Origin of the sequence: Streptomyces sp. NPDC059668, assembly GCF_042734135.1 — a bacterium.
Classification (GTDB): Bacteria; Actinomycetota; Actinomycetes; order Streptomycetales; family Streptomycetaceae; genus Streptomyces.
The window spans coordinates 1-41,505 of sequence record NZ_JBHWEL010000078.1 but is presented as its reverse complement, the minus strand read 5'-3'; the positions used below and the strand labels follow the sequence as shown (position 1 = coordinate 41,505).

At 70.8% G+C, this 41,505-nt stretch carries 33 protein-coding genes; 17 read left to right on the top strand and 16 right to left on the bottom strand.

The genetic code is table 11. The annotated features are described in order from the left end of the window. The first annotated feature begins 274 nt into the window (after positions 1-274). The 3 genes from ACFV2J_RS35500 (at position 275) to ACFV2J_RS35490 (ending at position 2,655) form a co-directional block, all read left to right on the top strand. Positions 275-595 (top strand): hypothetical protein, encoded by a 321-nt coding sequence (locus ACFV2J_RS35500; RefSeq protein ID WP_385083350.1) that lies wholly within the window; start codon positions 275-277, stop codon positions 593-595. Between the two features lie 206 nt (positions 596-801). Next, positions 802-1,230 (top strand): pyridoxamine 5'-phosphate oxidase family protein, encoded by a 429-nt coding sequence (locus ACFV2J_RS35495; protein ID WP_385083348.1) that lies wholly within the window; start codon positions 802-804, stop codon positions 1,228-1,230. A gap of 402 nt (positions 1,231-1,632) precedes the next feature. Beyond that, entirely contained in the window at positions 1,633-2,655 is a 1,023-nt protein-coding gene (locus ACFV2J_RS35490; RefSeq protein WP_385442562.1) for a DUF6215 domain-containing protein, read from the top strand. A gap of 34 nt (positions 2,656-2,689) precedes the next feature. On the opposite strand, the gene ACFV2J_RS35485 is transcribed toward ACFV2J_RS35490, so the two are convergent. The 5 genes from ACFV2J_RS35485 to ACFV2J_RS35465 form a co-directional block, all read right to left on the bottom strand. Then, on the bottom strand, positions 2,690-3,565 hold the full coding sequence (locus ACFV2J_RS35485) for a bacteriocin fulvocin C-related protein (protein ID WP_385083345.1): 876 nt from the start codon (positions 3,563-3,565) through the stop codon (positions 2,690-2,692). 207 nt (positions 3,566-3,772) lie between these two features. After that, the gene (locus tag ACFV2J_RS35480) at positions 3,773-4,138 is read right to left on the bottom strand and encodes a DUF1330 domain-containing protein (protein ID WP_385083343.1); all 366 of its coding nucleotides are present in this window, start codon (positions 4,136-4,138) and stop codon (positions 3,773-3,775) included. A 299-nt stretch (positions 4,139-4,437) separates the two neighbouring features. Then, positions 4,438-4,920, bottom strand: coding sequence for a DUF6924 domain-containing protein (locus ACFV2J_RS35475; protein ID WP_385442559.1), 483 nt, complete (start codon positions 4,918-4,920; stop codon positions 4,438-4,440). A 92-nt stretch (positions 4,921-5,012) separates the two neighbouring features. Continuing rightward, positions 5,013-6,836 (bottom strand): ABC transporter ATP-binding protein, encoded by a 1,824-nt coding sequence (locus ACFV2J_RS35470; protein WP_385083339.1) that lies wholly within the window; start codon positions 6,834-6,836, stop codon positions 5,013-5,015. 380 nt (positions 6,837-7,216) lie between these two features. Continuing rightward, the gene (locus tag ACFV2J_RS35465; protein WP_385083338.1) at positions 7,217-8,371 is read right to left on the bottom strand and encodes an aromatic acid exporter family protein; all 1,155 of its coding nucleotides are present in this window, start codon (positions 8,369-8,371) and stop codon (positions 7,217-7,219) included. A gap of 456 nt (positions 8,372-8,827) precedes the next feature. On the opposite strand from ACFV2J_RS35465, the gene ACFV2J_RS35460 reads away from it, so the two are divergent. Further along, on the top strand, positions 8,828-9,232 hold the full coding sequence (locus ACFV2J_RS35460) for a hypothetical protein (RefSeq protein ID WP_385083336.1): 405 nt from the start codon (positions 8,828-8,830) through the stop codon (positions 9,230-9,232). A 171-nt stretch (positions 9,233-9,403) separates the two neighbouring features. On the opposite strand, the gene ACFV2J_RS35455 is transcribed toward ACFV2J_RS35460, so the two are convergent. From ACFV2J_RS35455 to ACFV2J_RS35440, 4 genes are read right to left on the bottom strand one after another with little or no spacing between them, the layout of a single operon-like run. After that, complete coding sequence (locus ACFV2J_RS35455) at positions 9,404-11,308, bottom strand: glycogen debranching N-terminal domain-containing protein (protein WP_385083335.1); 1,905 nt, start codon at positions 11,306-11,308, stop codon at positions 9,404-9,406. Beyond that, on the bottom strand, positions 11,305-12,660 hold the full coding sequence (locus ACFV2J_RS35450) for a trehalase family glycosidase (protein WP_385083333.1): 1,356 nt from the start codon (positions 12,658-12,660) through the stop codon (positions 11,305-11,307). Before ACFV2J_RS35450 ends, ACFV2J_RS35455 begins: the two co-directional genes overlap by 4 nt. Further along, the gene (locus ACFV2J_RS35445) at positions 12,657-13,457 is read right to left on the bottom strand and encodes a sugar phosphate isomerase/epimerase family protein (protein ID WP_385083332.1); all 801 of its coding nucleotides are present in this window, start codon (positions 13,455-13,457) and stop codon (positions 12,657-12,659) included. Before ACFV2J_RS35445 ends, ACFV2J_RS35450 begins: the two co-directional genes overlap by 4 nt. A 20-nt stretch (positions 13,458-13,477) precedes the next feature. Continuing rightward, positions 13,478-14,524 carry a zinc-binding alcohol dehydrogenase gene (locus tag ACFV2J_RS35440; protein ID WP_385083330.1) on the bottom strand — a complete coding sequence of 349 codons (1,047 nt, stop codon included), beginning with the start codon at positions 14,522-14,524 and terminating at the stop codon, positions 13,478-13,480. Between the two features lie 126 nt (positions 14,525-14,650). Between ACFV2J_RS35440 and ACFV2J_RS35435 the strand changes: the two genes are divergently transcribed. The 10 genes from ACFV2J_RS35435 (at position 14,651) to ACFV2J_RS35390 (ending at position 28,152) form a co-directional block, all read left to right on the top strand. Next, positions 14,651-16,054, top strand: a complete 1,404-nt coding sequence (locus ACFV2J_RS35435; RefSeq protein WP_385083329.1) for an ABC transporter substrate-binding protein — start codon at positions 14,651-14,653, stop codon at positions 16,052-16,054. Between the two features lie 31 nt (positions 16,055-16,085). Then, positions 16,086-17,108 (top strand): carbohydrate ABC transporter permease, encoded by a 1,023-nt coding sequence (locus ACFV2J_RS35430; protein WP_385083327.1) that lies wholly within the window; start codon positions 16,086-16,088, stop codon positions 17,106-17,108. After that, the gene (locus ACFV2J_RS35425) at positions 17,105-17,971 is read left to right on the top strand and encodes a carbohydrate ABC transporter permease (RefSeq protein WP_385083325.1); all 867 of its coding nucleotides are present in this window, start codon (positions 17,105-17,107) and stop codon (positions 17,969-17,971) included. The genes ACFV2J_RS35430 and ACFV2J_RS35425 overlap by 4 nt, the downstream gene beginning before the upstream one ends. Positions 17,972-17,975: 4 nt before the next feature. Next, positions 17,976-19,190, top strand: a complete 1,215-nt coding sequence (locus ACFV2J_RS35420; RefSeq protein ID WP_385083324.1) for an ROK family protein — start codon at positions 17,976-17,978, stop codon at positions 19,188-19,190. 83 nt (positions 19,191-19,273) lie between these two features. Further along, positions 19,274-20,173 carry a Gfo/Idh/MocA family protein gene (locus ACFV2J_RS35415; protein WP_385083322.1) on the top strand — a complete coding sequence of 300 codons (900 nt, stop codon included), beginning with the start codon at positions 19,274-19,276 and terminating at the stop codon, positions 20,171-20,173. 130 nt (positions 20,174-20,303) lie between these two features. Further along, complete coding sequence (locus ACFV2J_RS35410) at positions 20,304-20,915, top strand: DUF998 domain-containing protein (protein WP_385083321.1); 612 nt, start codon at positions 20,304-20,306, stop codon at positions 20,913-20,915. Between the two features lie 135 nt (positions 20,916-21,050). Continuing rightward, positions 21,051-23,822 (top strand): AAA family ATPase, encoded by a 2,772-nt coding sequence (locus ACFV2J_RS35405; RefSeq protein ID WP_385083320.1) that lies wholly within the window; start codon positions 21,051-21,053, stop codon positions 23,820-23,822. Between the two features lie 639 nt (positions 23,823-24,461). Further along, the gene (gene alsS, locus ACFV2J_RS35400; RefSeq protein WP_385083319.1) at positions 24,462-26,189 is read left to right on the top strand and encodes an acetolactate synthase AlsS; all 1,728 of its coding nucleotides are present in this window, start codon (positions 24,462-24,464) and stop codon (positions 26,187-26,189) included. Then, positions 26,186-27,409 (top strand): PP2C family protein-serine/threonine phosphatase, encoded by a 1,224-nt coding sequence (locus ACFV2J_RS35395; RefSeq protein WP_385083317.1) that lies wholly within the window; start codon positions 26,186-26,188, stop codon positions 27,407-27,409. The genes alsS and ACFV2J_RS35395 overlap by 4 nt, the downstream gene beginning before the upstream one ends. Before the next feature lie 140 nt (positions 27,410-27,549). Continuing rightward, entirely contained in the window at positions 27,550-28,152 is a 603-nt protein-coding gene (locus tag ACFV2J_RS35390; protein ID WP_385083316.1) for a TetR/AcrR family transcriptional regulator, read from the top strand. A gap of 141 nt (positions 28,153-28,293) precedes the next feature. Here the strand turns inward: ACFV2J_RS35390 and ACFV2J_RS35385 are convergent, their stop codons facing one another. From ACFV2J_RS35385 to ACFV2J_RS35375, 3 genes are all read right to left on the bottom strand, one after another. Continuing rightward, the gene (locus ACFV2J_RS35385) at positions 28,294-29,493 is read right to left on the bottom strand and encodes an ABC transporter permease (protein WP_385083314.1); all 1,200 of its coding nucleotides are present in this window, start codon (positions 29,491-29,493) and stop codon (positions 28,294-28,296) included. A 248-nt stretch (positions 29,494-29,741) separates the two neighbouring features. Beyond that, positions 29,742-30,881, bottom strand: coding sequence for a YbhN family protein (locus tag ACFV2J_RS35380; protein WP_385083312.1), 1,140 nt, complete (start codon positions 30,879-30,881; stop codon positions 29,742-29,744). Positions 30,882-31,377: 496 nt separating this feature from the next. Further along, on the bottom strand, positions 31,378-32,289 hold the full coding sequence (locus ACFV2J_RS35375; RefSeq protein WP_385083311.1) for a patatin-like phospholipase family protein: 912 nt from the start codon (positions 32,287-32,289) through the stop codon (positions 31,378-31,380). Between the two features lie 190 nt (positions 32,290-32,479). Here ACFV2J_RS35375 and ACFV2J_RS35370 point away from each other — a divergent pair, with 190 nt between their 5' ends. Continuing rightward, positions 32,480-33,154 (top strand): class I SAM-dependent methyltransferase, encoded by a 675-nt coding sequence (locus ACFV2J_RS35370; RefSeq protein ID WP_385083309.1) that lies wholly within the window; start codon positions 32,480-32,482, stop codon positions 33,152-33,154. Between the two features lie 115 nt (positions 33,155-33,269). Here ACFV2J_RS35370 and ACFV2J_RS35365 read toward each other — a convergent pair whose 3' ends face one another. Both ACFV2J_RS35365 and ACFV2J_RS35360 read right to left on the bottom strand, forming a co-directional pair. Further along, positions 33,270-35,174: an AMP-dependent synthetase/ligase gene (locus ACFV2J_RS35365; protein WP_385442545.1), complete on the bottom strand. Its 1,905-nt coding sequence runs from the start codon at positions 35,172-35,174 to the stop codon at positions 33,270-33,272. A gap of 311 nt (positions 35,175-35,485) precedes the next feature. Continuing rightward, positions 35,486-35,950, bottom strand: a complete 465-nt coding sequence (locus ACFV2J_RS35360; RefSeq protein ID WP_385093705.1) for a GNAT family N-acetyltransferase — start codon at positions 35,948-35,950, stop codon at positions 35,486-35,488. A gap of 269 nt (positions 35,951-36,219) precedes the next feature. On the opposite strand from ACFV2J_RS35360, the gene ACFV2J_RS35355 reads away from it, so the two are divergent. Next, positions 36,220-37,755 (top strand): AMP-binding protein, encoded by a 1,536-nt coding sequence (locus ACFV2J_RS35355; protein WP_385093716.1) that lies wholly within the window; start codon positions 36,220-36,222, stop codon positions 37,753-37,755. Between the two features lie 81 nt (positions 37,756-37,836). Here ACFV2J_RS35355 and ACFV2J_RS35350 read toward each other — a convergent pair whose 3' ends face one another. After that, entirely contained in the window at positions 37,837-38,841 is a 1,005-nt protein-coding gene (locus ACFV2J_RS35350; RefSeq protein WP_385093708.1) for a helix-turn-helix domain-containing protein, read from the bottom strand. Positions 38,842-39,003: 162 nt separating this feature from the next. Then, positions 39,004-40,194, bottom strand: coding sequence for a S1 family peptidase (locus ACFV2J_RS35345; protein WP_385093711.1), 1,191 nt, complete (start codon positions 40,192-40,194; stop codon positions 39,004-39,006). A 569-nt stretch (positions 40,195-40,763) separates the two neighbouring features. On the opposite strand from ACFV2J_RS35345, the gene ACFV2J_RS35340 reads away from it, so the two are divergent. Beyond that, a complete protein-coding gene (locus tag ACFV2J_RS35340; protein WP_385442541.1) occupies positions 40,764-41,378 on the top strand; it encodes a lamin tail domain-containing protein in 615 nt (204 codons plus the stop codon). Positions 41,379-41,505: the final 127 nt, after the last annotated feature.

Below are 41,505 nucleotides of genomic sequence, written 5' to 3'. Positions count from 1 at the left end.
ACGCGGACCAGGTCGTCTGGTCCCAGAACCACAGCTGACACGAGCCGAGCCGAGCCGAGCCGCCCCACTCCGCAACGGCGGCACCTGCCCGGACAGCAGCACGGCCGCACCCCCGGCCGACCGCCATCCCGGACCACGCCCCCCCACAGCGCCCCGCACCCGCATCAAGACGGACAGTCGCGGGAAAATCTTCAACTTCTCGCTCACGCAACCCACTTCGACGCCCGCGCGTCCCACTCCACGACGGACGGCCGCTGATCACCGGGGAGAGTACGTGGCGAAGAAGGACATGACGACGGACGCGGCGAGGGAGAAGGACCGCGAGAAGTGGATGGCGCGTTTCCAGGTACGGCTGGCCATGCAGCCGGGCGTGGACCGGGCAGTCGTGCTCCAGGCGGTCAAGGACGTCACGGCGCACTGCGCGGCCACGGGAGAACACCCACGGAGTGCCTTCGGCGACCCGGACGCCTACGCCGTGCAGACCGCCACACGGCTGGTGCCCGCGGACCGGGCAGCGCACGCGAGGCGGCACAACGCCGTCGTCGACGCACTCGACTCCGTCGCGAAGAGAGCCGGGGACATCGCCGGCCTGTGACCGCGACCGGCTCGGCCCCCGCACCTTCAACGGCCGGCCGGGACATCACGCTCGTCCAAAGGGCGCGAGTGCCCGGCGCTGCTCTGTTCCGCAATGCGCCGATATCCCGGCAGGCCCGGCCATGGCCTTGTGGCCGGAGAAGCAACAGTCCGCCAACCGCCGCGACTCGGAAGACGTGGTGAGTGCCCGGATCTACAGTCGGGTGCATGGCACTTTCACGGGAAGAACGCGAAGCCTTCCTGGCGCAGTCGCACGTCGCCGCGCTGGGCGTCACCGTCGGTCCCGGCCGCGGACCGCTGCTGGTACCCATCTGGTACGACTACCGCCCCGGCGGCATGCCGTGGATCCTCACGGGGGCGAACTCGCGCAAGATGAACTTGATCAAGGCCAGCGGCCGGTTCAGCCTCCTCGTCGAGCGCAGCGAACCCACCCCGCGGTACGTGTCCGTCGAAGGACCCGTCGCGGAGATCGCCGAGCCCGGCCCCACCGCTCACGGTGACCTCGCCGCCCGTTACCTCCGCGGCGAAGCCCTGGACCGCTACACGGCGTGGGCCGAGGTCGAACTCGCCGACCACGTCGTGGTCCGGATGCGCCCGGAGCACTGGACCGGCACCGACCTGGGCACGATCGGCTGACACGGCTGACACGGCTGACAGGGCTGAACGCACGGTCGCGCGAGAGGCAGGGCCGCAGGGGCGGTCGGATCTTTCGGACCGGCAGCATCAGCTGCGCTGTACCTAGTTGACCTGCTCAGGCGGAGTCTCGCGGGGCGGTTCCGCAAGGGGTCCTGGAGCCCAGGTCAGGAGACGAAGGCCTTGCCAGATGCGGAGGTCGACGGATGCCGTCGGCGGTGAGGCCCCTGCCGGTCCGGAAGGCGAGGACAGCGCTCCGCGTCGGCCCGTTGGAGCGGAGGGTCGGCCCGTATTCGAGGGCGTGCCCGCCGCTGCTCGGAGCCCCCGGAAAGTCGGGTCCTGCACATACCCGGAACCATGGCTTCCACCATGGCAAATAGGATCTTGTTGTGGTGAGATCGTCGGATGCTCGGTTTCCTCCTCCGTCTCCTGCCGTTCTGGGTCCGTGAGCCCCTGTTCATCGTGCTCGGCTCCGTTCTCGGCGTACGCATCATGTATCTCGCCGTCCGCGACCACGATCGGGTCGCGGCCGGTCTCGGCACGGTGTTCCTCGTGTTCACCGCGATACGGGTCCACACGGTGGTCCAAGCCCTGCGCGCGCGCCGGAACCCGAGTCCTGCGGTCTCCGAGGACGGAGCGGCGGTCGACGCTGCCGCCCAGCCCCAGCAGCATGTCCAGCCACAGCCCGAGCATCAGCCCCAGGCCGGAACCGGGCCCCGTCCCAGCTCGAACCCTCCGGAGAAGGACCACAACGCGTGGGGCCAGGCCGTCGCGGCCGTGGCCTTGTTCGGGGCACTCGGGGCCGCGCTCTGGCTGGCCCCACGTTTCATGCCCTCCGACAGCAACTCTCCTCAGCCCGCGTCGTGTTCGGACGGGGAGCACGAGGAGCTGCCGAAGGCCTACAAGGAGAAGCCCCGGCCGGTGACCGGCGAAGAGCTGTGCAAGGCGCTCAACCGGCCGGACCTGGCCGAGCTCCTCGGAACGCCTGGTGAGACGGCGACCACCGCCTCCGGCACCAACAACACCGCTCCGCTGACGGACGGGAAGGTCGCCCAGCCGGAGGCCGAGGTCGCGTTCGACACGTACACCGTGAACGTCTCCGCCACTTACAACAAGATGTCGACCGACCAGAACGTGAAGCTGATGAAGTTCGGGAACGAGACGGACATCAGGACTCTCAAGGTTCTCGGTCGGCCCGCGGTCCTCTCCTCGGATCACACCATGAAGATCGAGATCGATCTCGGGAGCGGCGGATCCGGCGGACCGGTCGAACAGGGTCCCCTGGCAAGGACGTTGTCCGTGGCCCTTGAGCGTGACGACCGCGGCGGCTCCTACGACATCAGCGTGTGGAGCACGTCCGGAGCTCTCCCGGACGACAGCGTTCTCGTCGGCATCGCCGAGAAGCTTCTTCCGGCGATCGGCGGGTGAGCCGTTCTGTGAGACCTCGAGAACAGGGGTGGCTTCAGGGGGCGCACACCCCGCTGCACGGTCCCAGCCACAGGGGACCGCAGCCGTAGTCGGTCCAGTTGCACCACCACGGTGAGGCGTAGCACACCATGTCGCAGCTTCCGGTCCCCGCGCACTGGGAGTTGCAGTCCATGACCTGGACGCTCTGATCGCCCCGAGGAGCCGCGCGCCGCGTGTCGACAGGGCCCAGCGTCATGATAATCGTCCGTGCCCCGTTCTCGCCGAACGCCGCCACGGTCGCCGTCCTCAGCCCTTCGGCGGCTGCCCCCTGCTGACGCCCCGCGATGAGCCGCGGTGCCAGCCGCGTCGCGTCGTCCAGGACGGCGGACTGCTCGGCCGACAGACCGGGGTGTGTCTTCCGGTAGTTCGCGAAGTGCGCCACCCACAGATCACTGCGGGCCGAAGGGGACAGCGCTCCGTAGATGGCACGCCGGTAGTCCGCGGGGTAGGAGGCGAACTGGGAGTAGTCGGAGGGCAGTCGGTCGAGGTTGGCCTTCACCCATCGCGACGCCTTACTGCCCTTGGCGCGGGTCATGGCCTGCGCGGGTGAGGCTGCCAGGCCGCCGGTGACCAGGAACGTGCCCAGGGCCAGGCCCGGTACGGCCTTGAGGATTCCTCGACGGCTCGGGGGCCGCAGCGCATCGAGGTCGCGGAGCGCACGCACCACCCGCAGCGAGTCCGACGGTCCCAACAGCCGTGCCAGGCGGAGGGAGAGCGCGGTTCCGGTCCAGGCCCGCACCTGGTCGCCGTCGACCGAGAGCAGGGTCGGGGCCCACTCGGCCCCTTCCCCCAGGGCTCGTGTGCGCAGGTCGCAGATACGGGGTTCCGTGAGGCCCGCCGTCGTCAACGTGCCGTCGACGGACACGCGCACCCGATCCACCACTTCTTCGCAGAATCGACAGTCGGCGTCGAATGCCAATATCCACTCGGTCACAAGATTCTCCCCACGTTTAGGTGACAATCCGTCTCACGCTCTCGCGTGTCGGGTCTACCTGAGGGGAAATCATTTGCCGAGCCGTCTGGAAGCGTCAATCAATTCGACGAGGATCGAAGTGACTCACCATCACCGGCCGCGGGGCTACGTGGTCGGCCGGCCCGCTCGTCCGGCTTCCGTTCGCAACTTGCGTGCTCGCTCGGCCGGATCATAGTTCGGACCGACGCCCTCGATCAGCACCAAGTCGCCCTCCACGTGGTCCGTACGCAGACGCAGGATGGCGCGGTAGGCGGGGGAGTCGTACCAGGCGCGGGCTTCGGCGAGGCCGGGGAACTCGATCAGCACCATGCTGCCGGGCCACGTACCCTCGACGACTTCGACGGGCGGACCGTGGATGACGAAGCGGCCGGCGAAGGGGTCGAGCGTCGCCTGGATGCGCTCCAGGTACTCGATGACGTCGGAGTGATTCCGGCGGCTGCGGAGGTGTGCGAAGCCGTAAGCGGGCACCACGGGCTTCCTTTCGTTCCGGGGATTGTCGGCGATGACCAGAACGTAGCCGAGGGTCGTTGGGCGGTGCGATTACCTCGGGGGTAATTGCCGGGCGCCGCATCGAGGAAACCCGCGAAGGCCGCCCGCCCCGCCTCTCACGGAATCCGCGCCAGAACCTCGTACTCATGGACGTGACCAAGCCGACTTGCGCCGGCGCCCTCCAACTGGCGACAGGGCAAGTCAGCTTGGTCACCTCTCAGGGAACGGTTCGTGAATTGATGTCCGTTTTCCGGATCAAGGCCGGGGCGCGGGTGAGCGCTTCAGCGGGCAAAGCCTCGGAAGACGCCCTCGGGGTCATTCCTGGCCGCGTCTGCGAAATCACCGAAGTCCAAGTTGGCGATCATCAGGTTCGCGTTCATCTCGTGGATCCCGTACGGCATCACGCGGAACGCACCGCCGTACGCCTCGAACTCCTCGTCGCTTTCGCACTGATCCCTGGTCAGCAGGGACAACGCCAGCAACGTGACAGGGGTCTCCTGCATGGAGACGCGGTCGGCGAGGTAGACAACGCCGGGCTCCTCTCCGTGCGCGGATGCCTCGGAGAGAGCCTGAGTGGGCGTCATTTCCGCCCACTGCGGGTCGTCGACCACATGAACGTACGGCTCGATGTCGTCGTCCTCGCCCCACGTCGTCATCAGAGCCGCTTTCACGGCCGACCATGCCTGCTCATCCTCATAGTCGGTCCTGACGATCAGCGCGGCGTCCTTGTCACGCCCCGACGGCCACTCAATACGGTCACTCATGCCGCTCTCCAGAATCATCCGCACAGGTCAGTGCCCATGCCTTCGGCGTGCACGCTACGCGAGGGCACGCCAGGTAGACGCGGGAGGCGCTCTCAGACGGACCACCCGGCAGTCGGGGCCGGGCTGTCGTCGAGGAACCCGCCCGACTGGTGCTGCCACAGCTTCGCGTAGGCGCCGTCCGTGTCGAGCAGTTCCTGGTGGGTGCCCTGTTCGACGATCCGTCCGCGGTCGATGACGACGAGCCTGTCCATCTTGGCGACCGTACTCAGCCGGTGTGCCACCACGAGGGCCGTCCGGCCGTCCATCAGCCGCCACAGGGCCTCCTGGACGAGGTGTTCGCTCTCCGAGTCCAGGGCGCTGGTCGCCTCGTCGAGCAGCAGGATCGGTGCGTCACGCAGGATCGCGCGCGCCAGGGCGACCCGTTGGCGCTGTCCGCCGGACAGCTTGACGCCGCGCTCGCCGACGATGGTGTCGAAGCCGTCCGGTAACGCGTCGCTGAACTCGGTGACGTGTGCCGCCTCGGCAGCGCGCCGGATCTCGGTGTCGGTGGCGTCCGGCCGGGCGAAGGCGATGTTGTCCCGCAGCGTGCGGTGGAACATCGCCGGATCCTGCGGCACGTAGGCGATGGCACCCCGCAGATCGGCCTGGCGGAGTCTGCTGATGTCCTGCCCGCCGATCAGGATGCGGCCGGCGTCGACGTCCGTCATCCGTAGCAGCAGCCGGGTCAGCGTGGTCTTGCCGCCGCCGGACCGGCCGACGAGTCCGATCTTCGATCCGCCTGCCACCGCCAGATCGAGTCCCTCGAAGAGGGGGCGCGCGCCCGCGTGGGCGAAGGAGACCCGTTCGAATCGGACGTCGGCGGCTTGGGTGCGGAGGGGTTCCGGCGTGGGCGGGTCGAGCACGGTCGGCGAGGTGAGCAGCAGTTCGGTGAACTGCGCGGCCTCCGTCATCGAACTCTCGAGGCGCCGGTAGATCTGGTTGAACTCGAACATGATCCGGGTGGCGTTGCTGTAGTACGTGAAGGCGACCACGACCGCCTCCACGCCGAGTTCACCTCCGCCCAGGGCCACGGCCAGCAGCAGCCCCAGGACGTTGGTCACCACGGACATCGGCGCGACCAGGGTGTCGATGCGCAGATTGCCGTAGTCCCACGACCTCAGGGTGAGGCGCCGTGACTCCGCGACGCGGGACCGGTGCTCGGCGGCCTCCCGCTCCTCGGCCGCGAACGCCCTGACCGTGTCCATGTTCATCAGGCTGTCGGAGACGTGGCCCGACACCCGGGCGATGGCCTCCTCGCGCTGGCGGACGAGGGCTTGGCGGCGGCGGATCAAAGGGATGACGCACACCGCGGTCAGGACGATCATCGTGAGGAGCCCGACGACGAGCAAGGGGGCGTAGCGCCACAGGACCACCGCGCCGAAGGCCAGCGGGACGAACCGTCCCACGACGGCGAAGGTCAGTGTGTCGACGAACTCCTCGAAGCGGGAGGCGAAGCTCAGGGCGCGCTTGGTCAGCGAACCGGCGAAGTTGTCGTGGAAGAAGGCGGCGTCCTTGGCGAACAGTTCGTCCAGGCCGATCACGTACAAGTGCTCGATGCCGCGGGCGTCGAGCCGGTTGAGACAGTGCAGCCCGACGCGCCAGAGCGCCTCCGAGAGCAGCAGGACGCCGGCGAAGGCGAGGACGTACGGCAGCGTGGAGTGGACGCTGGTCGCGGGGTGGTCGGCGATCCGGCCGACGAGTTTGGCGACGATGAGCGGAGCGACGTAGCTGATACCGATGTTGCCCACGGCGGGGAGCAGCAGCGCGGGCGCCGTCAGCCGGCGGCGTCGGGTCAGTTCCCGGGTGTAGTAGCGCAGTGCCAGAACCACCGGGCCCTTGCCCGGTGGGGACTTGCGTGGTGCGGGCGATTCTTCCATTCCACCCCCGTGGTCTCGTACGACATCCCGTCTCCTGCTGCTGTCGCGGAGGGGCTGTGTCGCGTCGTCGGCCGGTCGGACGGTCGCACGGAGCTCCGGAGCGGAGGGGGCGTCGCCCTCGGGCGCGCCCAGACCGGCGACGGGCGGCGGCCCGCACTCGCTGACTGCGTGTGATCGCACTCACACGTTCCGCCACCAAACGCAGTCTCCCGTGAGGGTGGCCGCCCGGTCCAAGCATTTATCGGCCGATTCGACAGCCGGCGCGACTCGACTCGCCCCCTCGGCGAGGAGAGCCCGCAGGTACGGCCGAGGAACCCCGTCCTGCGCCTGAGGCGCCGGCGTCGACGAGCGGTCGAGTTCCGCGGAGGGGAGTCCGGAGTTCAGTGCGCGCCGACGTGGTCCAGGTCGGCGAGCAGCCGTTCCACGTCGGTCATGAGCGAGCCGTAGACGTACCACGCACCCGGCTTGACGAGGGTGCCCCGGCCGATCAGGTCGGTCATGGCGTCGTGCCAGTCCTGCGCTTCGTCGATCGCTTCGCGGAGCTGTCCGCGGGGAGCCGTGTCCGACGGGCCGGTGACCGCACGGGGTCCGGCGAATCCCTGAACGGCGTCCCCGGCCAACCGCAGGGTCTCCGCGTACCGGTCGAGGAACTGCTGCCCCAGGTGGTGGCCGGCGTCTTCGTTGTGGGCGTTGTCCGCCAGGGTCCGCGCGATCCCCCGGACCTGGATCGACACCCCGCGCAGGGCGCCGAACGCGTCCCCGTACGTCAGGTCCTCGCAGCGGGCGTGCGCGACGCAGCGGGTGTTCCAGCGCAGACTCTCGTCGGCCCGCTGCACCTCCTCCTCCGCGCCGGCGAAGCGTTCCTCCAGGTGACGCGCTTGATGCAGCCAGGTGTGGGCCTTGACGGTGAGGTGCCGCTGGGCCAGACCGGAACCCATGTCACGCAGCAGGGTTCCCATGTCGTGGGCCAGGCCGCGCACGGCGGCGTCCGACTCGTCCAGGTAGAGCGGAGGCAGGACGAGGGCGTTCACGGCGACGCCGACAGCCGCGCCGACGAGGGTCTGGAGCACGGGGGACACCAGGCTGCCCACAGGGTCGGTCGCACTGGCGGCCAGTGCGATGAGCGCGGTGGAGGCGATCTGCACGCGATCGTCCGTGGAACGGCGAGGGCCCGCCATGACCGCGACGACCACGATGGCCACGACACCGCCCGCGGTCGGCCCCAGCAGCCGGGCGGTCACCAGGGCGAGGACGAGCCCGGCCACCCTCGCCACCATGTTCTGCGCCGCCTGCGTCACGGATCGGTACACCGTGGAGGCGTTCACCGCGAGCAGAGCGGTCGTGACAGCCAGGTACGGGTGCCCGCCGGGGGACCACGGGGCTACCGCTCCCCAGGTGAGCATGGTCGCGGCCAGGGTCTTGACGCCGTACACCGCCTGACTGCTTCGCTTACCGCGCAACCGGTCGGTGAGGTGGCGTGCCGACCCCGCCGCCTTGGCCAGGGGGTACCCCGGCAAGACAATGGAATCCTGCATGGCCTCGAGGGTGACAGCTTTTGTCGCTATTTACAGCATGATGTCCGCCACGGTCGGTCGAGGGGTCCCGACCGGGCTTGCTGCGGCGCCCAGGGGGCAGCGAGGTCTGGTGGAGGTGCCCGGCGGGGGACAGCGGGGGCGTGCGTTGCCATCGAATGGGTCGCATGAGCATCCTCGCGTGGAACCCGCTGTCCGCCACCCTCTCGAGGCCGTCTGAGGGCGGCGGGAGGTCACCGGGATCGCGGAAACCCAACGGGTCGCCGGGGGCGGCGAGTTGATCGCGACCGGGTGGGTGAGGTGCCCCTCTTTCTCTGTCCACGGGCAGTGCCGCGCGGGGAGTTCTCGGTCCGGCTCCCGAGGGCTCCTCACCGAGGAGGAGGGCGGGGGCGCCGTCGACCGGATCATGTTGAATGTGACGAGCCAACGCGGCATGAAGGAATTCGAGGGGGAGGACACATGAACAGGCTGAGGCGCGCGCTGACGGTGATTCCTGCGGCGGTACTCATCACCGCCGGGACGGCGACCGTGGCATCGGCTACGAACGGCACCCCGAGTGGCGGGCCGCCGTCGGGTGCCACGTGCGTGTCGTCGAGCGGCGCGAAGGCGTGCTTCGTCGCGTACGGAGACCGGGTCTGGGTCAAGGACACGAAGGCGAACGGGGAGTCCGTCGCGGGCACGATCAAGTCGAAACTCCCGGAACACTGGGGGCGCGAGTGCTTCAACGACCGTGGCGAGGCGGGCGGTTGGGTGATGTGCAACTTCGACGTGCCGGAGAACCAGAAGGGGGAGCTGTGGGCCGTCAGCAACCCGTTCATCGGTAGTCAGGCGTACACGGACATCTGGACCAGCGACCCTGCCTGAGCCGCAGGTCGCAAGTCGGGAGCCGCACATCGCCGACTGGTCGATGCGGAGAGGGCGTGCGGGCAGGCGCTGATCATCTGCCCGCACGCCCTGCGCCGCCGCCTACACCTGAGGAGACTGCCGGGACTCGCGTGTGGGCCGACCCCGGCCGCTCGGAACCCCGGGCGGGTTTCACAGCATCCGTAGTGCCGTTCGCAGGGCGAGAGGCGTCGCCGCGGCCCAGGCCTGAGGCGAGCACGAGTGGGGGTAGGGCACCGGCCGCGCCGTGGCGGTGCGGTCGTAGCCGGCCAGAACCTCGGGCAGGCGGTACCCGTGATGGACGGCTGCCGCGACCAGACCGTCGGCGACGGTGCGAGCTTCCTCCGCGAGTCCGTGCCGGGCCAGGCCGAGCACGATGACGGCGTTGTCGTGCGGCCATGCGCTGCCGCGGTGGTACGACAGCGGGTGATAGGGCTTCTGCCCCGCCGCCAGTGTGCGGATCGCCCAGCCCGAGAAGAAGTCGGGCAGCAGCAGGCGCTGCCCGACGCGGCGGGCGCGTTCCTCGTCGAGGATCCCCGACCACAGCAGATGCCCGGCGTCGGAGGCCAGCGCGTCGACCTGACGGCCCTGGCCGTCCAGGGCCAGAGCGGGAAAGCCGGCGTCCGGCATCCAGAAGTCGGCGGCGAAGCGGGTGCGCAGCGCCGCGGCCGTCTCGCGCAGGCGGTGGGCGTAGGGCTCGTCCTGCCAGACGTCGGCCGCCAGTTCCGCGGTGCGGATCAGGGCGTCGTACGCGTAGCCCTGTGCTTCCGAGACGGCGATGGGGCCCTGTGCCTGGGTGCCGTCGGCGAAGCAGACGGCACCCGCCGAGTCCTTCCAGTTCTGGTTGACCAGTCCGTTCGGGTCGGGCCGGTAGGTGAGGTAGCCGTGCTCGTCCAGGCCGCCGTCGGTGAGCATCCAGTCGACGGCCCGCCTGGCGTGCCGCTCGAGGCGGACGGCGAGGGCCCGGTCGCCGGTCGTCAGGTAGTGGGCGTGGAGCAGCACCAGGAAGAGGGGGGTGGCGTCGACCGCGCCGTAGTAGCGGCCGTAGGGGATCTGCCGGAAGTGTGCGAGCTCGCCGTGGCGGGTCTCATGGACGATGCGTCCGGGCTGTTCGCCGCTCACGGGGTCGTGGTCCTGGCCCTGGGTGGCGGCCAGGGCGCTGAGCGTGGCGGCCGCCGTCTCCGGCTGGTAGGGCAACAGGAAGTAGGACGTCAGCAGTGAGTCACGGCCGAACAGGGTGAGGAACCAGGGGATGCCCGCCGCGGGAACGGCGACTGTCTCGCCGTCCACACCCGTGACCGGGAGCGTCAGCAGATCCACGTCGGCCAGTCCCCGTTCGCAGGTACGGGACAGGTCGTCGGCAGCCGGTGTCGTCCGCCGGTGCGGCCGTACGGTGGTGGGTGTTTCCGCCGGCTGCCCGTGGGGTCGGGCGCGCACGGTCAGGTGGAGATCGGCCTGCCCGTGGGCGTCGAGTCGCAGCTGCCAGCTCAGGGTGCGGACGCCGGGAGTGTCCGGGGCGGCGTCGAGGCCGGTGGGGGCCGGGCGGCCGACGACGGTGGTCCGGGAGTGCCAGTCGGCTCGTCGGTAGTCGAAGACCAGCCCGTCGTCGGTGCGGTGGATCTCGTGCCGGGCGCCGGGTTTGTCGTAGTGCCGGTCGTCCCCGCGCAGCTCGAACAGGTCCGCGAAGTCGGCGTCGACGGTGATCTCCACCAGAGCGGTGACCGGGTCGGGTCGGTTGCTGACCAGACGCAGGTTCTCGGTCAACAGGCCCGCGCTGACGGACTGTTCGCGGAAGACGGTGTAGGCGGGCGGGTTGTCCCGGGTGCCCCGCGGGGTGAGGACGGACAGCGCCTTGTCGTCGGTCTCGGCGGTGGCGGGCACCAGGGCGGCCGGTTCGGTGCCGTCGACGGTGAGTCGCCAGAGGCTGAGGTGGCGGGCGTCGCGCAGGAACAGTCCGTCGGGTGCGGTGCCGCGGGTGCCGCTGATGCCCCCGGTGGAGTCCACGCGGGCGAAGGTGGCGTCCCGTACGAGCTGGACGCGGTCGTCGGCCGAGGTCATGGCGTGGGCTCCTTGAGGTCGGCGCGCAGGAGGTCGAGGGTGAGGGCGGCGGTCCACGAGAAGTGCCGGGCGCCGCGCGCGGCACCGGTGGTGGGGTCGATGTACTCGGCGAAGTCGGAGCGCGCCGCCTCCTCGAGGAACCCCTGCCGCAGTCGCTCGGCCTCCTGTTCACGGCCGTGGGTACGCAGTCCCAGGTGGATCAGCCAGGCGGTGTTGAACCAGGCGGGACCGCGCCAGTAGCGCTGTGCGTCGAAGGCGTGACCGGTCAGGGCGTAGCTCGGTACGAGGCGTGTGGCCGGTGCGTCGAAGTGCGGGCCGGTGAGCGTCTCGACGAGTCGGCCGACGACGTGCGGGGGGAGGTGGGGAACGATGAGCGGGATCAGACCGGTGACGCTCTGTTCCCCGACCAGGGTGTCGGTGACCAGGTCGCGGACACGGAACAGACCCGCGTTCTCGTCCCACAGCCGGGTCACCAGGTGCCGGGTGAGCGCGTCGGCGCGCGCGGTGTGCGCCGTCGGGTCGGCGCCCGTCTCCTCGGCCATGGCGGCCAGGGCCCGTTCGCTGACGATCAGCAGCGCGTTGAAGCACGGGTCCTCCACCGCGAAGGCGTGCCGCAGGGCGCGGTCGTCGTAGCCGGTCTCGCGGTAGTCGGTCACCAGGCGGACGTAGCGGCCGTAGTCCAGGTCGGTGGGCCGGTCGGCGGGGTGGCCGTGATCCAGGTCCGCACGCTGGAAGGCCTCCGGCGCGGCCGGTGCGACGCGTCGCAGGGCCTGGTCCCAGCACGGACTGTTGTCCATGCCGGGCTCCCAGGGGTGGACCACGGCGGCCAGTCCTCCGCCGCCGAGGTCACGGCGGTCGAGGAGGTAGTCGTGCCAGGCCGCGAGACGTGGAACCACTCGGGTCAGGAACCCGCGTCGCCGTGACTCCTCGGGGTCCGCGCGGTGCACGAGCCAGGCGGCCAGCGCGTGCACCGGGGGCTGGACGATGCCCGAGGTCTCCGGGGCCGCCGGTGCGCCCGCGGCACGGCCGGCGGTGGAGGAGCGCCAGAAGTCGGGGCTGGGGAAGTAGGCGTCGTCGGGTACGGCGGAGTTGAAGACGATGTGCGGGACGCGTCCGTCGGACCACTGCGCCGACAGCAGCGACTCCAGTTCCTGCTGGGCGCGGCGTACCGACAGGTGGCGCAGCCCGATCGCGATGAAGGCGGAGTCCCAGCTCCACTGGTGCGGGTAGAGGGTGCGGGAGGGAACGGTGGAGGAACCGGTCCAGTTGTCGATGAGGACCCGCGCCGCACCGCGCCGCACGGTCAGGGGTGCGGCGGCGGTGGGCGCAGGCCGGTCCAGGAGGGACTTCACGCGCCGGACCTCTTGAGGAAGGCGGGCACGGAGCGGACGGCGTCGACGGGATCCCCGGTCAGCCGGCACTCGAGCGCGAGGTGGCCTTCGTATCCGATGGTGTGCAGGGCGCCGAGCCAGGCGGACCAGTCGAGATGGCCGGCTCCGGGCTGGAAGCGGTTGGAGTCGGAGACCTGGGCGTGCCCGATGACGTCGGCGTGGGCGAGGATCGCGGCCGCGGGGTCGGTCTCCTCGATGTTCATGTGGTAGCTGTCGATACCGATCCTCACCGAGTCCAGGCCGGTGGCGCGGATCAGGTCGGCGGCCTGTTCCAGCCGGTTGACCATGTGGTCCTCGTACCGGTTGAGCGGCTCGAGGAAGAGCGTGACGCCCTCCTTGCGGGCGTGCTCGCCCAGCTCGGCGAGACCGGTCAGCAGGACCTCGCGGTCCTCCGCCTCGCTGCGCGGGGGTTCGAAGGGCGGCAGGCGACGGGAGAACATGCCGTACGAGGCGGGGGTCTGGGCGCCCACGCCACCGATCTCGGCGATCACGGTGAGCTGCGACTTCATCTGGTCGACGGCGTCCCGGCGCAGGTCCGGGTCGAAGGCGCCGAGGAAGTGCAGCATGTCGACGCAGACCGTGGGCATGACCACGCCGTCCTTGCGGGCCTGCTTCAGTTCGTCGAGGCGGGAGGCGAAGTGCAGGTCGCCCTTGCCGCGCAGTTCGATGGCGTCGTAACCCGCCGCCTGGGCGAACTCCCACTTGGCCTGCAGGGTGTCTCCGGGCAGGAGCTGTTCCTGCGCCGCGGTCTTGAGCATGAGAGGGCCTTTCGAAACGTTCAGAATTCCAGCACGACCTGCAGCGCCTCAGCGGGGCGCTGGTCCAGCAGCTCGTAGGCGTCGGCGGCGTCGGCGGCCGGGACGACATGACTGACGAGGGAGGTGACGTCCACCTGTCCCTCGGCGACGAGCCGCAGGAAGGTCTGCTGGAGGCGCTCCACGTTCCAGCGGTGGGACAGCTGGGGCGGGACGCCGCCGATCTGTGAGCAGATGAGCTGGACGCGGTTGTGGTGGAACTCGTCGCCCAGGCGCAGTCCGATGCCGTCGCCCTGGTAGAAGCCGGAGGCCACCACACGGCCGCCGGCGGCGACCGAGCGCAGGGCCTGGTGCAGAGCGGGGTACGCGCCGCTGATCTCGATGGCGAGGTCGGCGCCGAGGCCGCCGGTGGCCTCGCGGACCCGTTCGGCGACGGCGTCGGTGCGGGCGTTGAGGGTGTGGTGTGCGCCGTAGCGCCTGGCGGTCTCCAGACGGCCGTCGAGCGCGTCGACGGCGGTGACACGGGCGCCGCTGAGCTGGGCGAGGCGCGTGGTGAGCAGCCCGATGACGCCCTGGCCGAAGACGGCGACGTCCTCGCCGAGGTGGATGTCGCCGGCCAGGACGGCGTTGTAGGCGATGGCGCCGACCCGGGCGAAGGCGCCGGCCAGCGGTTCGAGGCCCGCGGGCAGCGTGTGGCCGATCATGCGTTCGGCGGGGACGATCCCCTCGCTGCGGTGGCCCCAGATGCCCCAGACCAGGTCGCCCGGCCGCGGCAGGCCCGGCGTACCGACCAGGTCCGGAGCGACCTCGACGACCTCGCCGGCCTCCGAGTAGCCCCACCCGGCCACGGGGTACTGGATGCCGGCCGCGCCGTCGCGGAACAGCCGGGCCTCCGGGTCCCAGGTCCGTGTCAGATACGGGTTGGTGCCGCGGTAGGCGGTGAGTTCGGTGCCTGCCGAGATGCCCGAGTAGCGGGTGCGGACCCTCAGGTGCCCGGCGGGCAGATCGGCTCCGGCCTGCTCGGTCAGCTCCACCTGAAGGGGGCCGGTGAATTGGACGACGCGTTCCACGGATGGCTCCGGAAGGGGTTGCGAGTTGGGTTGCGTCGACAATAACCCCCTCTTATGTCTTGTCAACCAGCAAAAGTGATGCTGTGATGCGTATCAAGTAGACGTAAGTCGGAACGAGGACATGCAATGCGCACCAAGAGCCGGCGATCGAAGGCGATCGCGGTGGGCATCACGGCAGCCTTGGGACTGGGGCTGCTCACGGGCTGCGCCAGCAGCACGGGGCCCGGAAAACCCGACCGGGAGATCACGGTCTGGTCCCAGGAGAACCTCCCGGATCGCATCGCCGTGACCCAGAAGATCATCAAGGGGTTCGAGAAGAAGACCGGCATCAAGGTCCATCTCGTCGGCGTCGACGAGGGCCAGATGCCCCAGCTGATCATGTCGGGCGCCGCCTCGGGCACGCTGCCGGACGTCATCGGCGCCGCCCCCATGGGCCAGGTCTGGCAGATGTACAGCAACGGCCTGCTCAACACCGAGATACCCCGGCAGATCGTCGACGAGCTGGGGCCGAAGACGTTCAACGCCAACGCGCTGAAGCTGACCTCGGACGGCGGCAAGAACCTCGGCGTCCCCTCCAGCGCCTGGCTTCAGCTGCTGGTCTACCGCAAGGACCAGCTCGACAAGCGGCACCTCCAGGCTCCGGACACCTACGCCAAGGCGCTCAGCGCGGCCAAGGCGCTGACCACGAAGGGGCGGTACGGCATCTCCGCCGCCACCGACCCGAGCGACGCCTTCACCTCGCAGAGCTTCGAGAGCCTCGCGCTCGCCGACGACTGCCAGCTCGTCGACGGCCGGCACCAGGTCGCCCTCGACTCCCCGCAGTGCCGGACCGCGTTCAAGACCTATGACCAGCTCGCCCGCGCCTACGGCGCACCGGGCACCCAGACCGTGGACTCCACCCGCTCCACCTACTTCGCGGGCCAGTCCTCCATGATCATCTGGTCCTCGTTCCTCCTGGACGAACTCGCCGGTCTGCGCAAGGACGCCCTGCCCAGCTGCACGGAGTGCAGGAACGACGCGCAGTACCTCGCGCGCAACAGCGGCATCACCACCGCGATGCAGGGCCCCGACGCCGCCGACGCGGCCCAGTTCGGCGAGATCACCTCATGGGTGACCACGAAGACCGCCGAGACGGAGGCCTCACGCCAGTTCATCGAGTACATGATGGGCACGGGATACGAGTCCTGGTTCGGCATGGCGCCCGAGGGCATGATCCCCGTCCGCGCGGGCACGGCCGTACAGCCCCAGCGCTACCTCGACGCCTGGCGCCACAGCGCGATCGGGGTCGACACCAGGAAGCCCTTCGACGAGGTCTATCCCCCGAGCCTGCTCAACCAGCTCGCGGCCGGCGTCAGCAACATGCGGCGCTGGGGCATCACCCAGGGCGAAGGCGCGCTCGTCGGCGCCACCAACGGTGAACTGCCCGTGCCCAAGGCGATCGGCGCGATGACCGGCGGTCAGATCTCGCCCACCGAAGCGGCCCACGAGGCCGACGACGAAGTCACCGCCCTGCAGAAGTCCCTCCAGTAGCCGCCCTCCTGCACGCCGCAAAGGTCCCCTCATGACAACAGCTCCAGCCGATACAGGACAGCGCCGTCACACCGGCGACGGCCCCCCGGACCGGCCCACCGAAGACGCTCCCCGCCCGATGACGGCGAGCCGCCGCGCCAACCGCGCGGGCCTGGCGTTCGTCTCCCCGACCTTCGTCGTGGTCCTCGTCGTGGTGATCCTGCCCATCCTGTGGACCGTGCTGCTCGCGTTCCAGCACGCCAGGCTGGTCGACATCCAGGGCATGGGCCTGTTCGGCCACTGGACCCTGGACAACTTCGACCAGGTCTTCGACTCGGCCGGTTTCTGGTCGAGCCTCGGCACCACCTTGCTGTACACCGTCGGCGCCACCTTCGGATCCATCGCCCTCGGCCTGATCGCCGCCCTCGCCCTGCGCAAGCCGTTCCGCGGCCGTGGGCTGCTGCGCGCGGCGATGCTGCTGCCCTACGTCGCCCCCGTCGTCGCCGTCTCCTTCGTCTGGGAAGTGGCGCTCAGCCCTCAGTACGGCGTGGTCAACGACTGGGGCCGCCGGCTGTTCGGCTGGGACGACCCCATCGCCTTCCTGTCCACCCGCGCCTACGAAGTCCACGTGCTGGGACTCCACTTCGACATCCCGCTCGCCCTGCTGACCGTCATCGCCTTCGAGACCTGGCGGTACTTCCCCTTCGCGTTCCTGTTCATCCTCGCGCGGCTCCAGGCCGTGCCCGACGGCCTGGAGGAAGCCGCCCTGGTGGACGGGGCGACCCCCACCCAGCGGTTCCGCCACATCCTGCTGCCCCAGCTGATGCCAGTCATCGCCCTGCTGTGCGTCCTGCGGTTCATCCTGACCTTCAACAAGTTCGACGACGTCTACCTGCTGACCGGCGGCGGTGCGGGCACCGACGTCGCGGCCGTACGGGTCTACGACTTCCTCACCGCCCGTTACGACGTGGGCGCCGCGGCCGCCCAGGCACTGGTCCTGGCCGTCGCGCTCATGATCCTGATGGGCCTCTACTTCAAGTTCTTCGGCAACAAGGTCCAGGAGGAGTCGGCATGAGCCGCGCCCAGTTCGAGGAGAGGTTCTTCGGCGTCCTGCGCTGGATCGTCATCGCGTTCCTCGCCGTGATCACGGTGATGCCGTTCTACTACATGCTGCTGCTGTCGCTGAAGCCCATCGACGCGCTGCTGCTGGACCCGGGCTCCCTCTGGGTCTCGACCAAGGACTTCACCCTGTCCACCTACCGCGACGTGCTGCGCTCCACCGACGACGGCGGGCAGGGTTTCCTCAAGTTCCTGCTCAACTCGGCGCTGGTCTCGCTCGGCACCGTCGTCCTGACACTGCTGGCCGCGGTGCCCGGCGCCTACGCGATCAGCCGGCTGAAGTTCTTCGGACACCGCCAGGTCAGCGCCCTCTTCCTCGCCGTCTACCTGTTCCCGGCGACGCTGCTGGCCGTCCCGCTGTTCGTCGTCTTCGCCAAACTGCACCTGTCCTCCAGCCTGGTCGGACTCGCCATCGTCTACGTCGCCCAGACCGTGCCGGTGGCCATCTACATGCTGAAGAACTACCTCGTCACCATCCCCTACTCGATCGAGGAGGCCGCGGCACTCGACGGCCTCAGCAGGCTGCAGACCCTTCGCAAGGTGATTCTGCCCCTGGCCCTGCCGTCCCTCATGGCGACCGGGCTGTACGTCTTCATGATCGCCTGGAACGAGTTCCTGTTCGCCCTGCTCTTCCTGGCCGCGGACCCCGGCAAGTGGACGGTGCCACTGGGGCTCGCGCAACTGTCCAACGGCGTCGAAGTGCCCAAGACCGTGCTGATGGCAGGGTCGGTGGTGCTGACGATTCCCGTGATACTCCTGTTCTTCGCCGCCGAACGGATGCTGACCGAGGGCCTGACCAGCGGTGCCGACAAGAGCTGAGACCATGGGGGAACCGATGCTGACACCGACTCAGATCAGTGCGGGCGAGCTGCTCCAGCTCATCCGCGGCGGTCGCGCGAACACGCGCGCCGACCTGCAACGGATCACCGGACTGTCCCGCTCGACCGTCGGCCAGCGACTGGACCTGCTCAACCGGGCGGGGTGGCTCAAGCACGTCGCCGGCGAATCGACCGGCGGCCGTCCCTCCCAGCAGATCGTCTTCGACCCGCGGCACGCCTCGGTCATCGCCGTCGACCTCGAGATCAAGCACGCACGGGCCGCGGTCCTCGATCTCGGGGGCGCCATACTCGCCGAGAACACCGGGCCGCTGGACATCGGGGAGGGCCCGGAGGCGGTACTGGACCAACTGGCCCGGTGGTTCCCTGATCTGATCGCCGCCGCCGGGGTCGACGCCGGCCACATCGCCGGAATCGGGCTGTCCGTTCCCGGCCCCGTGGAGTGGGAGACGGGCCTTGTCATCGAACCACCGGTCATGCCGGGCTGGGACCGGTATCCCATCCGGGAACGCCTTCAGAAGGCCTACGCCGAGCACGTGGGCCTGAGCATGGGGGACGGACCGGTTCCCGTGTTCGTGGACAACGACGCCAACCTCATGGCGCTGGCCGAACACCAGGCCGGCCACCGGGACTGCACGGCCTTCGTCCTCGTGAAGGTCTCCACCGGCATCGGCGCCGGCGTCGTCGTGGACGGCAAGGTGTACCGCGGCATCGACGGCGGCGCCGGCGACATCGGCCACATCCGGCTGCACGACCGGCCCGACGTCCTGTGCATGTGCGGTTCGCACGGCTGCCTGGGCGCCGTGGCCAGCGGCCGGGCACTGGCCAGGGACCTGAGCGCCCTCGGTGCGGACGCCACCTCGGCCGCCGACGTCAAGCGCCTGCTCTCCGAAGGCCACCCGGACGCCCTCCGGCTGGCCCGGGAGGCCGGACGCAGGGCGGGCGAGGTCCTGGTCACCGTGGTCAGCCTGCTCAACCCCGGTGTCCTCATGATCGCCGGTGAACTCTCCGGTGCCCCCTTCATGACCGGCGTCCGTGAGTTGCTCTACCAGCGGGCCTTTCCCCGTGCCACCGCGAACCTCCAGGTCGTCACCTCACGCCTCGGCGAACACGCGGGCGTCATAGGAGCGGCCGCCATGGTCGTCGAGATTCTCTACGCCCCCGACCGCGCCGAAGCCCGCCTCGGCCACCTCGCGGCCTGAACCGGCCGCGGGCGCCCACCCGCCGCAGCGGACGGGGCTGCCGAACAACCGCTCGCGCGGCCCCTCGTACAGACAGGAACACCGTGATCGTCACCTCTTCCCCCTGGGCGGACCGGCCCGTGGAGGTCGGCCTCGTGGGCGCCGGCCCCTGGGCCCGGGCCATGCACGCGCGGATGCTCGCCGCCGGACCCGAGACCCGTCTCGCCGCGGTGTGGGCCCGCCGACCCGAAGCCGCGCGAGAGACCGCCGCACCGCACGGAGCGCACGTCGCCGACTCCTTCGGTGAACTCCTCGACCGGTGCGAGGCCGTGGCGTTCGCCGTACCCCCGGCCGTGCAGGCCGAACTGGCGCCCCTGGCCGCACGCCGGGGCAAGGCGCTGCTGCTGGAGAAGCCGCTCGGGCCCGACCTGGCGGCCGCACAGGGCGTCGCCGACGCCGTCCTCGGCGCCGGCGTGGTCTCCCAACTCGTCCTGACCAAGCGCTACCACCCGGTCACCGAGGCCTTCCTCGACGCCGCGCGCACCCGCGAGGTCTCCGGCGCGCGCTCCTGCTACCTCCACGGCGCCTTCCTCGGCGGCGACTTCGCCACCGGCTGGCGTCTCGAACACGGCGCGCTGCTCGACCTCGGCCCGCATCTGCTCGACCTGCTGGACCTCGCCGTCTCGCCCATCACCGGCATCCGGAGCACCGGCGACCCCCGCCGGTGGGTCGAACTCACCCTGGAACACGAGAACGGAGCCGTCAGCCAGGCGTCCCTGTCGGGTTCCGTCAGCGTGGAGCGGGCTCTGACCCGCGTCGAACTCTTCGGTCCCGAAGCGCCGTTGACCTACGACACGGCCGAGATCGACCACGAGGAGTGCTGGCCGATCCTGCGCCGCACCTTCGCCACCGCCGTGCGCGCGAACAAGCCGACGGACCTCGACGCCGCACGCGGGCTGTACCTGCAACGCCTCATCGAGCAGGCGGCCCGGGCGGCACGGTGAAGGAGCGTTCCGTCCCGGCGAGGTCACCGGGACGGCCGACCGGGGCTGACGCCGGTCCCCTCGCGGCCGGGATGCCCCCGACTGTCAACTAGGGTTGACGTGTCCTCGCTCGTCAATCTATGTTGACGGTATGGGGACTCAAGTGCTGCTTGCCTGCGGGATGGCCGCCGGCCCTCTCTTCACCCTCGCGTATCTGCTGGAAGGCGCCGGCCGGCCGGGCTACAAGCCGCTCCGCCATCCCGTCAGTTCGCTCGCCCTCGGCCCCACCGGATGGGTTCAGACCGTCAACTTCGTTCTCGCGGGCCTGCTGTCGCTGGCCTTCGCCGTGGGCCTCTGGCACGCCGGGCCTTCCCACTGGGGCGCACTGCTGATCGGGGTGTGGGCGGCCGGACTGCTCTGCGCGGGCGCCTTCCGGACGGATCCGGTGAGCGGTTATCCCCCCGGCACCCCTGATCAGCTCCGGCACCCCACCCGCGCGGGGACCCTGCATGACCTGTGCTCCTTCGTCGGATTCCTCGCCCTTGCCGCGGCTTGCTTCGTCCTCGCCCCGTCCAACTCGCCCGGGTGGACCGCCTACTCGATCGCGAGCGGTGCGCTGTTCGCGACGACGATGGCGCTGGCCGGTGTCGCGTTCGGCCAGCACCCACGCTGGGTCGACCTCGGCGGACTGATCCAGCGCGTCTCGGTCACCGTCGGCTGGACATGGCAGACCCTGCTCGCCGTGCACGTCCTGCACACCTGACGCAGCTCCTGGAGGACGGCGGTCAGCGCGATCCGCAGGCTGTCGCGCGCCGTGACGAACGCCGCCGGGTGCGTGTGACCGGAAGAAGCCCAGTTCGGAGAGGTGTGGGCCGGAGGCCGCAGGTAGATTGGGAACATGGTGGTGCCGGGGCTTCCCGCGGCTTTCCTGGGTCGGCGTGCCGAATGCGCGTTGTTCGACCGCTGGCAGGATGCCGTCAAGGCCGGTCGGGGTGGCGCTCTCGTGGTCATCGGTGAGCCCGGTATCGGCAAGTCCGCCCTGCTCGACCACACGGTCGCGACCGCGGGCGGCTTCCGCGTGGTGCTGGCCGCCGGTGTGGAAGCGGAGGCGGAGCTGCCGTTCGGGGGGCTGCACCAGGTCTGCGCGCCGTTCCTCTCCACACTGGAGCATCTGCCCGGACCGCAGCAGGACGCCCTGGCCGCGGCGTTCGGGCTGCGGACGGGAGCGGCGCCCGACCGCCTCGTGCTGGGTCTGGCCGTACTGGGCCTGTTGTCCGAGGCGGCGGCCCGCCAGCCGCTGATCTGCGTCATCGACGACGCTCAGTGGCTCGACCCCGGCTCGGCCCAGGCGCTGACGTTCGTGGCGCACCGCGTCGGTGCGGAGCCTCTCGGCCTCGTGTTCGCCACGCGCCGCGCCGTCGGTGGTCTACGCGGGTTGCAGGAAGTGGTGCTGACCGGGCTGGGCCCCGGCGACGCACGCGCCCTGCTGCACTCGGCCCTGCACGTACCCCTGGACGAGGAGGTCGTGGAGCGGATCGCGGCGGAGGCCAGGGGCAATCCGCTGGCCCTGCTGGAACTGCCCCGGACCATGAGGGCCGCCGGGTTCGCGGGCGGTTTCGGTCCGACGGACACCGCGGCCGTGCCGGGGCGCGTCGAGGACAGCTTCCGCAGCAGGATCCTCGGCCTTCCGCCGGCCACCCGCATGCTGCTCCTGGTGGCCGCGGCAGAGCCGACCGGCGACTCCGCGCTGTTGTGGCGCGCGGCCGCCCGGCTGGGAATCGGAGTGTCCGCCGCGACGGCGGCCGAGGCCGACGGGCTGCTGTCCATCGGAACGCAGGTGACCTTCCGCCATCCGCTGGTGCGGTCTGCCGTCTATCAGGTGATGCCGCCGTCCCAGCGGCGTGCCGCGCACCGGGCTCTGGCCGATGCCACCGGTCCTTCGGAACCGGACCGGCGTGCCTGGCACCGCGCACAGGCAGCCGTCGGCTTCGACGAGGAAGCCGCGGCCGAGCTCGAGGGGTCGGCTCACCGGGCCCTGGCACGGGGCGGCATCGCCGCCGCCGCGGCCTTCCTGGAACGGTCGGTCGCGCTCACCGCCGACCCCGCCGCCCGGGCCGAGCGCGCGCTGCGTGCGGCACGCGCCAAACAGCAGGCCGGCGCCTACGACAGTGCCCTGGACCTCCTCGCCCTGGCCGACCGGGGGCCCGAGAACGGGCTGCGGGCCGCCAACAGTGAGCTGCTGCGAGGACAGATCGCCTTCGCCCGTAGCTTCGGTGGTGGGGCCGCCCCCGTGCTGCTGCGCGCGGCCCGCCGCTTCGAGTCCATCGACGTCCGCCGCGCCAGGGACGTCTACCTGCAGGCCCTGGCCGCAGCCCTGCTCGCCGGCCGGCTGGGCGACGACTGCCGGATCGCGGAGGTCGCCCGCAGCGCTCGCCGGGTGCCCGCGGCGTCCGTTCCGCACGCCTCCGACCTCCTGCTGGACGGGCTGACGCTCCTGATCGTCGAAGGCCGGGACGCCGCTGTGCCGGTGTTGCGCAGGGCGGTGTCGGCGTTCACCACGGCGGAACTGGCCCCTGAGGAGGAGCTGTACTGGCTGTGGCTGGCCGGCCACGGCGCCGGGCTGTTGTGGGACGACGAGGCGTGGCGGCTCCTGGCTTCGCGGCTGCTGCGATCCTGCGAGGAACGAGGAGCACTCAGCATTCTCCCGGTCGCCGCGGCCACCCGGGCGGGCCTGCACCTGCTGGGCGGGGAGCTCCTCCAGGCCGCGTCGCTGGCCGAGGCGGCCGCGGACGTCACCTGCATGACCGGAGCCGGCCCGGTCGCCTACGCCGAGGTGGGACTCGCGGCGTTCCGCGGCCGGGACGACGAGGCCGCTGCCGCGATCCGCACCGCCACCCGGGACTCGATCGCGCGGGGCGAGGGCATGGCGCTGACCTACGTGCAATGGGCGACCGCCGTACTCCACAACGGTGCCTGCCGGTACGACCAGGCGCTGGAATCCGCCCGCCGGGCCGGCGCCGACTCGAGCGTCCAGCGGATCCGCAACTGGGCGCTGGCCGAGCTCGTCGAGGCGGCCGTACGTACCGGACACCAGGACCTGGCCGACGACGCGCTGAAGGAGCTGTGCCAGACGACCGGGCCCTGCTCCAGCCACTGGGCCGCGGGCGTCGAGGCGTACTGCCGGGCTCTGCTCGCCGGCGGCGCGGACGCGGACGACCTGTACCGCACGGCCCTGGAACGGCTCGGGCGCACCGGCCTGCGCGCAGCGGTGGGCCGTGCCCATCTCCTGTACGGGGAATGGCTGCGGCGCGAGCGTCGCCACCTTGAGGCACGAGACCAACTGCGCGAGGCGCACGAGATGTTCGTGCGGTTCGGCATGGACGGTTTCGCCGAACGGGCCCGCAGCGAACTGTCAGCGGCCGGCGAGCCCACCCGCAAGCGTCGGTCCGGGTTCGACGACCAGCTCACTCCCCAGGAGAGGCGTGTCGCGCTGCTGGCGGCCGAGGGAGCCACCAACCCCGAGATCGCGTCGCGACTGTTCATCAGCGCCAGCACGGTCGACTACCACCTGCGCAAAGTCTTCCGCAAGCTCAACGTCACCACGCGTACTCAGCTGGCCCGGCTGGTGCAGGACGGCCGGCCGGTCCCGGCGGACACGGGCCGTCCCTGACCCCGTACCCGGACACGACTACGCATTTGCGTGATGCCCTCGGGCGGGGGCGCGTGCCTACCGTTGTCAGTGATGCGAAACCGGCGCCTGCCGGCGGCACACCGTCAGCCGTGCCTCGCGCGACACACCGCGGAAAGCGAGCGGACCGCCATGATCACGCCCCTGACCACACCTGATTCCCCCGTGGCTCACCTGCCCCGGCGGTCCCGGTGCGAGGCATTCCACCCCGCGGCGTGCCCCCTGCTTCCTCGCGGGCCGCCCGGACCCGCACCACGCGCGCGCCAACCCCTGCGTCCGGGCAGGGATTCCGTACCCCGGCCACCACCCGCACGTCATCGATGGCACCACGGCCAACGGGGCCACGCCCCGGACCGGTTGCTGACGAGCCGTACCAGGGACACCGCCATCGGCCCCGCCCCGCACCCGGGCTGCCACCTACCGCCCAACTCCTCGCCGCACCCCGGACCCTGGACGCGACGGGCCCACCTCCCCGTCGGGCGGAGGCCGGGTGCTCGCCCGCCCTCCGCCGAGCGCCGACCGGACCCACACCCACCGGCCGACCGGCGACGACACCTCACCCCGCGCGGCGACCGCCACCGCCACTGCGCGAACACAAGGACCAAGAAAGGCGGTGGGCACATGCCCACCCCATCCGTCGGCGCGGCCCAGCGCATGGCCGAGACCCTCTCGCAGTACGGCGTGCCGTACGTCTTCGGTGTCCCCGGAGCCGCGATCGACGCCGTTCACGACGCCCTGGCCGTCGCGGGCCCCGAACTGATCATGTGCCGCCACGAACAGAACGCCGCCGTGATGGCCGCCGCAGTCGGGCTGCTGACCGGTACCCCAGGAGCGGTCCTGGCCGGCTCGGGAGCCGGCACCACCAACCTGATGACCGCTCTGCTCACGGCGACGACCGAGCAGTACCCCATGATCGCTGTGTGCGGTGCCGTGACCCGCCGGGACCGGTTCGGGCAGACCCAGCGGTCGATGGACGCCGTCGCCGCCCTGAGACTGGTCACCACCTGCACCTGCGAAGTCCACGACCCCGACCATGTTCCCGAAGCCGTCGCCGGTGCCCTGCGCGCGGCGGTCACCCCACCCCAGGGGGCGGCCGCGGTGGTGCTGCCGGCCGACGTCGCGGGCGCGCCCACCGCCGCGACCGTCGTCCAGCCGCACAGGCACCCTTCGCACGGCCCCGCTGCCGCCGCGTACATCCACCGAGCCGCCGAGATCATCCGCGCCGCACGGCAGCCGGTCCTGCTGGTCGGGCTGCGTGGTGCGGACACCGAGGCGTGCGCGGCGCTCCGTGAGCTGATCCGTGTCACGGGCGTGCCCGTGGTGGAGACCGTCCAGGCGGTGGGCATCGTCCCGCGCGCACTGGAGGAGCAGTACGCCGGCCGGGTCGGCCTGTTCCGCGACCAGCCCGGGGACGCCGTGGTGACCGGCGCCGACGTCCTGATCACTGTCGGCTACGACCCCGTGGAGTACGACCCGGACCTGTGGAACTCCGACCCGGCCCGGACGATCGTCCACATCGATGTGCTGCCCGCCGGGATCGGCAGCAACTATCAGCCCGTTCTGGAACTGCAGGGCGATGTGGCCGCGACGGTCCGTGAGTTGTCGGGAGAGCTGTGCGGACTGCCGATCAGTGACCTGACGCGAGCTGTCCTGGCCGAACAGCGCGCGGCCCTGGCCCGTATCGAAGAGGAGGCCAGGTCGGTCCCGGCCACCGCCGCCGGCCTCAATCCCGCGGCGGTGATCCTGAAGATCGCCGAGACCGTGGAGGACGACGCCACCGTGGTGTCCGACACCGGCTCGCACCTCTACGCGGCCCGTCACCTCCGCGGACACGAGCCGCGGCGCATCCTGCTCTCCAGCGGCCTCCAGACGCCGGGAGTCGCCCTGCCGCGAGCGATGACCGCCGCGCTGCTGCGGCCGGGGACACAGGTGGTGTCGGTCTCCGGGGACGGCGGGTTCCTGTCCAGCGCACAGGAGTTGGAGACGGCCACACGGCTGGGCCTCCACGCCACCCATGTGATCATGCGGGACAACGCCTGCGGCACGGGTTCCTTCCAGGAGCATCGCAAGTACGGCAGGGCCTCCGGTGTCCGGTCGGGCGAGTACGACATCACCCTGTACGCCGGCGCGTTCGGCGCCAGAGGAGTGCGGACCGAGACCATGGACGCCTTCGCGACCGAACTGCGCAGGTCTCTCGACCCGGCCGGACTCAGCGACCCCGGCATGACGGTCATCGACGTCCCGGTCGACTACGCACACGACAGCGAGCTCTTCGCGCAACTCCACGACGGGGTTCCGAGACCACGGCCCGACGAGCGCGGCTCCGGCGCAGCCTTGAGGTTCTCATGACGAAGCAGACACACATCGTGACCGGCACCAGCCGCGCCGCCACCGCCGGGGGACTAGCCGTCGGCCTCTCGGCCGTTCGGCTGCGACCGCTCATCGCGGTCGTGGTCGCCTCGACCGTCCTGCTCGGCGTCACCCTGTGGGGCGTGATCGTGCCCGCGGACGTCCACCTGGAAGTGCTGCTGGTGGCGGTGCCGGCTCTGACCGCCGCGGCGGACAACACCCGTACCACCGTCAGCATGACGGTCCTGGCCTGTCTCGGCGTGGTCGCGGTCGACGTCGACGACGGTCTGCCCCGCTCGCCGATCCTCCCGATCGACGTCCTGGGCCTGCTGGTCGTCTGCGTACTGGTCCTCGTGTTCCGGCGCCTGCGGGACGTGGACCATCGCACGCTGTGCGCGGTGCGCTCGGTCTCGGAGACGGCGCAGAGGGCGCTGCTGCCGCCGTTGCCCTGCCGTGTGGCGGGTCTGCAGATCGCCACCGCCTATCGCTCGGCCGCCGCCCACGCGCACATCGGCGGAGACGTGTACGCCGCCGAACGTGTCGGCCGCACCGTCCGCATGCTGATCGGTGACGTACGGGGCAACGGCCTGGCAGCCGTCGACGACGCCGCGGCCGTCATCGGCGCGTTCCGCGAAGCGGCGCACCGCGACGTGCGACTGGAGCATGTCGCCCTGTCCCTGGACGCCAGCGTGCGCCGCCACGTCGACCAGGCCGGCCAGACGGACGGCAACGCCTCCGAGCGGTTCATCACCGCCCTCGTGCTGGAGGTACCCGACGACTACCCGGTCGTCCACGTCATCAGCTGCGGCCACCCCGACTCGATGCGCTCGCACGGCACGGACGTGGACCTCCTCGAAGTGCCGCAGCCCGCACCACCGCTCGGTCTGGGAGGCGACGAGACGGCCTATCGGGTCAACACCTTCGCGTTCGAGCCGGAGGACACGCTGCTCCTGCACACCGACGGCCTCCTGGAGGCCCGCGACCCGGCGGGCGCGTTCTACCCGGCACTGGACCGGTTCGCGCTCCTCGCCGAGGACGAACCGCACTGCCTCATCGAGCGCCTCATGCGTGACCTGACCGTCCATGCGGGCGGCGAGGTGCAGGACGACGTCGCCATGGTCGCGGTACGCCGCCGGGCCGCACCGTCCACGGAGGGGGCCGACGAGGACGGCCATCACGCGTGCCCGGTCGCCACCGAGTTCGGCGCACGGCCCGCGTAGGCCCGCCGTGCCGGAAGGTCCACAGGCGGACGTCGCGGTGGTCACCCCGCGTGATGCCGCGGACCCTGGAACCGGCAGGCATGCCGTCCGGCGTGCTAACATAACACGAAGGTTCGTTTTTTTCTGCACAGGATGGATGCATGCCCAAGGTCACGCAGGAGTACATGGACGCGCGCCGTGCGCAGATCCTGGACGCGGCGCGCCGCTGCTTCCTGCGCGACGGATTCCATTCGACATCCATGCAGGATCTCTTCGCGGAGTCGGGCCTCTCGGCGGGTGCGGTGTACCGGCACTTCGCCAGCAAGAACGAGATGATCACGGCGATCGTCGAAGAGAACATGCGCGATGTCCTCGCCATGGTCGACAGTGTCGCCAGGGACCGGCCCAACAGTTCGATCGGTGACCTCATCGCCGATGTTCTCGAAATCGTGAGGACGAAGACCGCTGAGGAGAGCGTCGCCGGGCTGTCCGTGCTGGCCTGGTCCGAATCGCTTCGGAACCCCTCGCTGGCCAAGCAGTTCGACGATCTGATGACGCAGCTGCGCTCCGCTCTGACCGATGTCATCCGCGAGAATCAGCAGAGCGGCAGCCTCACGCGCGCGGTGTCCCCGGAAGCGATAGCCGCCACCTTGATGTGCATGCTGCCCGGCTACATCCTCCAGTTGGCCATGGGGGACTCCAAGACGCTGGAAGGCGTTCCCGACGCCTTGCGGGCTCTCTGGCCGGATCTGTCGGCGTCCTGACACGTCGGCTCACCGGGATTCCGCGGACCTGCCGAAGCGGCCACCCGGCAGGCCTTCCGCATGCTCGGCTGGTCATGGAACCGGGTTCCGGCGGTCCACCATGACCAGCACCGCGTCGGCGGGGGAGGACGGACGACCGCCTCAGCCGTGGGCCGTGTGCCGGGCGTGCGCGTGCGGACGGCTCGCCGGCGAGACCCGCAAGGCCGTGGAGGTCTCGCTTCCGGCCGGGGAATCCGCGTTCATGTCCTCGACGGTGGTGAGCTCTTCCGCGGGCGACGTGGCCGTGGCGGCGGGGGTTCGGCGGCCCAGGACGACAGCGGTCAGTCCCAGGGTGCTCCACAGGGCGAGGACGGCGAGGTGGCCGCTGGATCCGGCGCCGTCGAAGTAGGCCGTGCTGCGCAGCAGATTCGCGCCGGCGCCCGGCGGCAGCCACTGGCCGATGTCGCCCACGGCTTTGGGCAGCAGTTCTGGCGCGGACGTGATGCCGGAGAACGGGTTCCCCACGAAGACCATGAGTGCCGCGCTGAGCCCGACGCCGGCAGGGCCGACGAGGGTGGTCAGGCCGACGCTGGTCGCGCTGATGGCCAGCATGGTGAGGAACAAGGCCCCCCAGGTGGCGAGATGTTCGTGCGGCAGGGCACCGAGGAGGCCCTCGGCGACCAGATAGGCGGCGAGGCTCGTGGCCGCGCACGCGGCGAGCAGGTCGACGAGCCGGCGCCACACCGGCATCTGGGCACCCGACATCGCGATGAGGGCCGCGATCAGAACGCTGCATATGGTGAGGGGGAGAAGCGCCGAGTTGAAGACCACTCCCCGTGGGTCGTCGGCGGCGGTGGGCACGACATCCACCGTTTTGAAACCGACCTTGGGTGCGGCCTTGGCCAGGCCCTTCCCTGCAGTGGGCTTGTGGGACGTACCCGCGGACGGAGTGCCCCTGTCCGTGGGCGGCGTGGCCGCGTGGGCGGCGAGTTGCTGGCCCGCCGTGGTGAGCAACTGGGCCACGGACGTACTCGCGGCAGTGGCCTCCAGCACCGTGACGTGGCCGGCGGTGACGACGAAGGCGCCGTAGACGTCACGGTTCTCGATCGCGGAGCGCGCCGACGCCTGGTCGGGGTAGAGGTGGAAGTCGAATCCGCCCGGTTTGCTGTGCGCCAAGCCCTCGATCGCCTTCTGGCCGGCCATGCTCGTGCCCACGATGCCCACGGGCAGGTCGCGGGGCGCGATGCGTGAGGCGGGCCATGCGTAGGCCATGACGGCCAGCGAGATCACCAACGGCAACGCCACGGTCGCGATGACGGTCCGGTGCCATGCTTGCGGTCCCGCCGACAGGTTCTTCTTCACAAACTTACCCCTAAAAAGACGAACGATCATTTTATTAAGACTCCAGTCTGCCGTCGTCTCTCACGGACGTCAATGCGAACATTCGTTTTTCTGCGGCGGCCCGCCGTCGCCCGCGTCCGCCCGGCGGGCGTGGCCCGGGGCTCGGGGGATGCGCGCCGGTTTCGGTCCGGCCCGCGTCGGGGCACCGAGAGCGGCCCGCCTCGCCGGGCCGAGGGCTCATGGGTCCGGGCCTGGCTACGTCCCACGGGTCACGTGCTCGACTCCGCCGCCCCCTCGGGGATCGCCGGAACGGACCGCACGTTCTGGGGGCGGGCCGGTCTGCGGCGCTGTTGAACCAGCAGGATCCATCCGGCGACGCTGACCAGTCCCGGGGTGATCGTCCGGTAGAGGAGGTCGGCGGCGGTGGCGGCGCTGACGGGTACCCCGCCGTGGTGCAGGGTGAGGATCAGGGCCGCGTCAAGAAGGCCGAGTCCCGCGGGCAGCAGCGGCACCGCTGACGCGGCCGTCATCCCGGCGATGTAGGCGAACAGCGCCGTGCTCAACGGGGGCGATGCTCCCACCGCGTGGCACACGGCGAGCAGACACGCGAAATCGCCGCCCCAGTTGAGCAGGGCCAGGCCGAGCCCCCATGCCCAGAATCGGGCCGGGGGGTGCAGGGCGGCCAGCTCGTCGAGCAGCCGCTCGGCCGACTTCTGCAGCGCGGCTCCGCGGCGCAGCCTGTGCAGCAGGTGGAGAGAGGCACGCACGGTCCGGCGCAGCACGGCAGGGTGGCGGATCAACGCGAGCACCGTACCGGTGACGGCACAGATCGCCCCGACCTGGACGGCTACGGAGACGAGCTCGGAGCCGTCCCCGGCCAGGATGTGACCGGCGCCGGCGAGCAGGGCGAGCGCGATCGTGCCCAGAACGCCGGTCGCCGCGTGCACGAAACCGATCTGAGACGCGCTGGCTCCCCAGGAACGCATACGGCGCGTCCGGTAGGTGATCGACAGCAGGCTGCCGCCGGGCAGGGTCCCGCCCACAGCGTTGCCGGCGAACACGGTGGCGGTGGCGGAGCCGAGCCGGACACGCAGTCCGCCGGTACCGAGAGCGTGTCGTTGGAGGCGAGCGAACATCATCATGGAGACCATCTCGCCCGCGACGGCCAAGAGGAGCCACGTCGGTTGCGCATGGGTCAACTGCCCTGCCGCCCGGCGCGCGTAGGGCGCGATCACCACCAGTTCGGCGCTCAACACCACCACGACGGCACCTGCCATCAGCGCACTGCGCCGGCGCGAGGGCAGCAGGGACCCGAACCGGCCGATCCGGTGAGCCCGCTCCGCGGGATCCACCGCGTCCGTGCCCCGATCGCGTGCGCCGCCGGCCTCGGCCCCGTCCGACCCGTTCATCGCCGCGACGGCCGGCGAGGCGGGCACCGGAACGGGTCGGCGACGTCGGGACGCCCCAGGCGTGTGACGTCCGTGATTCCGCGGATCGTGAGTGCGGCGGCAGAGGCCCCGAGGGTGATGCCTCGGCCGACAGGGCGGTCGCGGATCAGCCGCGGTTCTCCCGCAGATCCGGCGAGTTGAGCCTCTCCGCCCGTCCGGCACGGCCACGAGGGCCCGGAACGACGGCCTTCGACGCTGTCGGCCTCGCCGCTGCCGCTGTCCGGTGACCTGCGTCCGACACCCGGGCGGTTCCCGTCGCCCGGAGGCGGGGGAAGGGGAGGATCGATCATGGTGAACTGCCTAAGGGGAAGCTTCGGGTGGGGACTTGGGTGGTCCGCCCAGGCCGGTTCGGGAGTGTTCCGGGCGGCCGGCAGGGCAGCCGGCGCCCGGCGGTTGGAGCCGAGGGCCGCGGAAGCGGGTGTCGCACGGGAGAGGGCCGGATGGCCCTCGGGCATGCTCACGCCCTGACCGCAGGGTGCTGGGCGAGCCAGTCCTGGGTGAGCGAGTGGCCGGCCTGGATCAGCCGCCGGCTGTCGCGGAAGTCGATGAGGCTGCCCACGGGGGTGTCGGCGGCAGGCAGCCGTACGACCGACCCGCGGACTGCCGCCACGTCGCGCCTCTCGCGGTCGTCCAGGATCTGGCCCACGGCTCGGTAGACGCCGAGCAGGACGGCATGTGCCTGGCGGTCGGTCTGCTTCGTGACCGCGCAAGGCAGCACGTAGATGGTGGTCGCGCCGAGTGCTTCCGCCTGGAGTACGGGCGTGTCCGCCGACACGCCTCCATCGATGAGGCGACGTCCCCCGACGCGCACCGGGGGGTACAGCCCCGGGAAGGCCGCTGAAGCAAGCAGCGCGGAAACGGCGTCGCCCCGGGACAGAACCACCGCGGCACCGGTCTCGAAATCGGTCGCCACGACGTGCACCGGCACGGCGACGTCCTCGAGCCGCCCGACGCCGACCCTGAGCCGCAGCAGCCGGCGCAACCCCGCGCTCGGGACCGCCGCCTCCCCGCGCCCGACCACCGCCATGGCCAGGGTCCGGAGGGAGATCGGCGCGACGTGCCGGCGCTTGATGCTCAGCCACAGCGCTTCCAGCCGGTCGATGCCCTCGATGCTCGGGTCGGCGGCGAACGCGACACCGTTGAGCGCGCCGGCCGATGACCCCACGACGAGATCAGGCGTGATCCCCGCCTGTGTGAGCGCCCGTAGCGCGCCGACCTGCGACGCGCACAGACTGCCACCGCCCTGCAGTACGAACGCCACGACCTCGGGCGCTGTCGGCTCGGCCGTCGAAGGCGAGGACAGGGTCCCGTCTTCCCGGGGAACCTCGGACGGAGCGATCGCCGATGTTCCGGTGGACAGGGTGCTCATGTGACCTCCTTCCCTACGCGAACAACCGTTCTGTTTGGCGCTGCCCATCCTGCGGCACGGGCTGAAGGCGAGTCAAGACGAACATTCGTTTTCCTTGTGAGGTCGCCGGAGCGCGCGACCCGAAGCGGGGGACCCCGCTGATCTGTCACATGTGCGGTGCGCCGCGGAGCCGGGAACTACTGTCCTGGGCATGGTCGAACACGATGCCCTCAGCGCCACCCGCGAGGCGTACGACGCCGCTGCGCCCACCTACGCCCGGCTGTTCCGCGACTCGCTGCGTGACAGTCCCCTGGACCGCGGGATCCTCGGTGTCTTCGCCGAGCTCGTCGGCGCGAGTGGGGGTGGTCGGGTCGCGGACCTGGGATGCGGGCCCGGCCACATCACGGCTCATCTGAACGAACTGGGGCTGACGGCGTTCGGTGTCGACGCCTCACCCGCGATGATCGAACTGGCCCGACAGGACCATCCGGACCTGCGGTTCGACGTCGGCTCGATGGCCGCGCTGGACATCGCTGACGGCGCGCTGGACGGCGTCCTCTCGCGTTGGTCCCTCATCCACACCCCGCCGCCGGAAGTCCCCGTCATCCTGGCGGAGTTCCATCGTGTGCTGGCGCCCGGCGGCCACCTCCTGGTCGGCTTCTCGGCGAGCGACGACCCGTCTCGCCCGACGCAGGTCTTCGATCACGCGGTCGTGCCGGCCCACCGCTGGTGGCCCGACCATCTCGCCGCGTCGCTGCGCGCGTGCGGGCTGGCCGAGGTGGCCCGGATGGTCCGCGAGCCCCAGCCCACCGACCGACGGCAGTTCCAGGAGGTTCACCTGCTCGCCCGCAAGGCACCGGAAGGGGCTGCCTCGCCCGGGGCATGACCCCGGCCGATGCCCGACGGGGGGCCGTCGGGCTCCGGCCGCCGCCGTGGCCCCAGGGCGGCAGCGGGTGCGGTCGCCGGGGCCCCGACGACCGCGCCGCCGCGGGGTGCCGCCCTCAGCGGAACACGTTGTCCGAGTCGTCCCAGACCGACGGCTCGTTCGGCGTGTACTCCCGCGGCAGTCGCGAGGACGTCTGGTACATGGCGTCGATCTCGGCGGCGAAGCGCTGCGAGATGGCGTCCCGGCGCAGCTTCATCGAAGGGGTCAACAACCCGTTGGCCAGGTCGAAGGGCTCCGGAAGGACACGGAACACCCTGATGGACTCCGTGGGGGACACCGTGCTGTTGGCCGACGCCACCGCGCGCCTGACCTCCTCGCGCAGCTCGTTCTCCTCCCGGGCGTCGCGGGGCGCCGCCGCCTCGCCCTTGGTCCACGTGCCTCGCCAGTGCGCGAGGAAGTCGGGATCCAGGGTGATCAGGGCGCCCACACAGGGCCGGTTGTCGCCCACGATCACCGCCTGATGGATCAACGGATGGACACGCAGCCGCTCTTCGAGGGCGGCGGGAGCCACGCTCTTGCCGCCGCTCGTGATGATGATGTCCTTCTTGCGGCCGGTGATCGTGAGATACCGCTCGCTGTCGAGGCGGCCGATGTCGCCCGTCGCGAGCCAGCCGTCCTGGAACGACGCGTGGGTGGCCGCTTCGTCGTTGATGTACCCCTGGAACACCGAGGGCCCCCAGACCAGGATCTCCCCGTCGTCGGCCACCCGGATGTCCGTACCCGGCAGTGCCTGTCCGACCGTCCCGAACTTGGCCCGGCCCACCGGCTGTGCGGTGATGCCGCCGCTCGTCTCCGTGAGCCCGTAGCCGTCGTGGACGAGGATCCCGATGCCCGCGTAGAACAGCGCGAGGTCCCGGTTGAGCGGGGAACCGCCCGAGACCGCGCCGCACACCCGTCCGCCCAGGGTGGCGCGCAGCTTCCGGTAGACGGTCTTCTCGTAGAGGGCGTGCTGGAGCCTCAGGTCGAAGCCGGGGCCGGGTCCGGTGCCCAGCCGCTGACGCTCGCCGGCCGCGGCGAAGTCCTTGGCGGTCTGGACGGCGCGCTCGAACAGGGCGCCGCGGCCGGTCTGTTGCGCCGTCCGCACGAAGTTCTTGTAGATCTTCTCGAAGACGAACGGAACGGCGTAGAGGAAGGTGGGACGGAAGGAGAGCAGCGCCGCGGAGAGCGCGTCCTCGCTCAGATCGGGTTCGTGTCCCAGCAGGATGCCGCCCCGCAGACACAGCCCCTGGATCATCAGGCCGTACACGTGGGAGAAGGGCAGGAAGGCGAGGATGGCGGGCTGTTCACCGGGCGGAGCGGCCGTCTGTCTCCAGCCCGAGAGCAGGGTGTCGACGGGGCTCGCCAGACTGCGGTGGGTCAGCGCGCAGCCCTTCGGGTTCCCCGTCGTGCCGGAGGTGTACGCGATGACCGCGGTCGAGTCGGGCAGCACGATGCGGCGGAGCGAGTCGACCGTGGTCGGCGGGATCGCCCGGCCCCGCTCGGCGAGCTGTGTCAGGGCCCCGGTGTCCAGCTGCCAGACGTGGCGCAGCGACGGGAGCGACGCGCACGCCGAGCCGACCGTCATGATGCCCTGCTCGTCCTCGACGATCACGGCGACGCAGGACGCGTCCTGAAGGATCCACGCGACCTGCTCGTGCGACGAGGTCGGGTAGATCGGGACGAGCTCGGCGCCCACCGTCCACAGCGCGTAGCTGAGGACGGTCCACTCGTACCGTGTGCGCGCCATGATGGCGACGCGGTTGCCCGGGCGTATCCCGGAGGCGACCAACCCCCTGGCGACGTCCACGACCTCGTCCCACAGCTCGGCCGCGGTCATCGGTGCCCAGGTACCGGAAGGACCGTCGAGGCGGCGCGCCACCTGGGCGAGCATCGGCTCACGCCGCGCCGTTTCGAAGAGACTGTCGGCGAGTCCCCCCTGCATGACGCCGGTGGCCGGTGGAGGAAGTTCGAACGCGTGCATCCCCGCTCCAGAATTCTCCTCGCCATGGCCTCACAGAGAGGCGCCTGTGCCGAGGATTCCCGAATCTAGCCCAGACCGACGACCGCTGTGCCGTTATCGCCAAGCAGTTCGTCTACCGATGCGGTTACGGTCCGCGGACCGGCCTCCGCGGCTGGTGAACGAAGTGCCGGACGCGCTCGACGAGGGCTGGTCGGAGGGCGCGGCGGCCCATGCCGCCGTGGACGGGCCGACGGCCCTCGGGACGGCTCTCCGCCGGGCCGGGGCAGGGGCCGTCGTCGTGTGGCCGGTGCCGCGGTGGCAGCCATCCGGGTTCAGTCCAGTTCCAGCACGCCCACCGTCTGGTCCCCACTGGTCTCCCCGGTCGGCCGGAAGCCGAGTGCCAGATAGAAGCCCGTGGGTCCGTCCGGTCCGGGATGCCAGGTGGTGGTCAGTCGCGTGCCTCCTCGGCGCCGGATCTCGGCGGCCACGGAGTCCACCGCGAAGCGTCCGTAGCCTCGGCCCTGCTTTCCGTCCGCGATGTTGAGACGCCAGAGTCCGGACCGGAAGTCGGTGCCCTCGCCGGTCCAGTCGATGTGAAGGAAGGCCATGAGGAACCCGACGATCTCGGCGTCGTCACAGATGAGCCGGGGCCAGGCGATGCCGGGGTGGACGTAGGCCTCGGCGAGCGACTTCACCACGGGTGCCACCAGGTGTTCCTGGTCGGCGCGGACCCTCAGGCCGATCGCGGCCTCGAAGTTGTCGGGGGTGATCTCCCGCAGGTGCGGTGAACTGGGCATGCCCGCACTTTAAGCGGGCACGGCGAGTGAATTTCGAAGCGGGTCCACCGTGGTCAGCCGATGGACGGCCGTTCCTCGGCCCGCGGTTGCCGGTCGGAGGCCGCGTCGGCGGGCGACCCGGGCTGCTTCCGTCCCGTCGGGTCGATGACGCCCACGCCCCCTGGACCGACCAGCTCAGGAAGCAACTCCATCACAACCCGGGACCGTTACGGTCGGCACGGACAGTCAGCCGCGACCATGGAGAACAAGCCGAGCTTCGGGAGGCCATGATGATCGTCCCCTTCGGGGTCCGTGATTTTCTGGACCGCGCCACGACCGTGTACGCCGACCGGATCGGCGTCGTCGACGAGCCGGAGCAGCCGGCCGAGCCCTGGGACGGGCTGACGTACCGGCGGATCGGCGAGCTGGCCCGCGCCCAGGCCGCCGGACTCGACGCTCTCGGCGTACCGCACGGAGCACGGGTGGCGGTGGTCTCACCCAACAGCGCGCGACTGCTCACCGCCTTCTTCGGCGTCAGCGGCCACGGACGGGTCCTGGTGCCGGTCAACTTCCGGCTGACGGCGGACGAGGTGAACTACATCGTCGACCACTCGGGCGCGAGCGTCGTCCTCGTCGACCCGGAACTCACGGACAGGCTGGCCGGGATCACCTGCAAGCACCGGTACACCATCGGGGCCGCCGCGGACGCGGAGCTCTACCGGTTCGGCGCCGAACCGGCGCCCTGGCAGCCGGACGAGAACGCCACCGCGACCATCAACTACACCAGCGGCACGACCGCCCGCCCCAAGGGCGTGCAGATCACCCACCGCAACATCTGGGTGAACGCGGTGACCTTCGCCCTGCACGCGGGGGTCACGGACCGGGACGTGTACCTGCACACGCTCCCGATGTTCCACGCCAACGGCTGGGGCATGCCGTTCGCGATGTCGGCGCTGGGCGTACGGCAGATCGTCCTGCGCAAGGTCGACGGCGCCGAGATCCTGCGCCGGGTGGCCGAGCACGGCGTGACGGTGATGTGCGCGGCCCCCGCGGTCGTCAACGCGGTGCTCACCGCGGCCCGTTCCTGGGAGGGCGAGATCCCCGGCCGCGACCGGGTACGGATCATCGTCGCCGGCGCCCCTCCGCCCACCCGGACGGTCGCCCGCGTCGAGTCCGAACTGGGCTGGGAGTTCATCCAGATCTACGGTCTCACCGAGACCTCCCCCCTGCTCACGATCAACCGCACCCGCGCCGAATGGGACGGCCTCGACACCCAGGCGCGCGCCGAGCGCCTGGTCCGGGCCGGCGCTCCCGCACTCGGCGTGACCCTGCGCACGGACGACGAGGGCGAGATCCTCGCCCGCTCGAACGTGGTCCTGGAGGGCTACTGGGAGCAGCCCGAGGAGACCGCCCGGGCCTTGTCCGACGGCTGGTTCCACACCGGCGACGGCGGATCGGTCGGCGAGGACGGCCACCTGACCATCAGCGACCGCAAGAAGGACGTGATCATCACCGGCGGCGAGAACGTGTCCTCGATCGAGGTGGAGGACGTGCTCTTCAGCCACCCCGCGGTCGCCGAGGTCGCGGTGATCGGCGTACCGCACGAGACGTGGGGCGAGACGGTCAAGGCGCTGGTCGTCCTGGCTCCCGGCGCCGAGGCGACGGAGGCGGAGCTGGTCCAGTACTGCAAGCGGCGCCTCGCCGGCTTCAAGGCGCCGACGTCCGTCGAGTTCCGGGACCAGCTGGCCCGGACGGCGACCGGGAAACTCCAGAAGTACAAACTGCGCGAGAGGTACTGGGAGGGACACGGCCGCGGCGTCAACTGACGGGGCCCCGCACGGGCCTGGTGCCCTGCGACCGAGGACGTCATGCCGCCCGGTGTCGTGGGGCCCGGTCCGCCGTGGCCCTCAGAGCCATCCCCGGCGTGCGGCCTGCCAGGCGAGTTGCATCCGGGTCGCCGCGCCGGCGAGCTCCATCATGTGCTGGATGTGACGCTGCACGGTGCGGCGGCTCAGACCCATCTGCGAGGCGATCGCCTTGTCGGCGACACCCGCCACGAGGAGGGACAGCAGCCGCCGGTCCGTGGCCGAGAGGGAGTCGCCCGCGCCGACTCCGTCGGTACCGGCGACCGCGCCCGAGTCGTCGACGTCCAGTGGAACGGCGTCCTCCCAGTAGCGTTCGAACAGCGCGATGAGAGCGGCCAGCAGATTGCTGTCCCGTACCAGCGCCGCGGTCGGCTCGTCGGGACTGCCCTGCGGGCCGCCGGGCACGAGCGGGCACACCGCGATGGCCCGGTCCGCGACCGCCAGGCGCAGCGGCAGATGGGGAACCGCGCGTGCCACCTCCCCGGCCCGTACGCCCGCCACCACGTTGTCCACGGCGCCCGCGTCGTCGAAGAAGGCCTTCTCGTACAGAACCCGGTAGCGCACCCCCCGCCCCAGCGCCTCGAACTCCGAGCTGTTGCTGCCCGAGGGCATCGCGACGTACTGGGCCTTGCAGAACCAGAGCATCTCGTCCTGCACACTCGCCTGGATGTGGCGCAGATGCTGGCGCAGCGCCTCGGCCCCGGTGATGACCTCGATCAGTTCGCTGGCGTCCTGCCTGCGCATCGTGTCGCGGTAGGCCTGCAGCAGGCTGGTGGCCTCGGCCCTGGCGAGGTCCAACGCGTCGGCGTTCCGCTTCAGCCGCGGCATCAGCGCCACGTCCGGGGGAGTGGCCTGGTAGTGGCGGGGGAGCATGTCCGTGTGGCTGGCCATGCCCTTGGCCGAGAGCGCGTCGAGGACCTGTTCGGCCTCCGCCCGGCTCAGTCCGGTGCGTTCGGCGACGTCCCGGGCCGACGCCCGGCCCGTCGTCACCAGGTGCCGGTAGACGAACTCCTCGGTCAACGACACCCCCGCCGCCTCAAGCGACACAGCGCCCTCCCCGCGACCGACCGGCTTGACGGTTGAACACCGTACTGCATGCTGTGCGGCACGGTGGCCGACCGTCGCCGCACACCGTGCCGCCGCCCCACACCGTGCCGACGCCCGGATCGCGCGCCGGCACGGTGTGGGGTGAGAGGAGCCGGTCCCGCGTCAGGCCGTGTGGAGGGTGAGCCCGTAGCGGCTGAGGATCTCGTTGACCGGCTGGTACCAGGTCTCACCGCCGCTGCTGCAGTTGCCCCAGCCGCCGGAGGTGACACCCTGGGCCTGGTCGCCGCTGATGAACGAGCCGCCGGAGTCGCCCGGTTCGGCGCAGACGCTCGTCTTCGTCATCTGGTGCACGGCACCCTGGCTGTAGTTCACGGTCTCGTTCTTCGCCAGGACGGTCCCGCAGTGCCAGTGCGAAGTGGACCCCGAGCGGCAGATGGAGGCGCCGACGGGGGCCTCCGCGGAACCGCGGACGAGCTGGTCGGAGACGGTTCCCCAGCCCAGCACGACGGGTACGGTCCACCAGCCGCTGCCCACGTTGACCCAGGCGTAGTCGTTGTCGGGGAAGGACGAGCCCTGGAAGTTGCCGATGTAGCTGCCGTCCCAGCCGCTGACACCGGCTCCCGGCTGCGCGCAGTGGCCGGCGGTGACGAAGCCGCCGTACACCGAGAAGCCTATGGAGCAACGGACGTTGCCCGTGTAGTACGGGTCGCCGCCCACCGTCCCTGCGGCGAAGGTACGCGGGGTCTGCCGCGTCTCCTCGACGGTCACCGGACCGCTTCGGCGGGCCTGGTCCAGGAACGCGCGGACATCGTTGTCATCCTCGTGGGTGGCGACCACGCCGACGACGACCGAGTTGCTCTTGGCGTCGACGTGCCAGCTGCCCACGCCGGACGGGGCGTCGAGGGAGTTGATTCGCTTCAGCGTCGCGTCGAGCTGCCGCTCGTCGTGCCGGACGAGTGCGACCTCGGCCCCCGTCGCCTCGACGGCCTTCCGCCGTGAGCTGTCGGCGACCGCGACGGTGAGCTTCCCGGTCTTGGCCTCGAACCACGATCCGCCGTACGCGTCACCTGCGGCGCGCTTCGCCGCGCGGTCCACCGTCCGGGCCGTCGCCTCGGCCTTCAGCCGTGCGGTGGCGGCGTCCTTGGACAGGCCCAAGTCCCGTTGCATGGCGGTGATCAGAGCCGACGACGCAGGGGCTTCGGGCGCGGAGGGGGACGCGCCCGTGGAGGTGTCGGAGGCCGATGCCTGGGTGCCGAGACCGGCGGCCAGGGTGGTCAGGAGCAGCGCCGCGGACAAGCCTGCGCGCAGAACCGTTGTGCGTCTCAAGGGAGTTGCCTTTCGTCGTTCCGTCATGGGGGAGTGGAGCGGAAGGGCATGCTGAGAGCGCTCTCAGAGACGTGCGACGCCGAGGTTAGCGACGGATCGCGTGGAGGTCCATACCAAATCCCTCATCGTGTGGGCGACCGCACCGTCGGTCGTCGCCGTGAGGTCGCTCCCCTCGGCCGGGCCGGTGCAGGGGTGTTACTCACTTTCGGGTGACGGGTGGGGTGGCGCGAAGGGTGGCGTTTGTGGTGGCGTCCAGTGTTTTAGGGGTTTCTGGCGTCAATCTGCTGATGTGGGGGATACGTGCAGAGTGCAGTCGAGGATCACGGCCTTGTCGTTGATCGGTAATGCTGTGCGGGTGGTGCGCCCGGGTGGCCCGGTGGGGCGGGAGGGTGAGGTTCTCGGCCAGCGGGCCGGGGCCAGAACTCGCGGATCCTCATATGTGGTCCGCCTGTTGCCTCTAGGGGGCGTTCGTGTCTGTTTCACGATCCGTGATGGTTCGTCGTGTCGGTGCGGCTGCGGTGGCTGCCGGTGTGGTGGTGGGTGTGGCGGCGCTGCCGGCGTCGGCGGACCAGGGGCGTTTTCCGCACCGTGCGCAGGTGCAGATCAGTCAGGTGCAGTACGACTCTCCCGGCTGGGACTCGGGGAGCAACGCGTCGTTGAACAAGGAGTGGGTCGAGGTCACGAACACCGGACGTTCGGGCGTGAACCTGAACGGGTGGACGCTGTCGGGCCGTGACGGCCGCGCGTACGTCTTCCACCTGCGCCTCGGAGGCCGCGAGACGGTACGGGTGCACACCGGAGTGGGGCGTGACGCGGGTCGGGACGTCTACCAGGACCGTCGCGGCTACGCCTGGGACAACCGCGCGGACACCGCGACGCTGCGCAACGACCACCGTCGTGTGATCGACGTGGTGACCTGGGGTCGCGGACACGGCGGCCGCGGCCACGAGGCCCCCGGCCGTCACCACGGTCGCGGACACGGTGGTCACAACGGTCACGGACACGGCGCTCCGGGTGGGCACAACGGCGGTCGTGGCCACGAGGCTCCCGGCGGTCACAACGGTCACGGACACGGTGCCCCCGGTGGTCACAACGACCGCGGTCACGAGGCTCCGGGCGGGCACAACGGCGGTCGTGGCCACGAGGCTCCCGGCGGTCACAACGGTGGTGGCCACGAGGCCCCCGGCGGTCACAACGGCCGTGGTCACTGAGCCGCTGGCGCACACCCTCGTCACCGACACCGTCAAGGGACGGGGGAGGCGTTGAGCGCCGGTCGGCGCTCGGCGGGCCGGGGCGGGGGGGGGGGCGCCCCCGGCCACGAAAGGGGCGGACCAGTCG

What these genes read in the sequence shown, in the direction of transcription:
- ACFV2J_RS35365 (WP_385442545.1), bottom strand. Translation starts at nt 35,174, where the DNA reads ATGCACGCGTTCGAACTTCCTCCACCGGCCACCGGCGTCATGCAGGGG.
- ACFV2J_RS35445 (WP_385083332.1), bottom strand. Translation starts at nt 13,457, where the DNA reads ATGCTCAAGACCGCGGCGCAGGAACAGCTCCTGCCCGGAGACACCCTG.
- ACFV2J_RS35430 (WP_385083327.1), top strand. Translation starts at nt 16,086, where the DNA reads ATGACAACAGCTCCAGCCGATACAGGACAGCGCCGTCACACCGGCGAC.
- ACFV2J_RS35495 (WP_385083348.1), top strand. Translation starts at nt 802, where the DNA reads ATGGCACTTTCACGGGAAGAACGCGAAGCCTTCCTGGCGCAGTCGCAC.
- ACFV2J_RS35465 (WP_385083338.1), bottom strand. Translation starts at nt 8,371, where the DNA reads ATGCAGGATTCCATTGTCTTGCCGGGGTACCCCCTGGCCAAGGCGGCG.
- ACFV2J_RS35460 (WP_385083336.1), top strand. Translation starts at nt 8,828, where the DNA reads ATGAACAGGCTGAGGCGCGCGCTGACGGTGATTCCTGCGGCGGTACTC.
- ACFV2J_RS35390 (WP_385083316.1), top strand. Translation starts at nt 27,550, where the DNA reads ATGCCCAAGGTCACGCAGGAGTACATGGACGCGCGCCGTGCGCAGATC.
- ACFV2J_RS35395 (WP_385083317.1), top strand. Translation starts at nt 26,186, where the DNA reads ATGACGAAGCAGACACACATCGTGACCGGCACCAGCCGCGCCGCCACC.
- ACFV2J_RS35345 (WP_385093711.1), bottom strand. Translation starts at nt 40,194, where the DNA reads ATGACGGAACGACGAAAGGCAACTCCCTTGAGACGCACAACGGTTCTG.
- ACFV2J_RS35420 (WP_385083324.1), top strand. Translation starts at nt 17,976, where the DNA reads ATGGGGGAACCGATGCTGACACCGACTCAGATCAGTGCGGGCGAGCTG.
- ACFV2J_RS35380 (WP_385083312.1), bottom strand. Translation starts at nt 30,881, where the DNA reads ATGAACGGGTCGGACGGGGCCGAGGCCGGCGGCGCACGCGATCGGGGC.
- ACFV2J_RS35435 (WP_385083329.1), top strand. Translation starts at nt 14,651, where the DNA reads ATGCGCACCAAGAGCCGGCGATCGAAGGCGATCGCGGTGGGCATCACG.
- ACFV2J_RS35370 (WP_385083309.1), top strand. Translation starts at nt 32,480, where the DNA reads ATGGTCGAACACGATGCCCTCAGCGCCACCCGCGAGGCGTACGACGCC.
- ACFV2J_RS35410 (WP_385083321.1), top strand. Translation starts at nt 20,304, where the DNA reads ATGGGGACTCAAGTGCTGCTTGCCTGCGGGATGGCCGCCGGCCCTCTC.
- ACFV2J_RS35490 (WP_385442562.1), top strand. Translation starts at nt 1,633, where the DNA reads ATGCTCGGTTTCCTCCTCCGTCTCCTGCCGTTCTGGGTCCGTGAGCCC.
- ACFV2J_RS35455 (WP_385083335.1), bottom strand. Translation starts at nt 11,308, where the DNA reads ATGACCTCGGCCGACGACCGCGTCCAGCTCGTACGGGACGCCACCTTC.
- ACFV2J_RS35405 (WP_385083320.1), top strand. Translation starts at nt 21,051, where the DNA reads ATGGTGGTGCCGGGGCTTCCCGCGGCTTTCCTGGGTCGGCGTGCCGAA.
- ACFV2J_RS35360 (WP_385093705.1), bottom strand. Translation starts at nt 35,950, where the DNA reads ATGCCCAGTTCACCGCACCTGCGGGAGATCACCCCCGACAACTTCGAG.
- ACFV2J_RS35355 (WP_385093716.1), top strand. Translation starts at nt 36,220, where the DNA reads ATGATCGTCCCCTTCGGGGTCCGTGATTTTCTGGACCGCGCCACGACC.
- ACFV2J_RS35470 (WP_385083339.1), bottom strand. Translation starts at nt 6,836, where the DNA reads ATGGAAGAATCGCCCGCACCACGCAAGTCCCCACCGGGCAAGGGCCCG.
- ACFV2J_RS35475 (WP_385442559.1), bottom strand. Translation starts at nt 4,920, where the DNA reads ATGAGTGACCGTATTGAGTGGCCGTCGGGGCGTGACAAGGACGCCGCG.
- ACFV2J_RS35375 (WP_385083311.1), bottom strand. Translation starts at nt 32,289, where the DNA reads ATGAGCACCCTGTCCACCGGAACATCGGCGATCGCTCCGTCCGAGGTT.
- alsS (WP_385083319.1), top strand. Translation starts at nt 24,462, where the DNA reads ATGCCCACCCCATCCGTCGGCGCGGCCCAGCGCATGGCCGAGACCCTC.
- ACFV2J_RS35425 (WP_385083325.1), top strand. Translation starts at nt 17,105, where the DNA reads ATGAGCCGCGCCCAGTTCGAGGAGAGGTTCTTCGGCGTCCTGCGCTGG.